Source organism: Pantoea sp. YU22, from assembly GCF_003970755.1.
Taxonomy (GTDB): domain Bacteria; phylum Pseudomonadota; class Gammaproteobacteria; order Enterobacterales; family Enterobacteriaceae; genus Pantoea; species Pantoea piersonii.
The window spans coordinates 57,410-114,893 of sequence record NZ_RYDU01000011.1 but is presented as its reverse complement, the minus strand read 5'-3'; the positions used below and the strand labels follow the sequence as shown (position 1 = coordinate 114,893).

Annotated in this window: 53 protein-coding genes and 1 pseudogene (2 of these 54 cut by a window edge); 33 read left to right on the top strand and 21 right to left on the bottom strand. The window is 57.9% G+C overall.

Annotation, left to right across the window (positions count from 1 at the left end; all coding sequences use genetic code 11):
• The 23 genes from viaA to EKL29_RS15585 all read left to right on the top strand — a co-directional run.
• Positions 1–610 carry the final stretch of an ATPase RavA stimulator ViaA gene (gene viaA, locus EKL29_RS15695; protein ID WP_126690146.1) on the top strand. 851 nt of this gene lie to the left of the window's left edge, so the window shows 610 of its 1,461 coding nt (coding positions 852–1,461); the start codon falls outside the window, past its left edge; it ends in the stop codon at positions 608–610.
• Between the two features lie 70 nt (positions 611–680).
• Complete coding sequence (gene ovoA, locus EKL29_RS15690) at positions 681–2,819, top strand: 5-histidylcysteine sulfoxide synthase (RefSeq protein ID WP_126690145.1); 2,139 nt, start codon at positions 681–683, stop codon at positions 2,817–2,819.
• Between the two features lie 102 nt (positions 2,820–2,921).
• Complete coding sequence (gene asnC, locus EKL29_RS15685; RefSeq protein ID WP_033755376.1) at positions 2,922–3,383, top strand: transcriptional regulator AsnC; 462 nt, start codon at positions 2,922–2,924, stop codon at positions 3,381–3,383.
• Positions 3,384–3,536: 153 nt separating this feature from the next.
• Complete coding sequence (gene mioC, locus EKL29_RS15680) at positions 3,537–3,977, top strand: FMN-binding protein MioC (RefSeq protein WP_126690144.1); 441 nt, start codon at positions 3,537–3,539, stop codon at positions 3,975–3,977.
• Positions 3,978–4,418: 441 nt separating this feature from the next.
• A complete protein-coding gene (gene mnmG / locus EKL29_RS15675) occupies positions 4,419–6,308 on the top strand; it encodes a tRNA uridine-5-carboxymethylaminomethyl(34) synthesis enzyme MnmG (protein WP_126690143.1) in 1,890 nt (629 codons plus the stop codon).
• A 49-nt stretch (positions 6,309–6,357) separates the two neighbouring features.
• Complete coding sequence (gene rsmG / locus EKL29_RS15670) at positions 6,358–6,975, top strand: 16S rRNA (guanine(527)-N(7))-methyltransferase RsmG (protein ID WP_120457689.1); 618 nt, start codon at positions 6,358–6,360, stop codon at positions 6,973–6,975.
• Positions 6,976–7,688: 713 nt separating this feature from the next.
• The gene (gene atpI, locus EKL29_RS15665) at positions 7,689–8,069 is read left to right on the top strand and encodes a F0F1 ATP synthase subunit I (RefSeq protein WP_120457847.1); all 381 of its coding nucleotides are present in this window, start codon (positions 7,689–7,691) and stop codon (positions 8,067–8,069) included.
• An 8-nt stretch (positions 8,070–8,077) separates the two neighbouring features.
• Positions 8,078–8,896 carry a F0F1 ATP synthase subunit A gene (gene atpB / locus EKL29_RS15660; RefSeq protein WP_120457691.1) on the top strand — a complete coding sequence of 273 codons (819 nt, stop codon included), beginning with the start codon at positions 8,078–8,080 and terminating at the stop codon, positions 8,894–8,896.
• Between the two features lie 48 nt (positions 8,897–8,944).
• On the top strand, positions 8,945–9,184 hold the full coding sequence (gene atpE, locus EKL29_RS15655; protein ID WP_003849523.1) for a F0F1 ATP synthase subunit C: 240 nt from the start codon (positions 8,945–8,947) through the stop codon (positions 9,182–9,184).
• 113 nt (positions 9,185–9,297) lie between these two features.
• Positions 9,298–9,768 (top strand): F0F1 ATP synthase subunit B, encoded by a 471-nt coding sequence (gene atpF / locus EKL29_RS15650; RefSeq protein WP_081140530.1) that lies wholly within the window; start codon positions 9,298–9,300, stop codon positions 9,766–9,768.
• A gap of 14 nt (positions 9,769–9,782) precedes the next feature.
• Positions 9,783–10,316: a F0F1 ATP synthase subunit delta gene (gene atpH / locus EKL29_RS15645; protein ID WP_120457693.1), complete on the top strand. Its 534-nt coding sequence runs from the start codon at positions 9,783–9,785 to the stop codon at positions 10,314–10,316.
• Between the two features lie 14 nt (positions 10,317–10,330).
• Positions 10,331–11,872, top strand: a complete 1,542-nt coding sequence (gene atpA / locus EKL29_RS15640) for a F0F1 ATP synthase subunit alpha (protein ID WP_120457695.1) — start codon at positions 10,331–10,333, stop codon at positions 11,870–11,872.
• A 52-nt stretch (positions 11,873–11,924) separates the two neighbouring features.
• Entirely contained in the window at positions 11,925–12,791 is an 867-nt protein-coding gene (gene atpG / locus EKL29_RS15635) for a F0F1 ATP synthase subunit gamma (RefSeq protein WP_120457697.1), read from the top strand.
• A gap of 29 nt (positions 12,792–12,820) precedes the next feature.
• Entirely contained in the window at positions 12,821–14,218 is a 1,398-nt protein-coding gene (gene atpD / locus EKL29_RS15630; RefSeq protein WP_120457699.1) for a F0F1 ATP synthase subunit beta, read from the top strand.
• Positions 14,219–14,242: 24 nt separating this feature from the next.
• Positions 14,243–14,662: a F0F1 ATP synthase subunit epsilon gene (locus tag EKL29_RS15625; RefSeq protein ID WP_033755408.1), complete on the top strand. Its 420-nt coding sequence runs from the start codon at positions 14,243–14,245 to the stop codon at positions 14,660–14,662.
• A gap of 160 nt (positions 14,663–14,822) precedes the next feature.
• Complete coding sequence (gene glmU / locus EKL29_RS15620) at positions 14,823–16,193, top strand: bifunctional UDP-N-acetylglucosamine diphosphorylase/glucosamine-1-phosphate N-acetyltransferase GlmU (protein WP_126690142.1); 1,371 nt, start codon at positions 14,823–14,825, stop codon at positions 16,191–16,193.
• Positions 16,194–16,341: 148 nt separating this feature from the next.
• Positions 16,342–18,171 carry a glutamine--fructose-6-phosphate transaminase (isomerizing) gene (gene glmS / locus EKL29_RS15615; protein ID WP_126690141.1) on the top strand — a complete coding sequence of 610 codons (1,830 nt, stop codon included), beginning with the start codon at positions 16,342–16,344 and terminating at the stop codon, positions 18,169–18,171.
• A 165-nt stretch (positions 18,172–18,336) separates the two neighbouring features.
• Entirely contained in the window at positions 18,337–19,380 is a 1,044-nt protein-coding gene (gene pstS, locus EKL29_RS15610; protein WP_120457705.1) for a phosphate ABC transporter substrate-binding protein PstS, read from the top strand.
• Between the two features lie 86 nt (positions 19,381–19,466).
• Entirely contained in the window at positions 19,467–20,429 is a 963-nt protein-coding gene (pstC, locus tag EKL29_RS15605) for a phosphate ABC transporter permease PstC (protein WP_120457707.1), read from the top strand.
• Positions 20,426–21,316, top strand: coding sequence for a phosphate ABC transporter permease PstA (gene pstA / locus EKL29_RS15600; protein ID WP_120457709.1), 891 nt, complete (start codon positions 20,426–20,428; stop codon positions 21,314–21,316). The genes pstC and pstA overlap by 4 nt, the downstream gene beginning before the upstream one ends.
• Before the next feature lie 44 nt (positions 21,317–21,360).
• On the top strand, positions 21,361–22,134 hold the full coding sequence (pstB, locus tag EKL29_RS15595) for a phosphate ABC transporter ATP-binding protein PstB (RefSeq protein WP_120457711.1): 774 nt from the start codon (positions 21,361–21,363) through the stop codon (positions 22,132–22,134).
• Between the two features lie 16 nt (positions 22,135–22,150).
• Positions 22,151–22,885 carry a phosphate signaling complex protein PhoU gene (phoU, locus tag EKL29_RS15590; protein WP_033755423.1) on the top strand — a complete coding sequence of 245 codons (735 nt, stop codon included), beginning with the start codon at positions 22,151–22,153 and terminating at the stop codon, positions 22,883–22,885.
• A gap of 108 nt (positions 22,886–22,993) precedes the next feature.
• The gene (locus EKL29_RS15585) at positions 22,994–24,229 is read left to right on the top strand and encodes an MFS transporter (RefSeq protein WP_120457713.1); all 1,236 of its coding nucleotides are present in this window, start codon (positions 22,994–22,996) and stop codon (positions 24,227–24,229) included.
• Positions 24,230–24,256: 27 nt separating this feature from the next.
• Here EKL29_RS15585 and yieH read toward each other — a convergent pair whose 3' ends face one another.
• Positions 24,257–24,919, bottom strand: coding sequence for a 6-phosphogluconate phosphatase (gene yieH / locus EKL29_RS15580; protein ID WP_120457715.1), 663 nt, complete (start codon positions 24,917–24,919; stop codon positions 24,257–24,259).
• Between the two features lie 149 nt (positions 24,920–25,068).
• Between yieH and EKL29_RS15575 the strand changes: the two genes are divergently transcribed.
• The gene (locus tag EKL29_RS15575) at positions 25,069–26,382 is read left to right on the top strand and encodes an NCS2 family permease (RefSeq protein WP_126690140.1); all 1,314 of its coding nucleotides are present in this window, start codon (positions 25,069–25,071) and stop codon (positions 26,380–26,382) included.
• A 76-nt stretch (positions 26,383–26,458) separates the two neighbouring features.
• Here EKL29_RS15575 and EKL29_RS15570 read toward each other — a convergent pair whose 3' ends face one another.
• The 7 genes and pseudogenes from EKL29_RS15570 to rpmH form a co-directional block, all read right to left on the bottom strand.
• A complete protein-coding gene (locus EKL29_RS15570) occupies positions 26,459–27,208 on the bottom strand; it encodes a 4'-phosphopantetheinyl transferase superfamily protein (RefSeq protein WP_120457719.1) in 750 nt (249 codons plus the stop codon).
• Between the two features lie 166 nt (positions 27,209–27,374).
• A complete protein-coding gene (locus EKL29_RS15565) occupies positions 27,375–27,965 on the bottom strand; it encodes a malonic semialdehyde reductase (RefSeq protein ID WP_120457721.1) in 591 nt (196 codons plus the stop codon).
• Between the two features lie 317 nt (positions 27,966–28,282).
• Positions 28,283–29,647 carry a tRNA uridine-5-carboxymethylaminomethyl(34) synthesis GTPase MnmE gene (gene mnmE / locus EKL29_RS15560; protein ID WP_126690139.1) on the bottom strand — a complete coding sequence of 455 codons (1,365 nt, stop codon included), beginning with the start codon at positions 29,645–29,647 and terminating at the stop codon, positions 28,283–28,285.
• A gap of 81 nt (positions 29,648–29,728) precedes the next feature.
• Positions 29,729–31,375: a membrane protein insertase YidC gene (yidC, locus tag EKL29_RS15555; protein WP_120457724.1), complete on the bottom strand. Its 1,647-nt coding sequence runs from the start codon at positions 31,373–31,375 to the stop codon at positions 29,729–29,731.
• Positions 31,376–31,377: 2 nt separating this feature from the next.
• A pseudogene (gene yidD / locus EKL29_RS15550) lies at positions 31,378–31,636 on the bottom strand (membrane protein insertion efficiency factor YidD).
• Complete coding sequence (gene rnpA / locus EKL29_RS15545; RefSeq protein ID WP_081140549.1) at positions 31,600–31,959, bottom strand: ribonuclease P protein component; 360 nt, start codon at positions 31,957–31,959, stop codon at positions 31,600–31,602. Before rnpA ends, yidD begins: the two are co-directional and overlap by 37 nt.
• Positions 31,960–31,974: 15 nt before the next feature.
• Positions 31,975–32,115 (bottom strand): 50S ribosomal protein L34, encoded by a 141-nt coding sequence (gene rpmH, locus EKL29_RS15540; RefSeq protein WP_003849659.1) that lies wholly within the window; start codon positions 32,113–32,115, stop codon positions 31,975–31,977.
• Between the two features lie 598 nt (positions 32,116–32,713).
• On the opposite strand from rpmH, the gene dnaA reads away from it, so the two are divergent.
• The 7 genes from dnaA to EKL29_RS15505 all read left to right on the top strand — a co-directional run bounded on the left by dnaA (position 32,714) and on the right by EKL29_RS15505 (position 42,954).
• Positions 32,714–34,123 (top strand): chromosomal replication initiator protein DnaA, encoded by a 1,410-nt coding sequence (gene dnaA, locus EKL29_RS15535; protein ID WP_120457728.1) that lies wholly within the window; start codon positions 32,714–32,716, stop codon positions 34,121–34,123.
• A gap of 4 nt (positions 34,124–34,127) precedes the next feature.
• Positions 34,128–35,228: a DNA polymerase III subunit beta gene (gene dnaN, locus EKL29_RS15530; RefSeq protein ID WP_120457729.1), complete on the top strand. Its 1,101-nt coding sequence runs from the start codon at positions 34,128–34,130 to the stop codon at positions 35,226–35,228.
• 218 nt (positions 35,229–35,446) lie between these two features.
• On the top strand, positions 35,447–36,535 hold the full coding sequence (gene recF / locus EKL29_RS15525) for a DNA replication/repair protein RecF (RefSeq protein WP_120457731.1): 1,089 nt from the start codon (positions 35,447–35,449) through the stop codon (positions 36,533–36,535).
• Positions 36,536–36,552: 17 nt separating this feature from the next.
• Positions 36,553–38,961 (top strand): DNA topoisomerase (ATP-hydrolyzing) subunit B, encoded by a 2,409-nt coding sequence (gene gyrB, locus EKL29_RS15520; protein WP_126690138.1) that lies wholly within the window; start codon positions 36,553–36,555, stop codon positions 38,959–38,961.
• A gap of 263 nt (positions 38,962–39,224) precedes the next feature.
• Positions 39,225–40,034 (top strand): sugar-phosphatase, encoded by an 810-nt coding sequence (yidA, locus tag EKL29_RS15515; protein ID WP_126690137.1) that lies wholly within the window; start codon positions 39,225–39,227, stop codon positions 40,032–40,034.
• Between the two features lie 299 nt (positions 40,035–40,333).
• Entirely contained in the window at positions 40,334–41,656 is a 1,323-nt protein-coding gene (locus tag EKL29_RS15510) for an MFS transporter (RefSeq protein ID WP_120457737.1), read from the top strand.
• A 47-nt stretch (positions 41,657–41,703) separates the two neighbouring features.
• The gene (locus EKL29_RS15505) at positions 41,704–42,954 is read left to right on the top strand and encodes a DUF3748 domain-containing protein (protein WP_126690136.1); all 1,251 of its coding nucleotides are present in this window, start codon (positions 41,704–41,706) and stop codon (positions 42,952–42,954) included.
• On the opposite strand, the gene EKL29_RS15500 is transcribed toward EKL29_RS15505, so the two are convergent.
• Positions 42,938–43,303 carry a YceK/YidQ family lipoprotein gene (locus EKL29_RS15500; protein ID WP_120457741.1) on the bottom strand — a complete coding sequence of 122 codons (366 nt, stop codon included), beginning with the start codon at positions 43,301–43,303 and terminating at the stop codon, positions 42,938–42,940. The two genes, EKL29_RS15505 and EKL29_RS15500, sit on opposite strands and share 17 nt — an antisense overlap.
• Before the next feature lie 286 nt (positions 43,304–43,589).
• Between EKL29_RS15500 and ibpA the strand changes: the two genes are divergently transcribed.
• Positions 43,590–44,006, top strand: a complete 417-nt coding sequence (gene ibpA / locus EKL29_RS15495) for a small heat shock chaperone IbpA (protein ID WP_033755460.1) — start codon at positions 43,590–43,592, stop codon at positions 44,004–44,006.
• 80 nt (positions 44,007–44,086) lie between these two features.
• Here the strand turns inward: ibpA and EKL29_RS15490 are convergent, their stop codons facing one another.
• From EKL29_RS15490 to EKL29_RS15465, 6 genes are read right to left on the bottom strand one after another with little or no spacing between them, the layout of a single operon-like run.
• Positions 44,087–44,998 carry an EamA family transporter gene (locus tag EKL29_RS15490; protein ID WP_120457743.1) on the bottom strand — a complete coding sequence of 304 codons (912 nt, stop codon included), beginning with the start codon at positions 44,996–44,998 and terminating at the stop codon, positions 44,087–44,089.
• Between the two features lie 16 nt (positions 44,999–45,014).
• Positions 45,015–45,515 (bottom strand): YbaK/EbsC family protein, encoded by a 501-nt coding sequence (locus EKL29_RS15485; protein WP_126690135.1) that lies wholly within the window; start codon positions 45,513–45,515, stop codon positions 45,015–45,017.
• Between the two features lie 39 nt (positions 45,516–45,554).
• Positions 45,555–46,355 (bottom strand): 2OG-Fe(II) oxygenase, encoded by an 801-nt coding sequence (locus tag EKL29_RS15480; RefSeq protein WP_120457747.1) that lies wholly within the window; start codon positions 46,353–46,355, stop codon positions 45,555–45,557.
• Between the two features lie 5 nt (positions 46,356–46,360).
• Entirely contained in the window at positions 46,361–47,059 is a 699-nt protein-coding gene (locus EKL29_RS15475; RefSeq protein WP_120457749.1) for a class II glutamine amidotransferase, read from the bottom strand.
• Entirely contained in the window at positions 47,056–48,333 is a 1,278-nt protein-coding gene (locus EKL29_RS15470) for an acetyl-CoA carboxylase biotin carboxylase subunit family protein (protein WP_126690134.1), read from the bottom strand. The genes EKL29_RS15475 and EKL29_RS15470 overlap by 4 nt, the downstream gene beginning before the upstream one ends.
• Positions 48,334–48,351: 18 nt before the next feature.
• A complete protein-coding gene (locus EKL29_RS15465; protein WP_126690133.1) occupies positions 48,352–49,818 on the bottom strand; it encodes a hypothetical protein in 1,467 nt (488 codons plus the stop codon).
• 237 nt (positions 49,819–50,055) lie between these two features.
• Here EKL29_RS15465 and EKL29_RS15460 point away from each other — a divergent pair, with 237 nt between their 5' ends.
• Positions 50,056–51,510 (top strand): PLP-dependent aminotransferase family protein, encoded by a 1,455-nt coding sequence (locus tag EKL29_RS15460; RefSeq protein WP_126690132.1) that lies wholly within the window; start codon positions 50,056–50,058, stop codon positions 51,508–51,510.
• Between the two features lie 36 nt (positions 51,511–51,546).
• On the opposite strand, the gene EKL29_RS15455 is transcribed toward EKL29_RS15460, so the two are convergent.
• The 6 genes from EKL29_RS15455 to EKL29_RS15430 all read right to left on the bottom strand — a co-directional run.
• Complete coding sequence (locus tag EKL29_RS15455; RefSeq protein WP_120457848.1) at positions 51,547–52,800, bottom strand: valine--pyruvate transaminase; 1,254 nt, start codon at positions 52,798–52,800, stop codon at positions 51,547–51,549.
• Between the two features lie 77 nt (positions 52,801–52,877).
• Positions 52,878–53,849: a glyoxylate/hydroxypyruvate reductase GhrB gene (ghrB, locus tag EKL29_RS15450; protein ID WP_120457757.1), complete on the bottom strand. Its 972-nt coding sequence runs from the start codon at positions 53,847–53,849 to the stop codon at positions 52,878–52,880.
• A 72-nt stretch (positions 53,850–53,921) separates the two neighbouring features.
• Positions 53,922–55,202: an MFS transporter gene (locus EKL29_RS15445; protein ID WP_120457759.1), complete on the bottom strand. Its 1,281-nt coding sequence runs from the start codon at positions 55,200–55,202 to the stop codon at positions 53,922–53,924.
• 36 nt (positions 55,203–55,238) lie between these two features.
• Positions 55,239–56,192 (bottom strand): sugar kinase, encoded by a 954-nt coding sequence (locus tag EKL29_RS15440; protein WP_126690131.1) that lies wholly within the window; start codon positions 56,190–56,192, stop codon positions 55,239–55,241.
• A gap of 9 nt (positions 56,193–56,201) precedes the next feature.
• A complete protein-coding gene (locus EKL29_RS15435; protein ID WP_120457763.1) occupies positions 56,202–56,951 on the bottom strand; it encodes a sugar phosphate isomerase/epimerase in 750 nt (249 codons plus the stop codon).
• Positions 56,952–57,089: 138 nt separating this feature from the next.
• Positions 57,090–57,484 carry the end of a LacI family DNA-binding transcriptional regulator gene (locus tag EKL29_RS15430; protein WP_120457764.1) on the bottom strand. 631 nt of this gene lie beyond the right edge of the window, so the window shows 395 of its 1,026 coding nt (coding positions 632–1,026); its start codon lies beyond the right edge, outside the window — the gene reads right to left on this strand; its stop codon occupies positions 57,090–57,092.

Here is a 57,484-nt window from a genome sequence, read left to right as displayed (position 1 = left end):
TTATCGCCGCCTGGTGGAAAAGCGCCTGCTGACTTACAAACTACAGGGCGACGCCTGGCATGAAAAAGTCACGCTGCGTCCGGTCAGCCACCAGCAGCACGAAGAACAGCCGCGCGGCCCTTTTATCGTCTGCGTTGATACTTCAGGTTCGATGGGCGGCTTCAATGAGCGCTGCGCTAAGGCATTCTGCCTTGCTTTACTCAAGGTGGCGCTGGCCGACCGTCGCCGCTGCTATATTATGCTGTTCGCCCACGACGTCATCGGTTACGAACTCACCGGCGACGACGGGCTGGAACAGGCGATCCGCTTTCTCAGCCAGCGTTTTCGCGGCGGCACCGATCTCGCCGCCTGCCTGGCGGCCGTGGTCAAGCGCATGGAGGGCTCGCTGTGGCAGGACGCTGACGCCGTTGTGGTCTCCGATTTTATCGCTCAGCGCCTGCCGGACGAAATCGTTAATGTTGTTAAGCTGCGCCAGCAGCAACAGCAGCAGCGCTTTCACGCCGTGGCAATGTCGACGCACGGCAAACCCGGCATCCTGCGTATCTTCGATCATATCTGGCGTTTCGACACCGGCATGAAAAGCCGCCTGCTGCGCCGCTGGCGCCGTTAGTCACGGAGCAGAAATCCTTATTTGCTATAGTGAGCTACCCGCTGTGTTTATTCAGCTAACGGAGTTCACTGTGACCCTCTTCCAGCAACAACAATTACTACCGGCGCCAACCCGTACGGTCCGCCTTTCCGGCAGCAGCGTCGCAGAGAAACGCGCTGAATTGCTGGCTTACTACACGCAAACCTGGGAACTGTATGAAAGCCTGTTCAATTGTCTCGCCGACGATCGCGCCTGGTTCACGAAAGCCATTACGCTGCGCCACCCCTTAATCTTCTATTTCGGTCACACCGCCTCTTTCTATATCAATAAGCTAATGGCGGGCCGCTACATTGACGCGCGCATCGACGATCGCATTGAGGCGATGATGGCGATTGGCGTGGATGAGATGAGCTGGGACGATCTTGACGACAGCCACTACGCCTGGCCGACCGTGCAAGAGGTGCGCGACTACCGCCACAAGGTGAAAAGTCTGGTAACGCGCTTTATCCAGACCATGCCGCTGGAGTTGCCCATCGACTGGGAAAGCCCGGCGTGGGTAATCCTGATGGGCATCGAACATGAGCGCATCCATCTTGAAACCTCCAGCGTGTTGATACGTCAGCTGCCCATCCAGTGGGTGCAAGCGCAGCCGCAGTGGCCGGTATGTCAGGAGGCGCGCCATACGCGCGACAAAGTGCCCGCCAATAGCCTGATCGCGATGCCTGGCGGCGTCGTCACGCAGGGGAAAAGCGACGATACCTACGGCTGGGACAATGAATATGGCCGTCAGTCGATCGAACTGCAGCCCTTTAAAGCGAGCAAAATGCTGGTCAGCAATGCTGAGTTCTTTGAGTTTGTCGCGGCGGGCGGTTATCAGCAGCGTCAGTACTGGGACGACGAAGGCTGGGGCTGGCGCAGCTTTACCGATGCGCAGATGCCGACCTTTTGGCTCGGCGAGGTGAAGCACCCCGACGCGCTGAAGCTGCGCCTGATGACCGAAGAGGTGGCGATGCCCTGGGACTGGCCAGCGGAAGTAAACCAGCTGGAGGCCGCCGCGTTTTGCCGCTGGAAAGCGCAGCAGACCGGCGCGCCTGTCCAGCTGCCGTGCGAGGCCGAGTGGATGCAGCTGCGCGAACAGGTTGAAGGCGATCAGCCGGAGTGGCAGCAGGTGCCGGGCAACCTTAACCTGGCGTACTGGGCCTCCTCCTGCGCGGTGGACCGCTTCGCCCAGGGCGACTTTTTTGACATCGTGGGCAATGTCTGGCAGTGGACCACCACGCCGATTAACGGCTTTGAAGGGTTCCGCGTTCATCCGCTCTATGATGACTTTTCCACGCCGACGTTCGACGGGAAACATTCGCTGATCAAAGGCGGCAGCTGGATCTCTACCGGCAATGAAGCGCTGAAATCGTCGCGCTATGCGTTTCGTCGCCACTTTTTCCAGCATGCGGGCTTCCGCTACGTCGTCTCCTCGCATCAGGAATCGATGTCGCTTAATCCCTACGAAACCGACGACATGGTGTCGCAGTATCTCGACTTCCAGTACGGTCCGCGCTATTTCGGCGTCGACAACTATGCCGAATCGCTGGTGGCGCTGGCGCTGCCCCATTGTCAGGCGCGCGGCAGCGCGCTCGATATCGGCTGTGCGACCGGCCGCGCCAGTTTCGAGCTGGCGCGCCATTTCGAACAGGTGATCGGGATGGATTATTCGGCGCGCTTTATTGATGTGGCGTTGCAGCTCGCCACTGGCGAAGATTTTCGTTACGTGGTGCCGGAAGAGGGCGAACTGGTGGAATATCGTCAGGTACGTCTGAAAGAGCTGGGTCTCGACGCTGGCCAGGCGCAGCGTATTCAGTTTGTTCAGGGCGACGCCTGCAATCTGAAACCGCAACCTGCACAGTACGATCTGGTGCTGGCCGCCAACCTTATCGATCGTCTGCGTCAGCCGCAGCGCTTTTTGCAGGATATCGCGCCGATGATACGTTCCGGCGGTCTGCTGCTGCTCTCTTCTCCTTATACCTGGCTGGAAGCTTTTACGCCGAAAGAAAACTGGCTGGGCGGCATCCGCGAAAACGGCGAAGCGCTCACGACGTTACAGGCGCTGCAGCGGCTGCTGGCGGCGAAGTTCGAGCCGATCGACGCCCCGCAGGATATTCCTTTCGTCATCCGCGAGACCGCGCGCAAATATCAGCATTCGCTGGCTCAGGTCACGCTGTGGCGTAAGCGGTAAACCCAACGGCAGCGGCAAACGCCGCTGCCGGAGATTGCCTGACGCCACTTTTTGCTGCACATTCTCCTCTGTTCAAAGAAGAAGAGCTGACATGAGGATGATATGGCCGAATCACTGCAACTGGACAACCTGGATCGCGGGATCCTGAATGCGCTGCTGGACAATGCCCGCACCGCTTACGCCGAACTGGCGAAACAGTTCAACGTCAGTCCGGGCACGATCCATGTTCGCGTGGAGAAGATGAAGCAGGCCGGCATTATTCTCGGCACTCGCGTGGAGATCGATCCGCGCCAGCTGGGGTTTGATGTCTGCTGTTTTATCGGCATCATCCTGAAAAGCGCACGTGACTACCCAGCCGCGCTGAGCAAGCTGGAGGCGCTTGATGAAGTGGTCGAGGCCTGGTACACCACCGGCCATTACAGCATTTTTATTAAGGTCATGTGTCGATCTATCGACGCGCTGCAGCAGGTTCTGATCAACAAGATCCAGACCATCGACGAAATCCAGTCCACCGAAACGCTGATCTCGCTACAAAACCCGATCATGCGCACCATCAAGCCCTGATCCTTTTTTCCTGTGCATAACCTTATCCCGTACGAACGCCGCCTGCGCCAGCGGCTGCGTTCGCATCTTCATTTCTGATAACCCTGTTTTCCACAGGTGGATCACGACTTGATCACAGCGTACAATGCTCGCCTTTATTCCGGGGAGAGCATCATGGCCGACATTACTTTAATCAGTGGCAGCACGCTGGGCAGCGCCGAATATGTGGCCGAACATCTGGAAGAGAAGCTGCAGGAAGCGGGTTTTTCCACCCAGCTGCTGCACGGCCCGGCGCTGGACGAGTTGCCGCAGCAGGGGATCTGGCTGGTGGTGAGTTCTACCCACGGCGCAGGCGAATTGCCTGACAACCTGCAACCTTTATATGAGGCTATTGCGGAAACCCAGCCCGATTTGTCGGCGTTGCGCTTCGGCGCGATCGGCCTCGGCAACCATGAATATGATCTGTTCTGCGGCGCCATTCGCTCGCTGGACGCGCTTTTGATCGCCCGCGGTGCACAACGCATCGGCGAAAGACTGGAAATTGACGTGCTGGAGCATGAGATCCCCGAAGATCCGGCAGAAGCCTGGTTAAGTGGCTGGACCGCCCATCTCTGAGCGGATCTTTTGCCGCAGGGGATCGGGTATTTCGCCGGATCCCCAGTTAAAACGCCTGTTTTTTTACGATCGCGGGCGCTTTATTTGTGGATAACTAGGCTTGATTGCTGCGTAAAACCGGTAGTTATCCAAAGAACAACTGCTGATGCTTTTCTGAGCTGTGCATAAGTCTGCATTTTGATCTCAGCTTATACGGATCAGGATCACCGATCATTCACAGCAAAGGATCCTTTCTATCCGGTTGATAACGGTTAGCTTTTTTGGCTTATCCACAGAAAGGCGCGATCCTAATAAAGAGATCTAACAGAAAGATCATATACAGAATAAAGATCCTTTCTTTTAAACCCGCAGATCCCGCCGCTTTCACCCTCGGCGGAATTTCAGTAGAATCCACCGCCCAGGGCAACGATCCCTGCCAGTTCATCAACGAGGTACCACTTCATGTTTTATCCAGATCCTTTTGACGTCATCGTAATCGGTGGTGGTCATGCGGGCACAGAAGCCGCCATGGCCGCTGCCCGAATGGGTCAGCAAACTCTGTTACTCACCCATAACATTGATACGCTTGGACAAATGTCCTGCAACCCGGCGATCGGTGGCATTGGAAAAGGACATCTGGTTAAGGAAGTGGATGCCTTAGGCGGCCTGATGGCCACGGCTATCGATAAAGCGGGTATTCAGTTTAGGATACTAAACAGCAGCAAAGGCCCGGCCGTGCGTGCTACCCGTGCGCAGGCGGATCGCGTGCTGTATCGCCAGGCGGTACGCACCGCGCTGGAGAACCAGCCCAACCTGATGATCTTCCAGCAGGCGGTCGACGATCTTATCGTCGAAAACGATCGCGTGGTGGGGGCTGTCACCCAGATGGGCCTTAAATTCCGTGCGAAAGCCGTCGTGCTCACCGTCGGTACCTTCCTCGACGGCAAAATTCATATCGGACTGGATAACTACAGCGGCGGTCGTGCTGGCGATCCGCCTTCCGTTCCGCTGGCGAAGCGTCTTCGCGCCTTGCCTTTGCGCGTCAGCCGTCTGAAAACCGGCACGCCGCCGCGCATTGACGCGCGAACCATCGATTTTTCGGTGCTCAGCCCGCAGCATGGCGATAACCCGATGCCGGTCTTCTCGTTCATGGGCAATGCGTCGCAGCATCCGCAGCAGGTCCCCTGCTGGATTACCCATACCAATGAACAGACCCATGAGGTGATCCGCAATAACCTCGATCGCAGCCCGATGTATGCCGGGATCATCGAAGGGATCGGCCCGCGTTACTGTCCGTCGATCGAAGACAAGGTTATGCGCTTCGCCGATCGTAATGCACACCAGATCTTCCTGGAGCCTGAAGGGCTGACCAGCAATGAAATTTACCCGAACGGCATCTCTACCAGCCTGCCGTTCGACGTGCAGATGCAGATTGTTCGCTCAATGAAGGGTCTGGAAAACGCGAAAATTGTCCGTCCAGGCTATGCGATCGAATATGACTTCTTCGATCCGCGCGATCTGAAACCGACGCTGGAAAGTAAATATATTCATGGGCTGTTCTTCGCCGGTCAGATCAACGGCACCACCGGTTACGAAGAAGCTGCCGCGCAGGGTCTGCTGGCCGGTCTTAACGCCGGACGTCACTCCGCCGACAAAGAGGGCTGGGCGCCGCGTCGCGATCAGGCCTATCTCGGCGTGCTGGTGGACGACCTCTGCACGCTCGGCACCAAAGAGCCCTATCGCATGTTCACCTCACGCGCCGAGTATCGTCTGATGCTGCGCGAAGACAACGCCGATCTCCGTCTGACCGAAACCGGCCGCGAACTGGGTCTGGTAGACGATGCCCGCTGGGCGCGCTACAACCAGAAGCTGGAAGCTATTGAGCAGGAGCGTCAGCGTCTGCGCGATCTCTGGATCCATCCGAAGTCAGAGAACGTTGAAGAAGTGAATACGTTGCTCAGTACCGCGCTGACCAAAGAGGCGAGCGGGGAAGACCTGTTACGCCGCCCGGAAATCACTTACGCGCAACTGACCGCCCTGCCGAGCTTCGGCCCGACGCTGCCTGACGCGCAGGCGGCTGAGCAGGTTGAGATCCAGGTGAAGTATGAAGGCTATATTGCGCGCCAGCAGGAAGAGATCGATCGTCAGCAGCGTAATGAAAATACACTGTTGCCAGCCGAGCTGGATTATCGCCAGGTCAGCGGCCTGTCAAATGAAGTGATTGCCAAGCTCAACGATCATAAACCTTCTTCGATCGGCCAGGCGTCGCGCATCTCCGGCATTACGCCAGCGGCAATTTCGATTTTGTTGATTTACCTGAAAAAACAAGGGCTGCTGCGCAAAAGCGCCTGACCTGAAAAACGGGGCGAGGCCACTCGCCCCCGCAGACTGGACTTATGCTGTGATTACAAAACTCACTTCGCTGCTTAAGGCAGCCGGTATTTCTCTCTCCGATCAACAAAAAGAGCAACTGGTCGCCTATGTCGGCCTGCTGGACAAGTGGAACAAAGCCTACAACCTGACGTCGGTGCGCGACCCGCAGCAGATGTTGGTGCGCCATATTCTCGACAGTATCGTGGTGGCCCCTCATCTGCAGGGCGAACGCTTTATTGATGTCGGCACCGGACCGGGCCTGCCAGGCATCCCGCTTGCGATTGTGCTGCCGCAGGCGCACTTTACGCTGCTCGACAGCCTGGGCAAGCGCGTGCGCTTTCTGCGCCAGGTGCAGCACGAACTGGGATTAACTAACATCACGCCGGTGCAGAGCAGGGTAGAGGAGTTTCCGTCCGAGCCGCCGTTTGACGGCGTTATCAGCCGCGCATTCGCCTCGCTGCAGGATATGGTGAACTGGTGCCATCATCTGCCTTCCGCACAGGGACACTTTTATGCACTGAAAGGCGTACGTCCCGATGAGGAGATCGCCAGCCTGCCAGCCGGTTTCCGTCTCGTCTCTGTTGAAGCACTTAAGGTGCCTGAGCTGGACGGCGAACGCCACCTGGTGGTTATCGCACGCGAATAGCCCTAAAAGGTGGAGGGATTAAGGCATTCGCACGCGTTTGCCTTAACGATTTTGCCGTTCAAAAAAGAAGCAGTTGATTCCGCGATGCCGTTTAATTTTAATCGTGACGGCAGCGAAATAACGTTAACAGCTCTGCCGGAAATTATCCGAAAATCTCTGTTACATTTAACGATTAATTCACATTTATTTATCACGAAGATCACGTCATGCCGTTCTGCAGCGTGCGCAGATAATCACGTGGGAAAATATATCAGGGTAATAACTCCGCGTACGTAATATCAATTTAACGTTTTTACCTCACTCTGGGATGTCAATGCGCTGTTTTTATCGAAAATAGCGCTGGCTCGACACGGTAAAAAAAGTAGGTTTCTGATTTACAAAAGATTATGTGCGAATTAATAGGCGTCGTTACTGTTTGTTGGCAAATTTGAATAGCGGAACAGTGTTTGGAATGTGATCTAAAGCACGCTTTAAAAGCAAGGCTCAAGGCGAATTAGCGCTGCGCGGGACCATAATTTCGCCTGCCAATCTTTGGAAAAATAGCCATTCGGAAAGAAATTTAAATAATTGTTCACCTTTTGGCTACTTACGGATTGAAATCGCAAGTGCGGCCCGTATAATTTGCACGGCTTTTGCTGCTTGACTCGAGTGAGTAAAGGCAGTCTTATACGACACGCGACATACCCCTTATGGGGCAGGAGAGTAACCGCGCCATGTCAGTGTCTCTTTACAGTGTAAAATTCGCCCGAACCGTGCTGGCAATCCAGCTGGTGACTGTTGTCATCATCGGCGCTCTCTTTGCCCTGAAAGATGTCACCTGGGGCGTCTCTGCGCTTGCTGGCGGAGCGGCAGCCTGGCTGCCAAACGTGTTGTTCATGTTTTTAGCCTGGCGCCTGCAAGGGCAATCCCCGGCTTCCGGACGGGTTGCGTGGAGTTTCGCCCTCGGCGAAATCGGCAAAGTCATCGCAACCATCGTGTTGCTCATTGTGGCGTTGGGTGTTTTCAGGGCGGTTTTCTGGCCGCTTGGGATAACCTGGTTATCGGTGCTGGTGGTTCAGATGTTGGCACCGGCGGTAATTAACAACAAAGGGTAAAAGGCATCATGGCTGCAGGAGAAACTCAAACTCCGCAAGAGTACATCGGTCACCATCTGACGCACCTTCAGTTGGACCTGCGTACCTTCGAGTTAGTGAATGCTCACGACGCTCCCGCGACGTTCTGGGTATTAAATATCGATTCTATGTTTTTCTCTCTGGTGCTGGGATTCATCTTCCTGGTGTTGTTCCGCAAAGTGGCGAAAAGCGTCACCAGCGGCGTGCCAGGGAAGATGCAGGCTGCTATCGAACTGGTAATCGGCTTCGTTGATGGCAACGTGCGCGACATGTACCACGGTAAAAGCAAACTTATCGCCCCGCTGGCTCTGACGATTTTCGTCTGGGTCTTTCTGATGAACTTCATGGATCTGCTGCCTATCGACCTGCTGCCGTATATCGGCGAGCACTGGCTGGGCCTGCCGGCGCTGCGCGTCGTGCCGTCCGCAGACGTGAACATCACGCTGTCTATGGCGTTGGGCGTCTTTATTTTGATTCTGTTCTACAGCATCAAAATGAAAGGTGTAGGCGGCTTCGCGAAAGAGCTGACGCTGCAGCCTTTTAATCACCCGATCTTCATCCCCATCAACCTGATCCTTGAAGGTGTTAGCCTGCTGTCTAAACCGGTTTCACTCGGTCTGCGACTGTTCGGCAACATGTATGCGGGTGAGCTGATCTTTATCCTTATTGCCGGTCTGTTGCCGTGGTGGTCGCAGTGGGTGCTGAATGTGCCGTGGGCCATTTTCCACATCCTGATCATCTCGTTGCAGGCTTTCATTTTCATGGTCCTCACGATTGTCTATCTGTCGATGGCATCTGAAGAACATTGATTTTTTTCTCAACACTAAGCGTTTAACTGAAACAAACTGGAGACTGTCATGGAAAACCTGAATATGGATCTGCTGTACATGGCTGCCGCTGTGATGATGGGCCTGGCGGCAATCGGTGCTGCGATCGGTATCGGCATCCTCGGAGGTAAATTCCTGGAAGGCGCCGCGCGCCAGCCGGATCTGATCCCTCTGCTGCGTACGCAGTTCTTTGTTGTAATGGGTCTGGTGGATGCAATCCCGATGATCGCTGTTGGTCTGGGTCTCTATGTGATGTTTGCTGTCGCCTAAAGCCTGTCGCTGTTTGTTCATTCAGGGCCTTGAGCGCCATGAATGAACGGTTCTGCCGCTTATCGTTGAGATAACGGCAGATAAGTTACTCACTTACTTAGAGGCATTGTGCTGTGAACATTAACGCAACAATCCTCGGCCAGGCCATCGCGTTCATCCTGTTTGTCGCGTTCTGCATGAAGTACGTATGGCCGCCGATTATGGCTGCCATCGAAAAGCGCCAGAAAGAAATTGCTGAAGGCCTTGCTTCTGCTGAACGCGCGAAGAAAGATTTGGATCTCGCGCAGGCTAATGCGACCGACCAGCTGAAGAAAGCGAAGGAAGAAGCTCAGGTCATTATCGAGCAGGCGAACAAACGCCGTACTCAGATTCTGGACGAAGCGAAAACTGAAGCTGAGAACGAACGTAACCGCATCGTGGCGCAAGCGCAGGCAGAGATCGACGCCGAGCGTAAACGTGCCCGCGAAGAGCTGCGTAAGCAAGTCGCGTTGCTGGCAATGGCTGGCGCCGAGAAGATCATCGAACGTTCCGTGGATGAAGCTGCTAACAGCGACATCGTTGATAAACTGGTCGCTGAACTGTAAGGAGGGAGGGGCTGATGTCTGAACTGATTACTGTAGCTCGCCCCTACGCCAAAGCAGCTTTTGACTTTGCTGTTGAGCATCAAAGTATTGAACGCTGGCAAGATATGCTGGCGTTTGCCGCGACCGTAGCACGCAATGAGCAAATGGCCGATCTTCTCTCCGGCGCGCTGGCGCCGGAAGCGTTATCGGCTTCTTTCATTGCCGTCTGCGGCGATCAATTAGATGAACACGGTCAGAACCTGATTAAGGTAATGGCTGAGAACGGACGTTTGACCGCGCTTCCGGCTGTACTGGAGCAGTTCATTCAACTGCGCGACGCCTATGAGGCGACGGCGGAAGTTGATGTGATTTCCGCCAGTACGCTGAGTGACAGCCAGCTGACCAAAATCAGCGCCGCGATGGAAAAACGTCTGTCACGCAAAGTTAAGCTGAATTGCAAAATTGATAAGTCTGTCATGGCAGGCGTGATCATCCGTGCGGGTGATCTGGTGATTGATGGCAGCGTGCGCGGCCGTCTTGAGCGTCTGGCAGACGCCTTGCAGTCTTAAGGGGACTGGAGCATATGCAACTGAATTCCACCGAAATCAGCGAACTGATCAAGCAGCGCATTGCTCAGTTCAATGTCGTGAGCGAAGCTCACAACGAAGGTACTATCGTCTCTGTTAGCGACGGTATCATCCGCGTACACGGCCTGGCCGATGTAATGCAGGGTGAGATGATCGCCCTGCCGGGCAACCGTTACGCTATCGCCCTGAACCTCGAGCGCGACTCTGTCGGCGCCGTGGTAATGGGTCCGTATGCTGACCTCGCCGAAGGCATGAAGGTTAAGTGTACTGGCCGTATTCTGGAAGTGCCGGTCGGTCGTGGCCTGCTGGGCCGCGTGGTGAACACCCTGGGTGCGCCAATCGACGGCAAAGGCGCGATCGACAACGACGGCTTCTCGCCGGTTGAAGTGATCGCACCGGGCGTTATCGACCGTCAGTCAGTCGACGAGCCGGTTCAGACCGGTTACAAATCTGTCGATGCGATGATTCCAATCGGTCGTGGCCAGCGTGAGCTGATCATCGGCGACCGTCAGACCGGTAAAACCGCGCTGGCGATCGACGCTATCATCAACCAGCGCGATTCCGGCATCAAATGCGTCTACGTCGCAATTGGTCAGAAAGCTTCTACCATCGCTAACGTGGTGCGTAAGCTGGAAGAGCACGGTGCGCTGTCTAACACCATCGTGGTCGTGGCTTCTGCGTCTGAATCTGCTGCACTGCAGTACCTGGCGCCCTACTCCGGCTGCGCCATGGGCGAATACTTCCGCGACCGCGGCGAAGATGCACTGATCGTATACGATGACCTGTCTAAACAGGCTGTCGCTTACCGTCAGATCTCTCTGCTGCTGCGCCGTCCACCGGGCCGTGAAGCATTCCCGGGCGACGTGTTCTATCTCCACTCCCGTCTGCTGGAGCGTGCGTCACGCGTAAGCGCTGACTACGTTGAGCGTTTCACCAACGGCGAAGTTAAAGGTAAAACCGGTTCACTGACCGCGCTGCCGATTATCGAAACCCAGGCGGGCGACGTCTCCGCGTTCGTTCCGACCAACGTAATCTCGATTACCGATGGTCAGATCTTCCTGGAATCGAACCTGTTTAACTCCGGTATTCGTCCGGCGGTTAACCCGGGTATCTCCGTATCGCGCGTAGGTGGTGCTGCTCAGACCAAGATCATCAAGAAACTGTCCGGCGGCATCCGTACCGCGCTGGCGCAGTATCGTGAACTGGCGGCGTTCTCGCAGTTCGCTTCCGATCTGGACGACGCAACCCGCAAACAGCTGAGCCACGGTCAGAAAGTGACCGAGCTGCTGAAACAGAAACAGTATGCGCCGATGTCCGTCGCGCAACAGGGTCTGGTGCTGTTTGCTGCTGAGCGCGGCTACCTGAACGACGTTGAACTGGCGAAGATCCTGAGCTTCGAAGCTGCGCTGCTGGCGTTCGCGGATCGCGACCACGCCGAGCTGATGCAGGAAATCAACCAAACTGGTAACTACAACAACGACATCGAAGCGAAGCTGAAAGGCCTGCTCGATACGTTTAAAGCAACCCAGTCCTGGTAATGTCTGGCGGCTTGTCTGAAAAGACAGGCCGCAAGGCTTTGAGGAGAAGCTAATGGCCGGCGCAAAAGAGATACGTAACAAGATTGGAAGCGTGAAAAACACGCAGAAGATCACCAAAGCGATGGAAATGGTCGCCGCCTCCAAAATGCGTAAAACGCAGGAACGCATGGCGGCCAGCCGTCCGTATGCAGAGACTATGCGCAAAGTGATCGGTCACCTTGCGTTAGGGAATCTGGAATACAAGCACCCTTACCTGGAAGAGCGCGACGTTAAGCGCGTCGGCTACCTGGTCGTTTCGACTGACCGCGGGCTTTGTGGTGGTTTGAACATTAACCTGTTCAAAAAATTGCTGGCAGATATGAAGGCCTGGTCCGATAAAGGCGCGCAGAGCGATCTGGCGATCATCGGTTCCAAAGGTGTGGCGTTCTTCGGTTCCGTAGGCGGCAACGTCGTGGCTCAGGTCACCGGCATGGGCGATAAACCTGCCCTGTCCGAACTGATCGGCCCGGTAAAAGTGATGTTGCAGGCTTACGATGAAGGGCGTATCGACAAGCTCTATGTCGTCAGCAACAAATTCAATAACACCATGTCTCAGACTCCGACCATTACCCAACTGCTGCCGTTACCGCCAGCGGAAGGTGAAGAAGAGATGAAGGCGAAGACCTGGGATTACCTGTACGAGCCCGATCCGAAAGCGCTGCTGGACACCCTGCTGCGTCGTTATGTCGAATCGCAGGTTTATCAGGGTGTGGTGGAAAACCTGGCCAGTGAGCAGGCCGCACGTATGGTGGCGATGAAAGCCGCAACCGATAACGGCGGAAATCTGATCAAAGAGCTGCAGTTGGTATACAACAAAGCTCGTCAGGCCAGCATCACCCAGGAACTCACCGAGATCGTCTCGGGAGCCTCCGCGGTTTAACCAGGTAAGAATTAGGTAGAGGATTCAAGATGGCAGCTGGAAAGATTGTCCAGATTATCGGCGCCGTAGTTGACGTCGAATTCCCTCAGGACGCGGTACCGCAAGTGTACAACGCCCTTGAGGTTAAGAATGGTGATGCTCGTCTGGTGCTGGAAGTTCAGCAGCAGCTGGGCGGCGGCGTGGTGCGTACCATCGCCATGGGCTCTTCTGACGGCCTGAAGCGCGGTCTGGAAGTTGCTGACCTGAAAAAACCGATCCAGGTTCCGGTGGGTAAAGCCACCCTCGGCCGTATCATGAACGTGCTGGGCGAGCCGATCGACATGAAAGGCGACATCAAAGAAGAAGACGGCAGTGCTGTAGAGATCTCCTCTATTCACCGCGCGGCGCCTTCTTATGAAGATCAGTCTAACTCGCAGGAACTGCTGGAAACCGGCATCAAGGTTATCGACCTGATGTGTCCGTTCGCCAAGGGCGGTAAAGTTGGCCTGTTCGGCGGCGCGGGCGTAGGTAAAACCGTTAACATGATGGAGCTGATCCGTAACATCGCGGCTGAGCACTCAGGTTATTCGGTATTTGCCGGCGTGGGCGAGCGTACTCGTGAGGGTAACGACTTCTATCATGAAATGACCGACTCCAACGTAATCGACAAAGTTGCGCTGGTGTATGGCCAGATGAACGAGCCGCCGGGCAACCGTCTGCGCGTTGCACTGACCGGTCTGACCATGGCGGAAAAATTCCGTGACGAAGGCCGCGACGTTCTGCTGTTCATCGACAACATCTATCGTTATACCCTGGCCGGTACGGAAGTTTCCGCACTGCTGGGCCGTATGCCTTCAGCGGTAGGCTATCAGCCGACCCTGGCTGAAGAGATGGGTGTGCTGCAGGAGCGTATTACCTCCACCAAGACCGGTTCAATCACCTCCGTACAGGCCGTTTACGTTCCTGCGGATGACTTGACTGACCCGTCTCCGGCGACCACCTTCGCCCACCTGGACTCAACCGTTACTCTGAGCCGTCAGATCGCGTCTCTGGGTATCTACCCGGCCGTTGACCCGCTGGACTCCACCAGCCGTCAGCTGGATCCGCTGGTTGTTGGCCAGGAGCACTACGACGTTGCGCGCGGCGTGCAGTCTCTGCTGCAGCGTTACCAGGAACTGAAAGACATCATCGCCATCCTCGGTATGGACGAGCTGTCTGAAGACGACAAACTGCTGGTGGCTCGCGCGCGTAAGATTCAGCGCTTCCTGTCTCAGCCGTTCTTCGTAGCGGAAGTCTTCACCGGTTCGCCAGGTAAATACGTTACGCTGAAAGAAACTATCCGTGGCTTTAAAGGCATTATGGACGGCGAGTTCGACCATCTGCCAGAGCAGGCTTTCTACATGGTCGGCGCTATCGAAGAAGCCGTGGAAAAAGCGAAGAAACTGTAATAACGGTTTCCCGGGAGGACAGAAATGGCTATGACTTATCACCTGGACGTCGTCAGCGCAGAGAAACAGCTGTTCTCTGGCCTGGTGCAGAAAATTCAGGTGTCAGGCAGCGAAGGTGAGCTGGGTATTTTCCCCGGCCACGCGCCGCTGCTGACTGCCATCAAGCCTGGAATGATCCGTATCGTGAAGCAGCACGGCGAAGAGGAGTTTATTTACCTCTCTGGCGGCGTGCTGGAAGTGCAGCCGGGCAGCACCACCGTTCTGGCCGATACCGCTATCCGCGGTACCGACCTGGACGAAGCGCGTGCGCTGGAAGCGAAACGCAAAGCAGAAGAGCATATGAACAGCAGCCACGGCGACGTGGACTACGCTCAGGCCTCTGCGGAGCTGGCGAAAGCCATTGCTAAACTGCGCGTGATCGAGCTGACCAAAAAAGCGATGTAATCAGGCTTTATGCGTCATGAAATGCCAGCCCTTCGGGCTGGCATTTTTTTTGCCCGCGCGCCGATAGCAGAGCGCGCCTAATTTCGACCTGAGAAAAATGTAGTAATCTCAGGGGTAAACCGTTTAACTTTCGCATGTCAAAAATTCTGTCAGGATGGTTATGTCTAACAGCGCAATGAGCGTGGTGATCCTTGCTGCCGGCAAGGGAACCCGTATGTATTCCGATCTGCCCAAAGTTCTGCATACGCTTGCAGGAAAGCCCATGGTTCAGCATGTGATCGACGCCGCCACCGGCCTCGGCGCGCAGCATATTCATCTGGTTTACGGCCACGGTGGCGACCGGCTGAAAGCCACGCTGACGGAGCCGTCGCTCAACTGGGTTTTGCAGGCGGAACAGCTGGGTACGGGACACGCGATGCAGCAGGCTGCCCCCGCATTTGCTGACGACGAAGATATCCTGATGCTCTACGGCGACGTGCCGCTTATCTCTCAGGAGACGCTGCAGCGTCTGCGCGACGCCAAACCCCAGGGCGGCATCGGCCTGCTGACGGTGGTGCTGGATAACCCCAGCGGTTACGGGCGTATCGTGCGTGAAAATGGCGCTATCGTCGGCATTATTGAACAGAAAGACGCCAGCCCGGAGCAGTTGAAAATCACGGAAATCAATACCGGCATTCTGGTCGCCAACGGCGGCGATCTGAAACGCTGGCTGGCGCAGCTCACCAATAACAACGCGCAGGGCGAATATTACATCACCGATATCATCGCGCTGGCGCACCACGAAGGTCGCCAGATTAATGCGGTGCATCCGGCGCGCGCCAGCGAAACCGATGGCGTGAACAACCGTTTGCAGCTGGCGACGCTGGAGCGGGTTTATCAGAGCGAACAGGCGGAGAAGCTGCTGCTGGCGGGCGTTATGCTGCGCGATCCGGCGCGCTTCGACCTGCGCGGCGTGCTGAACCACGGCCGCGACGTCGAGATCGATATTAATGTCGTCATCGAAGGCGAAGTCACGCTGGGCGACCGCGTGAAAATCGGCGCAGGCTGCATCATTAAAAACAGCGTGATTGGCGACGACTGCGAAATCAGTCCCTATACGGTGATCGAGGATGCGAACCTCGCCGCCGACTGCACCGTTGGACCTTTCGCGCGTCTGCGTCCCGGCAGCGAGCTGGCGCAGGCCGCGCACGTCGGCAATTTCGTTGAAATGAAAAAGGCGACGCTGGGCAAAGGCTCCAAGGCTGGCCATCTGAGCTACCTCGGTGACGCGGAGATCGGCGCGAACGTCAATATCGGCGCGGGCACTATTACCTGCAACTACGACGGCGCCAACAAATCAAAAACCATTATCGGCGACAACGTCTTTGTCGGTTCCGATACGCAGCTGGTGGCACCGGTCAGCGTGGCGGCAGGCGCGACTATCGCGGCGGGCACCACCATTATGAAAGATGTCACCGAGGCATCGCTGGTCTACAACCGTAAAGAACAGAACAGCAAAGCGCACTGGCAGCGTCCGGTGAAGAAGACGTGATTTTTAGCGGCCAGCCACATGCTGGCCGCAGCAGTAACACAATAATAATCCCCACTCTCTACAAGGCTCGGGGAGCCCGGCACAGCCGGTTATCAGGTCGTATGACAACGAAAGATGGTTAAAAACCATCAGGTCAGGAATAACATTTATGTGTGGAATTGTAGGTGCAGTAGCGCAGCGCGATATCGCAGAGATCCTGCTGGAAGGTCTGCGTCGCCTGGAGTATCGCGGGTATGATTCGGCCGGTCTGGCCGTCGTTGATCGTCAGGGCCACGTAACGCGCCTGCGTCGCGTCGGCAAAGTGCAAGTGCTGGCGGAGGCCGCAGAGCAGCAGCCGCTGATTGGCGGCACCGGCATCGCGCATACGCGCTGGGCAACGCATGGAGAACCGTCGGAAGCCAACGCGCATCCGCATGTCTCTGAGCAGATCATCGTGGTGCACAACGGCATTATCGAAAACTATGAGCCGCTGCGTGAAGCGCTTATCGCGCGCGGTTATCGCTTCACGTCCGAGACCGACACGGAAGTGGTGGCGCATCTGGTGCACTGGGAGCAGAAACAGGGCGGAACGCTGCGCGAAGTGGTGCTGCGCGTTATCCCGCAGCTGCGTGGCGCCTATGGCATGGTGATCATGGACAGCCGCGATCCGTCGCTGCTGGTGGCCGCGCGTTCGGGCAGTCCGCTGGTGATTGGCCGCGGCGTTGGCGAAAACTTTATCGCCTCCGATCAGCTGGCGCTGCTGCCGGTGACGCGTCGCTTTATCTATCTGGAAGAGGGCGATATCGCCGAAGTGAGCCGCCGCGACGTGACTATCGTCGATAGCGCTGGCAATCCGGTGAACCGCGCCGAGATCGAATCCAGCGTGCAGTACGACGCGGGCGATAAAGGCGTGTATCGCCACTATATGCAGAAAGAGATTTACGAGCAGCCGATGGCGATTAAAAACACCTTAACCGGTCGTTTCAGCCATGGCGAAGTCGATCTCAGCGAGCTTGGGCCGCATGCCGAAACCCTGCTGAGCCAGGTAGAGCATATTCAGATCATCGCCTGCGGCACCTCCTACAATTCTGGTATGGTGGCGCGCTACTGGTTCGAGTCACTGGCGAACATTCCCTGCGACGTCGAGATCGCCTCTGAATTCCGCTACCGCAAATCCGCGGTGCGGAAAAACAGCCTGCTGATTACCCTGTCGCAGTCCGGCGAAACCGCCGATACGCTGGCGGCGCTGCGCCTTAGCAAAGAGCTGGGCTACCTGGGTTCGCTGGCTATCTGCAACGTCGCGGGCTCTTCGCTGGTGCGCGAGTCGGACCTGGCGCTGATGACCAAAGCGGGCACTGAAATCGGCGTCGCCTCGACCAAAGCCTTTACCACGCAGCTCACCGTATTGCTGATGCTGGTGGCGAAGCTGGGACGACTGCGCGGCATGTCGGCTGAGGTCGAGCATGATATCGTGCACGGCCTGCAGGCGCTGCCGAGCCGTATCGAACAGATGCTGGCGCAGGACAAGCGTATTGAACTGCTGGCGGAAGATTTCTCCGACAAGCATCACGCGCTGTTTCTGGGACGCGGCGATCAATATCCGATCGCTATGGAAGGCGCGCTCAAGCTGAAAGAGATCTCCTATATTCATGCGGAAGCCTACGCCGCTGGTGAGCTGAAGCATGGTCCGCTGGCGCTGATTGATGCCGATATGCCGGTTATCGTCGTGGCGCCGAACAACGAGCTGCTGGAAAAACTGAAGTCCAATATTGAAGAGGTGCGCGCGCGCGGCGGTCTGCTGTACGTGTTCGCCGATCAGGACGCTGGCTTCAGCGACAGCGACGGCATGAAGATTATCTCTCTGCCGCATGTGGAAGAGGTGATTGCGCCAATCTTCTACACTGTTCCGCTGCAGCTGCTCTCTTATCACGTCGCGCTGATTAAAGGCACCGACGTGGATCAGCCGCGAAACCTGGCTAAGTCAGTTACCGTCGAGTAAAAAGCGGGCCCGGAAACGGGCCCCTTTGCTTTTTGCGCCCTGTCATATAACTGTCATATTTCCTACATTTCACTGTCATCAAACTGTCCTATTTTCCCTCCTGCAGCAATCACTGACTCCAACTACAACGGCTCTGAGCCTGAGATTAACTCCCCTGGAGGGAACATGACACTGATGCGTAGCACCGTAGCCCGAATCCTTACCGCCACTCTCGCCGTAAGCACGGTTTCTGCCTTTGCAGCCACCGATCTGACGGGCGCGGGCGGTACTTTCCCGGCGCCGGTTTATGCCAAGTGGGCAGCAGAATATCAGCAAGCCACCGGTAGCAAAATCAACTACCAGGGCATTGGTTCATCCGGCGGCGTCAAGCAGATCATCGCCAAAACCGTGGATTTTGGCGCGTCAGATGCGCCGATGAAAGATGAAGACCTGCAGAAAAACGGCCTGTTTCAGTTCCCGACCGTTATTGGCGGCGTTGTGCTGGCCGTTAACATTCCGGGTGTGAAGTCGGGCGAACTGACTCTCGACGGTAAAACCGTCGGCGACATCTACCTGGGTAAAATCAAAAAGTGGAACGATTCGGCAATCACTAAGCTGAACCCGGGCGTGAAACTGCCAGATACCAACATCAACGTGGTTCGCCGCGCGGATGGTTCCGGCACCTCTTTCGTCTTCACCAGCTACCTGGCGAAAGTGAACGAAGAATGGAACAGCAAAATCGGCAAAGGCAACACCGTTAACTGGCCGGCTGGTCTGGGCGGCAAAGGCAACGACGGCGTCGCCGCGTTCGTTCAGCGTCTGCCGGGCTCTATCGGCTATGTGGAATACGCCTATGCCAAGCAGAACAACCTGACCTACACCAAACTGGTTGATGCCGACGGCAAGCCGGTCGCGCCAAGCGAAACCAGCTTCTCCAACGCAGCGAAAGGCGCAGACTGGAGCAAATCTTTTGCTCAGGATCTGACCTTCCAGAAAGGCAACGATGCGTGGCCGATCACTTCCACCACCTTCATCCTGGTTTATAAAGATCAGGCGAATGCCGAGAAAGGCAGCGAAGTGCTGAAGTTCTTCGACTGGGCTTACAAAAACGGCAGCAAAACTGCGAACAGCCTGGACTACGCTACCCTGCCGGACAGCGTAACCCAGCAGATCCGCGCGGCATGGAAAGCCAACATCAAAGACAGTTCTGGCAAAGCGCTGTACCAGTAAGCGAACAACCCCGGCCGGACATGCGTCCGGCCAGATCTAAGGGCGGCCTTGTGCCGCCCTGACAACCTCTGAAGAATGAGACTTCTATGGCTGCAACGAAGCCGGCATTCAAAGCCCCCGGTAAGCAAGGTGACATGATTTTCGGCGCGCTGGTTAAGCTGGCGGCGCTGATTGTCCTGTTGCTGTTGGGCGGCATTATCGTCTCCCTGATTTTCTCCTCATGGCCAAGCATCCAGAAATTTGGTTTCTCCTTTCTGTGGAACAAAACCTGGGATGCGCCGAATGAAGAATTTGGCGCGCTGGTGCCGATTTACGGCACCCTCGTGACCTCGCTGATTGCGTTGATTATTGCTGTGCCGGTGAGCTTCGGCATCGCGCTGTTTCTTACGGAACTGTCGCCTGGCTGGCTGCGGCGTCCGCTCGGCACCGCTATTGAGCTGCTGGCGGCAATCCCCAGTATCGTTTACGGCATGTGGGGCCTGTTTATCTTCGCACCGCTGTTCGCCGAATATTTTCAGACGCCGGTCGGCGAGGTGATGTCGAATATTCCGTTCGTCGGCGCGCTTTTTTCCGGCCCGGCCTTCGGCATCGGTATCCTGGCGGCGGGCGTGATTCTGGCGATCATGATTATTCCTTACATCGCCTCGGTGATGCGCGACGTGTTCGAGCAGACGCCGGTGATGATGAAAGAGTCCGCCTACGGCATCGGCTGTACCACCTGGGAAGTGATCTGGCGCATCGTGCTGCCGTTCACTAAAAACGGTGTGATCGGCGGCGTGATGCTGGGACTGGGGCGCGCCTTGGGCGAAACCATGGCGGTCACCTTTATTATCGGCAACACCTACCAGCTCGACAGCGCCTCGCTGTTTATGCCGGGCAACAGCATCACCTCCGCGCTGGCGAACGAATTCGCCGAAGCGGAGTCGGGCGTGCATGTCGCCGCGCTGATGGAGCTGGGACTGATCCTGTTTGTTATCACCTTTATCGTGCTGGCGATTTCCAAATTGATGATCCTGCGCCTCGCGAAAAGTGAAGGAGCGCGCTCATGACGACGATTGAACTGCAGGCACGCGCCGAACTGGACGCCTCGCGCCGTAAGATGCAGGCTTGGCGCAGCACCAAGAATAAGATTGCGCTGGCGATGTCGCTGCTGACCATGGCCTTTGGTCTGTTCTGGCTGGTGTGGATCCTGTTCACCACCGTGACGCGCGGCGTTGACGGGCTGAGCTGGTCGCTGTTCACTGAATCGACGCCGCCGCCCAATACCGCCGGCGGCGGTCTGGCCAACGCCCTGGCGGGCAGCGGCCTGCTGATTATCTGGTCGACGGTGATCGGTACGCCGCTGGGCATTCTGGCAGGCGTCTACCTGGCGGAATATGGCCGCAAGTCGGCGCTGGCGGAAGTGATCCGCTTTATTAACGACATCCTGCTCTCGGCGCCGTCGATCGTAGTCGGCCTGTTCGTTTACACCATCGTGGTGGCGCAGATGCACCACTTCTCCGGCTGGGCGGGCGTTATCGCGCTGGCGCTGCTGCAGATCCCCATTGTTATCCGCACCACCGAAAACATGCTGCGGCTGGTGCCGGACAGCATGCGTGAAGCGGCTTACGCGCTGGGCACGCCGAAATGGAAGATGATCTCCGCGATTACGCTGAAGGCATCGGTATCGGGCATTCTGACCGGCGTGCTGCTGGCAATTGCCCGTATCGCGGGCGAAACCGCGCCGCTGCTGTTTACCGCGTTGTCGAACCAGTTCTGGTCCACCGACATGATGCAGCCGCTGGCGAACCTGCCGGTCACCATCTTTAAGTTCGCGATGAGCCCCTTTGCCGAGTGGCAGAGCCTGGCCTGGGCGGGCGTGCTGATTATCACGCTCTGCGTGCTGCTGCTGAACATTCTGGCGCGCGTGGTCTTCACCAAGAGCAAACACGGATAACCTTCGGCGCTGCCTGGCGCGGCGCCGTTTAAGAGAGACGAGCAATGAGTATCGCGACTTCCAACAGCGGTAAAATTCAGGTGCGTAACCTGAACTTCTATTACGGCAAATTTCACGCGCTGAAGAACATCAACCTGGACATCGCCAAGAACCAGGTCACCGCGTTTATCGGTCCGTCTGGCTGCGGCAAATCGACCCTGCTGCGCACCTTTAACAAAATGTACTCGCTCTATCCCGAGCAGCGCGCCGAAGGCGACATTCTGCTGGATGGCGACAATATTCTGGCCTCCAGCCAGGATATCGCCCTGCTGCGCGCGCGCGTCGGCATGGTGTTCCAGAAACCGACGCCTTTCCCGATGTCGATTTATGACAATATCGCCTTTGGCGTACGCCTGTTTGAAAAGCTGTCACGCGCCGATATGGACGAGCGTGTTCAGTGGGCGCTGAGCAAAGCCGCGCTCTGGAATGAAACCAAAGACAAGCTGCATCAGAGCGGTTACAGTCTCTCTGGCGGTCAGCAGCAGCGCCTGTGCATCGCGCGCGGCATTGCGATTCGCCCGGAAGTGCTGCTGCTGGATGAGCCCTGCTCGGCGCTTGACCCGATCTCTACCGGCCGTATTGAAGAGCTGATCACCGAACTGAAGCAGGACTACACTGTGGTCATCGTGACGCATAATATGCAGCAGGCGGCGCGCTGTTCCGACCACACTGCCTTTATGTATCTGGGCGAGTTAATTGAATTCAGCGATACGGACAGGCTGTTCACCAAACCGGCGCAGAAACAGACCGAAGATTATATTACCGGCCGCTACGGCTGATTTTCAGGAGATAATCATGGATAACCTTAATCTGAACAAGCATATCTCCGGTCAGTTCAATGCGGAGCTGGAACATATTCGCACCCAGGTGATGATCATGGGCGGCATGGTGGAGCAGCAGCTTACCGACGCCATCACCGCGATGCACAATCTTGACGGCGAACTGGCGCAGCGCGTAATCGACGGCGACCAGAAGGTTAATATGATGGAAGTGGAGATTGATGAAGCCTGCGTGCGCATCATCGCCAAGCGCCAGCCCACCGCCAGCGATTTGCGTCTGGTCATGGCGATCATCAAAACCATCTCAGAGCTGGAGCGCATCGGCGACGTGGCGGAAAAAATCAGCCGCACCGCGCTGGAAAAATTCGGCCAGCAGCATATGCCGCTGCTGGTCAGCCTGGAGTCGCTGGGCCGTCATACCGTCGAGATGCTGCACGACGTGCTGGACGCCTTTGCGCGCATGGATCTTACCGAAGCGATTCAGATCTACCGTGAAGACAAAAAGGTAGATAAAGAGTACGAAGGCATTGTGCGTCAGCTGATGACCTACATGATGGAAGATCCGCGCACCATTCCGAGCGTATTGACCGCGCTGTTCTGCGCCCGCGCCATCGAGCGCATCGGCGACCGCTGTCAGAACATCTGCGAAATTATCTTCTATTTCGTTAAGGGACAGGATTTCCGCCACGTTGGCGGCGATAAGCTGGACGAGCTGCTCTCCGGCGACGACGGCTCCAACAAACCTTCCTGATTGCTCTCTGCCGTGCGCCGTCTGGCGCACGGCCTGCCGCTTTTCTGTCACACGCAACCGTTTCCTCTATATACTTGGCGCACTTTTTCTTCATTAAGGTGCTGACTCATGTCTCTTTCTCGCAATAAGCAGAGCGTGACGCCTGCGAAAGCGATGCTGGCCGCCGTCAGCGGTTACGCTATGGATGGCTTCGATCTACTGATTCTGGGATTTATGCTGCCGGCAATTAGCCTGTCGCTGGCGCTGGATCCGTCGCAGGCGGGCTCGCTGGTCACCTGGACGCTGATCGGTGCGGTAGTGGGCGGCATTCTGTTCGGCCAGCTCAGCGATCGTTTTGGCCGTATCCGCATTCTCACCGTCACTATCCTGATGTTCTCTCTCTTTACTGGCCTGTGCGCCGTGGCGCAGGGCTACTGGGATCTGCTGGCGTACCGTACGCTGGCGGGCATGGGGCTGGGCGGTGAGTTTGGCATCGGAATGGCGCTGATTGCGGAAGCCTGGCCTGCGGAAAAGCGCAACCGCGCCTCGGCATGGGTCGGCATCGGCTGGCAGCTTGGCGTGCTGCTGGCGGCCTTTATCACCCCGCCGCTGCTTGGCGTGATCGGCTGGCGCGGCATGTTTCTGGTCGGCCTGCTGCCTGCGCTGTTCTCATTTGTGCTGCGGCGCAGCATGGGCGAACCGGAAGCCTTCACCCGTCAGGTAGAGCAGACGCCTTCGCTCTCTTTCGTCGCGCGTCTGAAAATGCTGGTGCAGGATCGCGCCACGGCGAAAGCGAGCCTTGGCATCTTTATCCTGACCTCGGTGCAGAACTTCGGCTATTACGGGCTGATGATCTGGATGCCGAGCTATCTTTCCGCTAACTTCGGCTTCAGCCTGACGAAGTCGGGTTTATGGACGGCGGTCACCGTGGTCGGCATGACCTTCGGCATCTGGCTGTTTGGCGTGCTGGCGGACCGCTTCGCGCGCTGGAAAATTTTCCTGCTCTATCAGTTCGGCGCGGTAGCGATGGTGGTGATCTACGCGCAGCTGCGCGATCCCACCGTGATGTTGTTCACCGGCGCGCTAATGGGCATGTTCGTCAACGGCATGATTGGCGGCTACGGCGCGCTGATCTCCGACACCTTCCCGCCGCAGGCGCGCGCCACGGCGCAGAATGTCTTATTCAACCTCGGACGCGGCGTCGGCGGTTTCGGCCCGCTGGTGATCGGGCTGCTGGCGGCCAAGATCTCCTTTGTCGCGGCGATTACGCTGCTGGCGCTAATTTACCTGCTGGATATTTTCGCCACGCTCTTTTTGCTGCCGAAAAAGCAGGGTAACGACGATTCGCTGGGCGCCATTGGTTGATTAAGGAAGCCAGTCGCGCATCCGCCGTCAGTCCGTTAACTGCCAGCCGCGCGCCTGCCACAGCGCGGGCAGTTCCGCCATATCGGTAAAGCGCGTCACCAGCGGGTGATCGATGTCAGGATTATGTGCGTCTGCGCAGTAGTAAAACACCGGGATGCCTGCCGCAATGCCAGCGCGGGCGCCCGCTTCTGAATCATCGACCAGAATGCAGCGCTCGACAGGCACCTGCATCTGTTCGGCGGCGTAATACATCAGTCCGGGATCGGGCTTCCAGCGCGAGATATCGTAGCCGCTGAAGAGGCGCTGGTTAAACCAGGGCAGCATACCGGTCAGTCCCAGCGAGTGTTGCATCTTCTTTACCGTGCCGTTAGAGACGACACACATCGGTACGGTAATTTTCTCCACCAGCGCTTTTGCGCCGGGGATCGGCGTCAGGGACGCGTCGAACAGGCGCGCCACCTCGGCGCGGTAATCGGTTTCAAACGCTGCCTGCGGCAGCGAGGCGTGATGTGTTTCAGCCACGTCGCGGATAATGTCGTAGAGCTGGACGCCTTTATATTTTTCGAACATCTCCTGCAGTGAGCAGCTTATTCCGTAGCGGGCGAAGGTGTTTACGTAAGCCTGGGTACAGAGCAATTCGCTGTCCACCAGGGTGCCGTCGCAGTCAAAAAACACACACTCTACTGACATCTGTCGCTATCCTTCTGATTTCGGGAGAGCACACACTTTAACCTAATCGCCGCAGATTGCGATCCCGGAAACGGTTGCGAAAAATCATTGTATTGCCGCGGCAAAGCGGTCAGGATACGCGCCGAGTTCTTTTCATCAGGATCGCTGGCATGAGTAAACAAGGCCTTTTGCAGCGCGTTTTCAAGCTGCAGGAACATGGCACTACGGTGCGCACCGAGATTATCGCCGGTGTCACCACTTTCCTGACGATGGTCTACATCGTCTTTGTAAATCCACAGATTCTTGGCGTGGCGGGCATGAATACCCAGGCGGTATTCGTCACTACCTGTCTGATCGCCGCCTTCGGCAGTATTCTGATGGGGCTGGTCGCCAACCTGCCGGTGGCGCTGGCACCGGCGATGGGCTTGAACGCCTTTTTCGCCTTTGTGGTGGTTGGCGCGATGGGCTACTCGTGGCAGGTCGGTATGGGCGCGATTTTCTGGGGTGCGCTGGGCCTGCTGATCCTGACGCTGCTGCGCGTGCGCTACTGGATGATCGCCAATATCCCGCTGGGCCTGCGCGTCGGCATTACCGCTGGCATCGGCCTTTTCATCGCCATGATGGGGCTGAAAAACGCCGGTATTATCGTGGCGAATCCCGATACTATCGCCGCCGTGGGTAATCTGACCTCGCACAGCGTCCTGCTCGGCGCGCTCGGCTTCTTTATTATCGCGATTCTGGCGTCGCGCAATATCCATGCGGCGGTGCTGATCTCGATGGTCATTACCACGGCAATCGGCTGGGCGCTGGGCGATGTGAAATATGTCGGCCTCTTCTCTGCGCCGCCTGCAGTCAGCAGCGTATTAGGGCAGGCGGACATTAAAGGCGCGTTCAATATCGGCATGGCGGGCGTGATTTTCTCCTTTATGCTGGTCAACCTGTTTGACTCCTCCGGCACCCTGATCGGCGTAACCGATAAAGCGGGCCTCACCGATGAGAAAGGCACGTTCCCGCGCATGAAGCAGGCGCTGTTCGTTGACAGCTTCAGCTCAGTAACCGGTGCGCTGGCGGGTACCTCGTCAGTGACCGCTTACATCGAAAGTTCGTCCGGCGTGGCGACTGGCGGCCGCACCGGCCTGATGGCGGTGGTGACCGGCGTGCTTTTCCTGCTGGTGATGTTCCTCTCGCCGCTGGCGGCGATGGTGCCAGGCTATGCGGCCGCAGGCGCGCTGATTTATGTTGGCGTCCTGATGACCGCCAGTCTGTCGCGCGTGCGCTGGGACGATTTGACTGAAGCGGTACCGGCTTTTGTTACTGCGGCGATGATGCCGTTCAGCTTCTCGATTACCGAAGGTATTGCGCTGGGCTTTATCGCCTACTGCGTGATGAAGCTGGGCACTGGCCGCTGGCGCGAGATCAGCCCCTGCGTGGTGGTTGTGGCGCTGCTGTTTGTGTTGAAAATCGCCTTTATCGACGGGCATTAACACACTGCGCGGGCGATATCTCGCCCGCGCTGGCACCCTCAGCCAGAAAAATTAAAGGCCGCTTACGCGGCCTTTTTTACATCTCAGGATGGGCGCTGCGTTCCAGCGGCGAGCTGGTCAGACGCAGCGTGCGCGGTCCGATATTGGGTTTACTCATCTCTACGTCGCGCAACGCATGCCACTGTTGCGAGGCATCGATTTCCCATAAATGCAGACGCTGGGTCGCGGGCGACAGGGCGCATGACCATACCAGCGTCGGCTCCGCATCGCACACCGCCTGAATATCGGGGTAAATCGTCGAGCGGAGGCGGCCGGCCGCAGGCTGCAACCGCAGAGAAGCCATATTGTCGCTGCCTTCGCCGGTCAGCTTGAGAATGCTCTGGCGCAGCGTCCAGATTTGCGTCACCGCTTCCATAAAATCCTGTTGCGCATTAATCCAGGTGCGCTCGCCTGACGTAAGCGACTGCATCAGCTGCTCCTGCGTCTGTCGGCTGTGGGCGCGAACGATCTCCATATCCAGTCCGGCGCGTCCGCCTTCTTCAGCCAGCAGCACGCCGACCATGTTTCCGGCATAGGCGATGCTAAAATCAGGCAAATCACGATCGGCAAAGGCCGGGCGGCCGTTGGGCTGGGTAACGAGGGCTGGAAGGGTAGTTATGCCGTAAACGCGCATCATTAGCTGCGCCAGCATCAGACGGGCAATAAGAAAGCGACCGCGGTGTTTGTCAGGAAGCTGTCGCGCCTGATCAATCACATCCTGCGGCATGCGCATAGCGTCGGCCACAATGCCGCGATCGCCCATCCAACGTACAAAATGACCCGCCATCTGTCGCTCCGTGAAAATGGTCACTTAATCATCAGGGCGCATTGTAAGAATTTTCTGAGCACATTGCATCCGGCATGGAACACAATGGCATCATATTCGGAATTGACTGATAAAAGGCGGCGGGAAGAAGGAAGCCGCTACGCAAGGGCGCAGCGGCCCGTTGCCGTCAGGCAAATTTGCATGCCTGTTCAAAACGCAGGCGCGGCAGGCGCGGATGCAGCTTTTCATGGTTGCCGTAACCGAGGTTAATCAACATATTTACCTGCCAGCTGCTGCCTGTAAAAAACGCCTCGTTGATTTTCGACGGATTGAAACCAGACATCGGACCGGCGTCCAGTCCGAGCGAACGCGCGGCCAGTATCAGATAACCCGCCTGCAGGCTGCTGTTGCGAAAGGCGGTCTCTTTCACCAGCTCTGTGTTGCCGGTAAACCAGCTGCGCGCATCGGCGTGCGGGAACAGCTGCGGCAGCTGCTCATAAAACGTCAGGTCATGGGCGACGATCACCGTAACCGGCGCGGTCATGGTCTTTTCCAGGTTGCCAGATGAGAGCGCCGGTTTCAGCTTCTCTTTGCCCTCCTGCGAGGTGACAAAGACAAAGCGGCCAGGCGAGCAGTTGGCCGAGGTTGGGCCAAGAGCGGTCAGCGCGTAGAGCTGCTCCAGCACGCCAGCCTCAATGGCTTTGTCCTGCCAGTAGCTATGGGTGCGGGCCTCGTTAAACAGCTGGTCCAGTGCGGAATTATCGAGCGGTGTATGCATTTTACTCTCCTTTGTCGGGCGGAAACGGCCGCCTGAGGCTTGCCATATTGAAGGCGTATCCGGGAAAACCGATGGGGTTTCTTACCGTTTATACTCCAACAGCGGTTCGCCGCCAAATGAGAACGGCGCAAATAAGCGGGACGTAAATCGATACGGTTTTGTGCCGGATGCTGCGTACATGACGCTGATTTACCTGTTCCGCCAGGTAACAGGTTTCGACTGAACAGACAGTAGGGAGAATGCGCAGCGCCGGACATTGGCTCAGGAAACGGCCCATGTCCGGCGGCTGATTGTGGAGGGAAGGCGCGTTTAAGCGCTTACTTACCGATACAGAAGCTGGAAAATATCCTGCCCAGCAAATCGTCGGAGGTAAACTCGCCGGTGATTTCGCTCAGGGCCTGCTGCGCCAGCCGCAGCTCTTCCGCCAGCAGCTCGCCCGCCCATGCGCCCAGCAGCTGCGCCTTGCCCTGCTGTAAGTGAGTAGCTGCTAACTCCAGCGCCTGGAGATGGCGTCGGCGCGCCAGGAAGCCGCCTTCCATATTGCCGGAAAAGCCCATCGACTGCTTCAGGTGGTCGCGCAGTACGTCCACGCCCGCGCCGGTGCGCGCCGAGAGGCGGATAAGTGAGTGATGATTTACTTCCGTCAGGCCCAGCGTTTCGCCGGTAACGTCCGCTTTGTTGCGTACAACGGTAATCGGCAACGCCGCAGGCAGGCGCGAAACGAAGTCGGGCCAGATCTGCGCCGCTTCCGTGGCGTCGGTCGTGGTGCCGTCGACCATAAACAGCACGCGATCCGCCTGCTCGATCTCCTGCCAGGCGCGCTCGATGCCGATACGCTCGACCTCATCGCTGGCTTCACGCAGCCCGGCGGTATCGATGATATGCAGCGGCATGCCGTCGATATGAATATGCTCGCGCAGCACGTCGCGCGTGGTGCCGGCGATATCGGTGACGATCGCCGCTTCGCGTCCGGCCAGCGCATTGAGCAGGCTCGACTTGCCGGCGTTCGGACGACCAGCGATCACCACCTTCATGCCTTCGCGCAGCAAGCTTCCCTGTCGCGCTTCGGCGCGCACGCCATCAAGATCGGCAATCACCTCATCAAGCTGCGCTTCAATCTTGCCGTCGGAAAGAAAATCGATCTCTTCATCGGGGAAGTCGATAGCTGCTTCGACATAGATGCGCAGATGAGTCAGCGCCTCGACCAGCTGGTTGATACGGGTCGAGAAAGCGCCCTGCAGCGAGTTGACCGCTGAACGCGCCGCCTGCTCAGAGCTGGCGTCAATCAGATCGGCGATAGCCTCGGCCTGCGCCAGATCGAGCTTGTCATTAAGAAAGGCGCGCTCAGAGAACTCACCCGGCTGGGCGATGCGCACGCCGGGCAGCGCCACGATGCGTTTCAGCAGCAGGTCGAGGATCACAGGGCCACCGTGTCCCTGCAGCTCCAGTACATCTTCGCCGGTAAAGGAGTTCGGGCCAGGGAACCACAGCGCGATGCCCTGATCCAGTACGCTGCCGTCGGCGTCTTTGAACGGCAGATAGTCGGCGTAGCGCGCCTTCGGCAGTTTGCCGAGCACCTGCTGCGCCACCTCAGCAGCGCGCGCGCCGGAGATACGCAAAATACCGACGCCGCCGCGTCCGGGAGGCGTCGCCTGGGCGACGATAGTATCGCTGTGGCTCATGGGATTTTCTCTCGCTAAAAAATAAGGCGGTCGTAATGACCGCCTCAGGGTAAACCAGATTGTCAGACGGGCGTAAGCGCGTTACGCCTTCTTCTTGTCGCGGCTATGCAGGCCGCGTTTTTCCAGCCCGCGATAAATCAGCTGCTGCTGGAGAATGGTTACCAGGTTGCTGACGATGTAGTACAGCACCAGACCTGACGGGAACCACAGGAAGAACACGGTAAAGATAACCGGCATATAGGTCATGATCTTCTGCTGCATCGGATCGGTCACGGTGGTCGGTGACATCTTCTGAATGAAGAACATGGTGATGCCCATCAGAATCGGCAGGATGTAGTAGGGGTCCTGCGCCGACAGGTCATGGATCCAGAGGACAAACGGCGCATGGCGCAGTTCTACCGAACCAGAGAGCATGTAATAGAGCGCAAGGAAGATCGGCATCTGGATAACCAGCGGCAGACAGCCGCCCAGCGGATTAACTTTTTCCGCTTTATACAGCGCCATCATCTCCTGGCTCTGCTTCTGCTTGTCGTCGCCCAGGCGCTCGCGCATCGCCTGAATCTTCGGCTGCAGCATGCGCATTTTCGCCATCGAGGTGTACTGCGCTTTGGTCAGCGGGTACATGATGCCGCGCACGATAAAGGTAATGACGATAATGGAGAAGCCCCAGTTGCCGATAAAGCTGTGCAGGAACTTCAGCAGCTTAAACAGCGGCTGAGAGATAAACCACAGCCAGCCGTAATCGACAGTCAGGTCGAGATGCGGCGCGACGGCAGCCATCTTGTCCTGAATTTCCGGACCGACCCACAGGGTTGCGCCCAGATCCTGCTGCTGACCCGCAGCGACAGTAACAGGTGCGGATTTATAGCCGATCGCCGCAATGCCGTTGCCCAGGTTGCTGGTATAGAGCGCATTGTTGCCTGCGGTACGCGGTACCCATGCGGTAGCAAAATATTGCTGCAGCATCGCCACCCAGCCGTTGCTGGTGGTCGCGTTCAGGTTTTCGTTGTCCGCAATCTTATCGAACTTATATTTTTCGTACTTCTCTTCGCTGGTGGAGTACGCCGTGCCGCGGAAGGTATGCAACGCAAAGTTGTTGCTGCCGGTATCGCGATGCTTAGGCAGATCGATGGTCTGCTTCAGCTGGCCGAACAGTGACACTTCCAGCGGCTGCTGAGTGGTGTTGTTAACGTGATAATCCACGTCCACCGCAAACTCGCCGCGCTTGAAGACGAAGGTTTTCGTGTAGACCACGCCGTTTTCGGCGGTGTAGGTCATTGGCACGCGCAGCTCGGTCTGGCCATCGGCCATTTCAAAGTGATCCTGAGCGGCGGTGAACAGCGGACGCGCGCCGTTGTTCGGGTTATCCGGACCGTTGCGGCCAGTCAGCCCGCTCTGTGCCTGATAAACGAAGGACGGCGTGGTTTCCAGCAGCTGGAACGGCTCATCGGAACCCAGTTTAGCTGGGTAGGTCAGCAGCTGAGCTTGCTCGACATCGCCACCGCGGGTGTTGATATTCAATGACAGGACATCAGTCTTAACGGTGATCGTTTTGCCCTGGCCGCTGGCCGGTACGCCCTGGCTGGCGGCATCACCTGCTGCGCTGTTGGTGTTCTGCGTGGTCTGGGTCTGCTGCGGCTGCGGAGCGTGGTCCGTCTGCCAGGCTTGCCAGATCATGAAAGACACGAACAGAAAAGCGATGAGAAAAAGATTGCGTTGCGAATCCATCGTTAATGTTCTCTGGTATCAAAGGTTTTTTGGCGGCACAGGATCGTCACCACCCGGGTTCAAAGGGTGGCATTTTAATACGCGTTTGAATGTCAACCAACTGCCTTTTATCAGGCCAAACCTGCGTAACGCCTCAATTCCATAATGAGAGCAGGTTGGCTGAAACCGGCAGTGCGGTCCCAGCAAGGGGCTGATGCCGCGCTGATAGACGCGGATCAGGACGATCAGGAGCCGCGCGCCAGGCGACAGTGACGACGCCATAACTTCTCCAACGCTTCCGCCAACGTACGGTTGTCGAGATCGGCAATCCCCTTTTTCGCCACGACGACGAAATCCATCGCTGGCAATTCATGCTGACGCAGACGAAAGCTTTCACGGGTCAGACGTTTGATCCGGTTGCGTTCGTGCGCGCGCTTGACGTGCTTTTTAGCGACGGTAAGACCGATGCGGGGATGCCCCAGCGAATTAAGGCGGCCGAGTATGGTAATTTGCGGCGTGCCAGCCCGTTGTGGCTGCTGGAAGACGAAAGTGAAATGAGTGGGAGTTAACAAACGTAACTCCCTGGGAAATGCGAGCTTAACCACGAGGGTTAGCTTTTATTACTTAGAAACGGTCAGACGAGAACGGCCTTTAGCACGACGACGTGCCAGAACCTGACGACCATTTTTGGTTGCCATACGAGCACGGAAGCCGTGAGAACGGTTGCGCTTCAGTACGGACGGTTGAAAAGTGCGTTTCATGGCGATTTCTACCTAAACTTGAAAAATTTCACTGGGTGACGCGTTTTGTGGGCCAGTAAAACGACCGACGCCTCAATGTGTCTTTAATAAAGAGGCGGGATTGTAATAATTGTACAGTCCGGAGTCAATTTACTTCGCTGGTCGCGGTACCTGGAAACCCGGATACAGCCCGCTGAGTCCGGGCATTGGGCATAGCGCGACAACGCCGGGGGAAGAATTATACGGCCTCCGCTTTAAAGCGCAAGGATCCAGCGGGATCTTCTTACGATCGGGTCGTGGGTCGTTACTGCAAAAACGAGAGGCTGCCTGAAAAACCACTCTTTTTCCGCCAAACCCCGCAGCTTTTTTCGCCAGCAGGCGTAAACTGTTTTACCTGTCCACGGCCTGTGGATAAAAAGGATCAAAACTGTGTAGAAAGTGAAGATCTCTGACTCGCTTTGCGCTATGATCCGCCCTTCCGCTGACGATCCGGTCGCGATCCCAGGGACGGAAACCGCTGATAGCGGTCGCAGGCGCTTTCTACCGTCTGTGTCAAAAATGAACGTTTCTTTATTAGCGCCTACTATTTCTTATCGATTTTGTACAAGTGGAGTCCGCCGTGTCACTTACGCTCTGGCAACAGTGTCTTGCCCGTTTGCAGGATGAGCTTCCTGCCACCGAATTCAGCATGTGGATTCGACCGCTGCAGGCGGAGTTAAACGACAATACGCTGGCCTTGTATGCACCAAATCGGTTTGTGCTCGACTGGGTACGAGATAAATACATTAATAATATCAACGGGCTGCTGAATGAATTCTGCGGCGTGGACGTACCTTTGCTGCGTTTTGAAGTGGGAACGCGTGCTACACAGCAACAGCAGCCAGCGGCCATGAGCCAGCCAGCGATGGCGAGCGTCAGCGCGCCTGCGCCGGTCGAGAGCCGTCCCGCGCCAGCGCAGCTTCTGCGCCCAAGCTGGGACAACGTTCCGGCGCCAGCCGACGTAACTTACCGCTCCAATGTGAATAACCGCCATAACTTCGATAACTTCGTTGAGGGTAAATCTAACCAGCTGGCGCGCGCGGCGGCGCGACAGGTGGCGGACAATCCTGGCGGCGCCTACAACCCGCTTTTCCTTTATGGTGGCACAGGCCTGGGCAAAACCCACCTGCTGCACGCGGTCGGCAACGGTATTATCGCGCGCAAGCCGAATGCCAAAGTGGTCTATATGCACTCCGAACGTTTTGTGCAGGACATGGTGAAAGCGTTACAAAACAATGCGATTGAAGAATTTAAACGCTACTACCGCTCCGTTGATGCGCTGCTGATCGATGACATTCAGTTCTTTGCCAATAAAGAGCGCTCGCAGGAGGAGTTTTTCCACACCTTCAACGCGCTGCTGGAAGGCAATCAGCAAATCATTCTGACGTCAGACCGTTATCCTAAAGAGATTAACGGCGTGGAAGATCGTCTTAAGTCGCGCTTCGGCTGGGGACTGACGGTCGCCATCGAGCCGCCGGAGCTGGAAACGCGCGTGGCGATCCTGATGAAAAAAGCGGATGAAAACGATATTCGTCTGCCGGGCGAAGTCGCCTTTTTTATCGCCAAGCGGCTGCGCTCCAACGTGCGCGAGCTGGAAGGGGCGCTGAACCGCGTGATCGCCAATGCGAACTTTACCGGTCGTGCCATCACCATCGATTTCGTGCGCGAAGCGCTGCGCGATCTGCTGGCGCTGCAGGAAAAGCTGGTCACCATCGATAATATCCAGAAGACGGTGGCCGAGTATTACAAAATTAAGGTCGCGGATCTGCTTTCCAAGCGCCGTTCGCGCTCGGTCGCGCGCCCACGCCAGATGGCGATGGCGATGGCGAAAGAGTTGACGAACCACAGTCTGCCGGAGATCGGCGACGCCTTTGGCGGCCGCGACCATACCACGGTGCTTCACGCCTGCCGTAAAATCGAGCAGCTGCGCGAAGAGAGCCACGACATAAAAGAAGATTTCTCTAATCTCATCCGAACATTATCCTCCTGACGCTATGAAATTTATTGTTGAACGTGAGCAGTTGCTAAAGCCGCTGCAGCAAGTCAGCGGCCCGTTAGGCGGTCGTCCGACGCTGCCGATCCTGGGAAATCTGCTGATGCAGGTCAACGACGGTACGCTGTTGCTGACCGGTACCGATCTGGAAATGGAGATGGTGGCGCGCGTGGCGCTGGCCCAGCCGCACGAGCCGGGCGCAACCACCGTGCCGGCGCGTAAATTCCTCGATATCTGTCGCGGACTGCCGGAAGGCGCGGAGATCAACGTTACGCTGGAAGGCGAACGTATGCTGGTGCGCTCCGGGCGCAGCCGCTTTTCGCTCTCGACCCTGCCAGCCAGCGACTTCCCTAATCTGGATGACTGGCAGAGCGAGGTGGAATTCACCCTGCCGCAGGCGACGCTGAAGCGCCTGATCGAAGCGACGCAGTTCTCTATGGCGCATCAGGATGTGCGCTATTACCTTAACGGCATGCTGTTTGAGACTGAAGGCGAGGAGCTGCGCACCGTAGCGACCGACGGCCACCGTCTGGCGGTCTGCTCAATGCCGATTGGCCAGGCGCTGCCGAACCATTCGGTGATCGTGCCGCGTAAAGGCGTAATTGAGCTGGTGCGCCTGCTGGACGGCGGCGAAACGCCGCTGCAGGTCCAGATCGGCAGCAGCAATATTCGCGCGCACGTCGGCGACTTTATCTTTACTTCAAAGCTGGTGGATGGCCGTTTCCCGGACTATCGTCGCGTTCTGCCGAAAAATCCGGATAAGTCGCTGGAAGCGGGCTGCGATATCCTTAAGCAGGCCTTTGCGCGCGCCGCCATTCTGTCGAATGAGAAATTCCGCGGCGTTCGCCTCTATATCACCGAAAATCAGCTTAAGATCACCGCCAATAACCCTGAACAGGAAGAGGCGGAAGAGATGCTCGACGTGACCTACGGCGGCAGCGAGCTGGAGATCGGTTTTAACGTTAGCTATGTGCTGGACGTGCTGAACGCGCTGAAGTGCGAAAATGTGCGTCTGCTGCTGACGGATTCGGTATCGAGCGTGCAGATTGAAGATGTGGCGAGCCCGGCTGCTGCCTACGTCGTCATGCCTATGCGGTTGTAGAATATATCGTTCTGGCTTACTGACTATTTTGCGTCCCGGCAGTGCTTGCCATCCACACCTACTTCAGTACGCTCGGGTGGCTGGGCGCTGGCGAGACGCAAAGTAGCGACGCCGACGACGGCCTGGTCAGGTCGATATCGGGCTAACTCGCTTCGCCGTTGACGCCCTGGATCGCGAAGACGCGACACCTCTTAATTGCCTTCACGCTGGACTGATTCATGGCTTTAACCCGCCTCCTTATCAAAGACTTTCGTAATATCGAACAGGCCGATCTGGCGCTGGCGCCGGGATTCAATTTCCTGGTCGGCGCGAACGGCAGCGGCAAAACCAGCGTGCTGGAGGCGATCTATACGCTGGGCCATGGCCGCGCGTTTCGCAGCTTGCAGGCTGGCCGTGTAATCCGTCACGATGAGGCCGCCTTTGTGCTCCATGGCCGAATTGAAGGCAGCAGCGAGCGTGAAATCTCGGTGGGTCTGACGAAGAACCGCGCCGGTGACAGCAAGGTGCGCATCGACGGCAGCGACGGACATAAAGTTGCGGAGCTGGCGCAGCTGCTGCCGATGCAGTTAATTACGCCAGAGGGGTTTACTTTGCTCAACGGCGGCCCCAAATACCGTAGAGCCTATGTCGACTGGGGCTGTTTTCATAACACGCCCGGTTTCTTTAACGCCTGGAGCAATTTACGGCGGCTGCTAAAGCAGCGCAACGCCGCACTGCGCCAGGTCACGCGCTATAGCCAGATCCGCGCCTGGGACCAGGAGCTGGTGCCGTTAGCGGAACAGATCAGCCAGTGGCGCGCCGAATACAGCGAGGCTATCTCAACGGAGATTGTCGCCACCTGCGGGCAATTCTTACCGGAGTTTGCGCTGAATTTCTCTTTCCAGCGCGGCTGGGATAAAGAGAGCGCCTACGGCGAGCTGCTGGAGCGCAATTTCGAGCGCGATCGCGCCCTGACCTATACCGCCAGCGGCCCGCATAAAGCGGATTTCCGCATTCGCGCCGACGGCACGCCGGTTGAGGATCTGCTGTCGCGCGGCCAGTTAAAATTATTGATGTGTGCATTGCGTCTGGCGCAGGGCGAGTTCCTGACGCGCCAGAGCGGACGCCGCTGTCTTTACCTGATTGATGACTTCGCTTCCGAGCTGGACGACAGCCGTCGGCGCCTGCTGGCGCAACGACTGAAAGCCACGCAGGCTCAGGTGTTTGTCAGCGCTATCGCCACCGATCATGTCATCGATATGAGTGACGAAAAGGGCAAGATGTTCCGCGTGGAACAGGGTAAAATAGCGGTTCAACCTGAAGATTAAATGAGCGAGAAACGTTGATGTCGAATTCTTATGACTCCTCAAGTATCAAAGTTCTGAAAGGGCTGGATGCGGTACGCAAACGTCCGGGTATGTATATCGGCGATACGGATGACGGCACCGGTCTGCACCACATGGTATTCGAGGTCGTGGATAACGCAATCGACGAAGCGCTCGCCGGTCACTGTAGTGATATCGTCGTGACCATTCATGCCGATAATTCCGTTTCCGTTCAGGATGATGGCCGTGGTATCCCCACCGGCATTCACGAAGAAGAGGGCGTTTCCGCTGCGGAAGTGATCATGACCGTGCTGCACGCAGGCGGCAAGTTCGACGACAACTCTTATAAAGTGTCGGGCGGTCTGCACGGCGTGGGCGTCTCGGTAGTTAATGCCCTGTCGCAGAAACTGGAGCTGACCATTCGCCGCGAAGGCAAAGTGCATCAGCAGACCTACGTGCACGGCGTGCCCCAGGCACCGCTGCATGTTACGGGTGAAACCGATCTGACCGGCACCCGCGTGCGTTTCTGGCCAAGCCATGACACCTTTACCAACGTTACCGATTTCGAGTACGAAATCCTGGCGAAGCGCCTGCGCGAACTGTCGTTCCTCAACTCTGGCGTGTCGATTCGTCTGGAAGACAAACGTGACGGCAAAGCCGATCACTTCCATTACGAAGGCGGCATCAAGGCGTTTGTTGAGTATCTGAATAAGAACAAAACCCCTATCCACCCGAATGTATTCTATTTCTCGACCGAGAAAGATGGCATTGGCGTGGAAGTGGCGCTGCAGTGGAATGATGGCTTCCAGGAGAATATTTACTGCTTCACCAACAACATTCCGCAGCGCGACGGCGGTACGCACCTGGCTGGTTTCCGTGCGGCGATGACGCGTACGCTGAACGCCTATATGGATAAAGAGGGCTACAGCAAGAAAGCGAAAGTCAGCGCCACCGGCGATGACGCTCGCGAAGGCCTGGTTGCGGTCGTTTCGGTCAAAGTGCCGGATCCGAAGTTCTCCTCGCAGACCAAAGACAAGCTGGTCTCGTCCGAAGTGAAATCGGCGGTGGAACAGCAGATGAACGAGCTGCTGAGCGAATACCTGCTGGAAAACCCGAGTGACGCCAAAATCGTGGTCGGCAAGATCATCGATGCGGCGCGCGCCCGTGAAGCGGCCCGTCGCGCACGCGAAATGACACGTCGTAAAGGCGCGCTCGATCTGGCAGGCCTGCCGGGCAAACTGGCGGATTGCCAGGAGCGCGATCCGGCGCTTTCTGAAATTTACCTGGTGGAGGGTGACTCCGCAGGCGGCTCGGCGAAACAGGGGCGTAACCGTAAGAATCAGGCGATCCTGCCGCTGAAGGGTAAAATCCTTAACGTAGAGAAAGCGCGTTTCGACAAGATGCTCTCTTCACAGGAAGTGGCGACGCTGATTACCGCGCTGGGCTGCGGCATCGGCCGTGACGAATACAACCCGGACAAGCTGCGCTACCACAGCATCATCATCATGACCGATGCGGACGTCGACGGCTCGCACATTCGTACGCTGCTGTTGACCTTCTTCTATCGTCAGATGCCGGAAATCATCGAGCGCGGCCACGTTTATATCGCGCAGCCGCCGCTCTACAAGGTGAAGAAAGGCAAGCAGGAACAGTACATCAAAGATGATGAGGCGATGGATCAGTATCAGATCGCCATCGCCCTGGACGGCGCCACCCTGCACACCAACGCCAGCGCACCGGCGCTGGGCGGCGAGCCGCTGGAAAACCTGGTCGCGGAGTTCAACAGCACGCAGAAGATGATCAAGCGTATGGAGCGCCGTTATCCGGTCGCCCTGCTGCGCGCGCTGGTTTACCATCCGACGCTGGCTGACCTGAGCAATGAGGCGGAGGTTCAGACCTGGCTGGATCAGCTGGTGGCCTTCCTGGGCGAGCGGGAAACCCATGGCAGCAGCTATGTCGCCCAGGTACGCGCCAACCGCGAGCAGAATATCTTCGAACCGGTACTGCGCGTGCGCACGCACGGCGTCGATACCGACTACACGCTGGACGCCGAGTTTATTCAGGGGCCGGAATATCGCAAAATCAACGCGCTGGGCGAGAAGCTGCGCGGCCTGATTGAAGAAGACGCCTACATCGAGCGCGGCGAACGCCGTCAGCCGGTCGACAGCTTTGAGCAAGCTATCGAATGGCTGGTGAAAGAGTCGCGTCGCGGTCTGTCGGTACAGCGTTATAAAGGTCTTGGCGAGATGAACGCCGAGCAGCTGTGGGAAACCACGATGGATCCAGACAGCCGTCGTATGCTGCGCGTTACCATCAAGGACGCCATCGCCGCCGATCAGCTCTTCACCACGCTGATGGGCGATGCGGTTGAGCCGCGCCGCGCCTTTATCGAAGAGAATGCGCTGAAAGCGGCAAATATCGATATCTAACGATCGACAGACGGCGGATAAAGCCAAAGCGCGGGTGACGGGAACCGAAGAGCAAAGCGTCCCGCGACAGGGATGTCGCGGGCCGAGCGAGCAAGGATGCCTTGAGCGACTTTGCGATCGGTTTCCGTCACCCACGTCGGCACCCTGTCTTCAGACCCTTCCTGACCGGAAGGGTTTTTTTATGCCTGAATCGTTACGAAAGTGGTCATTGTGAGCTGAATCGCGCTAGCATTTAAGCCAAACCCCGAATCAACGAGGAAGCTATGGCGATTAAACTGGTTGCAATTGATATGGACGGCACGCTGCTTAACCCGCAGCATGAGATCACCGCTGGCGTAAAATCAGCTATCGATCGCGCGCATAAAAAAGGCGTTGCCGTGGTGCTGGCGACCGGTCGTCCCTACGTAGGGATACAGCGCTACCTGATGGAGCTCGGTCTGGTCGACGAGGGGCAGTACTGCATCAGCTACAACGGCGCGCTGGTGCAGCAGGCAAAAGATGGCGAATGCGTAGCGGAAATTACGCTGGGTTTTGACGACTACCTCTACATCGAACAGCTGTCGCGCGAGCTGGGCGTACATTTCCAGGCGTTCGACAAATCGTCCCTCTACACGCCAAACAAAGATCTCAGCGAATACACCATTCATGAAGCGAGCCTGACCGGTATTCCGGTGCGCTATCGCTCGGTTGAGGAGATGGACCGCGCGACGCGTTTTCCCAAGCTGATGATGATCGATAAACCCGATCTGCTGGATGCCGCTATCCAGCGCCTGCCAGCTAAAGCCCAGCAGACTTACACCATCCTCAAGAGCGCGCCTTACTATCTGGAAATCCTCGATCGTCGGGTCAATAAAGGCCAGGGCGTTAAAATGCTGGCGGAAAAACTCGGTCTGGCGCACGATGAAGTTATGGCGATCGGTGACCAGGAGAACGACCTGGCGATGATCGAATACGCCGGAATGGGCGTCGCGATGGGCAATGCCATTGACTCTGTTAAGCAGATCGCGCAGTTCGTCACCAAAACCAATATGGAAGATGGCGTCGCGCACGCTATCGAAGAGCTGGTGCTGTAATCCCCTCACGGACGGCGATCCGCCGTCCGACCTCGCATTTTTCGTTTCCTGCTCAGGCCTGCGGGTCTGGGTTGTCTGTTTTGTGATCTTCATTGTAGTACAACTTTGTTTTTGAGTACTACAATCAGCCTCACTCCTTGTTGGCTAAGACGAGCCAGTCACTGAAGGTTGGTCGCACCACATCGACGCGCTGACGCGGTCGAAATGCGCTACGCCGCTACGCCGCGGCATTAAATATAAAACATATAAATCAAAAATTTACTTACCGCTGTTATCCTACTCGACCTGAGGACCTCACGATGAACAACCATCTTCACCTCAGCACTATTAAGAAAATGAATCTGCGCATCATGCCTTTTATCATGGTGCTTTATCTGATCGCCTATATCGACCGCGCCAATATCTCGGTCGCCGCGCTGCAAATGAACGCCGATTTAGCGATGACCGCCGAAATGTACGGCATCGCAGCCGGTATTTTCTATGTCACATACATCATTTTTGAGGTGCCGAGCAATGTGCTGATGACGCGCGTCGGCGCACGCCGCTGGATCGCGCGCATTATGGTGAGCTGGGGCATTATCGCCGCCGGCATGAGCCTGGTGCAGACGCCGACGCAGCTCTACGTGATGCGCTTTTTGCTTGGGGCGGCGGAGGCTGGCTTTACGCCCGGCATCATTTTTTACCTGAGCTGCTGGTACCCGCGCAGCGACCGCGCCCGCGCGATGTCGCTGTTTTATATCGGCGCAGCGCTGGCGTCGGTCATCGGGCTGCCGCTCTCCGGCAGCCTGCTTAATCTGCACGGTATGCTGGGCGTCGAAGGCTGGCGCTGGCTCTTTCTGCTGGAGGGCATCCCGGCGTTTGTGCTGGGGGTGGTCACCTGGTTTTATCTGGACGATGCGCCAGCCAGGGCGCGCTGGCTGACGGCAGAGCAGCGCAGTTATCTGCAGCAGACGCTGGCGCGTGACGAGCAGCATTCGGCGCTCAACGATCACGACTGGCGCGTGGCGTTGAAAAGCAGGCGCGTCTGGACGCTCAGCCTGCTGTGGCTGCTGCAGGCTTTCGGCACCATCGGCATTACGCTGTTTTTGCCGCTGATTGTGAAAGCCGTGGCGGCGGATCGCAGCAACCTGACCGTTAGCCTGCTGTCGGCGGTGCCTTTCCTGTTCGCCTGCATTTTTATGTATCTTAACGGACGACATTCCGATCGCACCGGCGAACGGGCACGCCATCTCGGCCTGCCGCTGATGGCGTCGGGGATGCTGCTGCTGGCGGCGCTGGCGGTACCGCAACAATGGATGGCCTACCTGTTGCTGGTATTGATGGTGGGTCTGAACTGGGCGATCACCCCGGTCTTCTGGGCGGTCACCACCGAAACGGTATCCGGCGTGGCGGGGGCGGCATCGGTGGCGCTGATTAATGCGGTGGCGAATATTGCCGGACTGGGTTTTCCGCCGGTGATGGGACGTATTAAAGACGCCACCAGCAGCTATAACGACGGTCTGCTGATTGTGGCGGGCGCGCTTATCCTCGGCGGCGTGCTGGGGCTGTTCGTCGGGCGTAAACGGTCGATTGAGGGCACCGCCGCGTCGCTGCCGCAGACAAAATCAAAGCTGCATCTTTAACGCTTTTGGCGTAGCGTGTGGGGCAACATTTTTAGTCAGGTTGCCCTATGCGCGAAAAACAGATCACCTTCAGCCCGCGACATCATCAGCTTACCAACAGCAACGTCTGGACCGCCGACAGCCAGTGGCTGGCTTTCGACGTTCGACCGTCGGGCGCCTCCTTTACCAGCGAGACCATTGAACGCGTCAATGTAGAGACCGGCGTGGTTGAGGTGCTTTATCAGGCAACCGACGGCGCGCATGTCGGCGTCGTGACCGTCAGCCCGGATCTGCCGCCGCGCTATCTCTGCATTCATGGCCCGGAACATCCTGACGAAACGTGGCATTACGATTTTCATCACCGGCGCGGTGTGATTGTGCAAAACGGCCGGGCGCAGAATCTCGACGCCTGCGATATCACGCCGCCCTTTACGCCCGGCGCGCTGCGCGGCGGCTCGCATGTGCATCTCTACAGCCCTGACGGCTCGCGCATCAGCTTTACCTACAACGATCATGTGATGCATGAAAAAGACCTGAAAGAGGATCTGCGCAACGTCGGCGTTGCGGTGCCGCTGCGCGCGGTCGCGCCGGTCAGGCAGCATCCCCGCGAATATAGCGGCAGCCACTTCAGCGTGTTGATCAGCCGCACTACCGCGACGCCGCGTCCGGGCAGCGACGAGATTAATCGCGCATATGAAGAGGGCTGGATCGGCGCGCGCGGCTATCAGAAGCCGGACGGCAGCTGGCAGCGCTGGGCTATCGCCTTTATCGGCGACACGCTCTCCGCCGCCGGTGAAAAACAGCCGGAGGTCTTTGTCGTCGATCTGCCGGAGGCGCTGGAAGATTACGCCATGCCGGGCGACGAACCGCTGGAGGGAACGGAAAGCCGCCTGCCGGCACCGCCCGTGGGCGTGCGGCAGCGTCGCCTGACCTTTACGCGCGGGCTGGCTCAGCAGCCGCGCCACTGGCTACGCAGCGCGCCTGACGGCAGCGCCATCGCCTTTTTAATGGCGGATGAGCAAGAGGTGGTTCAGCTCTGGACGGTGTCGCCCAATGGGGGCGCGCCGCGACAGGTGACGCGGCTGACGCATTCGGTGCAGTCGGCATTTAGCTGGCATCCTCAGGGCGCCGCCGTCGCCTTTATCAGCGATAACCAGATTATGCGCTGCGATATCAGCAGCGGCGCCTGCCAGCCGCTGACTGCCCGCAGCGAACAGCCGCCGAGCGGCGACGCGGTCGTCTGGTCGCCGGACGGAGAAAAGATCGCCTTTATGCGTGAGGTCGATGGCTGGCGACAGCTCTTTACTGTGCTGGCCTGACCGCTGGATAGGGCGCGGCCTGCGCCAGATTCTCCTGCGTGTGGTTCAGCTTTTCGCTCTGAAGGATGCGCTCTCGCGGGGAGTCGATCGATTTGTCTTCGTCGCTGCGCGCGTAATCCCAGGGCAGCAGCAGCGTATCCAGTACGGCGGAGAAGGGCAGATCGATCAGCGCCAGCGGTTTAAGCACCCAGCTGCTGTGATCGTCAACCAGAATATCAGCGCTGGCGCGCGTGCCCGGATAGTAGCCCTGACTCGGGCCGGTATGTGACATTACGCTGGAGCACCCGGTAAGGGTAAAGGTGCAGCAGGCCAGCGCGCCTGCCAGAGGAAATGCTTTTAATAATTTCATCTTCATCGTCCCTTCAACTGTGGCGTTCGCCCCGGCTGAGTTAGCTTATCCGTTAACATCCTCACTCTACGGCGAGGTGCGTTATGTCAGACGAAAGGTCCCCTGAGTGTATGCCACTTCAGCAGAATGGCGAAAAAAATTGCGATTCGCCTCTTGAAAGCGGATTGGGCATACCCATTTTTAAGCTACGGACGCACTCGCTGTCGCCGACAGGGACATCGGGGCGCCGTACAACCTGTCCATGGTGGAAGGTTGCCAAAACTTGCTGAATATCAGGAGTCATTCCATGCGTAATTTTGATCTTGCTCCCCTTTATCGCTCTGCTATCGGTTTTGATCGCTTGTTTAACCTGCTGGAATCCAACCAGAACCAGAGCAATGGTGGTTATCCTCCATACAACGTTGAACTGGTTAGCGAAAACCACTATCGCATCACTATTGCGGTGGCGGGCTTTGCCCAGAACGAACTGGATATTACCGCTCACGACAACGTACTGATCGTACGCGGCGCGCATCCTGAAGAGCAGACCGAGCGTAAATATCTCTATCAGGGGATTGCCGAACGCAACTTCGAGCGCAAATTCCAGCTGGCTGACCACATTGTGGTTCGCGACGCACGCCTGGAAAATGGCCTGTTGAGCATCGATCTGGAACGTATCGTCCCTGAAGAGGCGAAACCGCGCCGGATTGAAATCCTAAACTAATCAGCATCAACGAGAAAAAAACGCCGCTTCTGCGGCGTTTTTGTTTTTCATACTCAGTGCGACAGATGCCAGGCACGCCATTATGGATGGGTGCGCATCGCCAGGCGCTGGCTTATCAGGCCGCCAAAGACATTGACCAGCAAGCCGAAGATAATCACCGCCGCGCCCAGCATCTGCTGCGCCGAAAGCCGTTCGTCCAGCACCAGCGCGGCGCTGAGAATGCCGACGACCGGCACCAGCAGCGACAGCGGCGCCACGCGCCAGGTTTCATAGCGGCTAAGCAGGTTGCCCCAGATGGCGTAACCGACGATGGTGGCGATAAAGGCAAGATAGATCAGCGCCAGTACGGTTTGCAGCGAGATGTGCGTCAGGCTAAAGAAAATAGCGCTTTCGCCTTCGAAGTACCATGAGCAGGCGAAAAAGGGCAGCACCGGCACCAGCGCGCTCCAGACCACCAGCGACATCACCGGCACCTTGCGGTTGCGCAGAATGATCTTATTGGTGATATTGCCCAGCCCCCACGACAGCGCCGCCGCCAGCGTCAGCATCATGGTCGTCAGCGTGATGCCCGCAGCCGACTGACCCTCCATGCCCGCCGTCGCCAGCATAAACATCCCCAGCGTCGCGATCAGCACGCCTGCGATATGGTTCCAGCGCAGCTTTTCCGCCAGCAGCAGCGCGCCCAGCAAAAGCGTGAAAAACGCCTGCGCCTGCAGCACCAGCGAGGCGAGCCCGGCAGGCATGCCGAGCTTGATAGCAAGAAACAGAAAAGCGAACTGGCCAAAGCTGATGGTCATACCGTAAACCACCAGCCAGCGCAGCGGAATGGCGGGGCGAGAGACAAAAAAGATCGCCGGAAACGCCACCAGGGTAAAGCGCAAACCCGCCAGCAAAAAAGGCGGCATGCCTTGTAAGCCGAGCTTAATCACCACGAAATTGACGCCCCACGCCACCACAACGCAGAGCGCCAGCAACATATCTTTGGCTGACATAACCTTTCCTCTGCCTTCAGGCGCTAACCGCTACTGGCGTGGCGATATCGGCATAGCAGTCTTCACCTACAATACGGCGATAGTCATCTGCATTAAGGGCGATCGATTTTTCCAGCGCGCCAGCGTTAAACCACAGCGTGCCGACGTCGCGCAGACGCGTATCGACGCGCAGTGCCAGCCGGTCATCAAAACTAAACGGTGGCACCGCGCCCATCACGCACTCGGTCAGCGACTGCGCCATCTCAGGCGCAGCGAAGCTCGACTTTTTACCGCCGATGGCGCGCGCCGCGCTTTTGAAATTGATTTTGCAGTCGCCCGGCACAATCGCCAGCAGGAAGCGCGATCCGCCGCCTTCCGGCATCGTGACTTCCAGCACCATCGCCTTCGCCGCCTGGTTAAGCGCATTGCCGCGCAGCGCGCTGATGGTGTCGGTCTGGCCGATCGCCTCATGCTCCACTACGCGATAATCCGCCTTATGCCGATCCAGCAGTGCGGTAATTTTTGAAAAGGTCGTCATCTGTTCTCCTCGTTTTGCAAGGCTGCGCGTCGTCGGGCGTCAGCTCCACGCAATCGCGTGTTTCATTTTTTTATCGGTCAGGCCGAAAAAGAAGCCCATGGTTATGCGGGTATCGCCCTCGACGCGATCGATTTCATGGTAAAAGGCGGGATTAAACAGGTAGATATCGCCGCTGCGCGGCGAGAATTCGCAGGTTTCGCTCTGCGCCACCACGCCGCTCTGGTAGCCCAGCTCGCCTGGCGTTTTGAAACGTTCATCTTCCGGTGCCCATTTTTTATTGAAAATGCGCAGCTCGCCGCCCGCGTTGCACTCCTGCAGGCAGACCACGCAGCTGAGCTGGTGCAGGATCTGCGTCACCGCCAGACCGGTGTCGGCAGCGTCACGCACGATATTGTCGTTGTGCAGCGGATTGGCGACGCCGTTGGCATGGAAGCGCACAATCGATCCGGCGTAGTCGCCCAGCTCCGGCTCATGGGCGGTTTTCAGGCTCTCCAGCTTCAGCGCGTGGCGCACCCACTCATAGATTTGCAGGCGCAGTGCGGCAAGAGAGGGCGGCAGCGCAGGCTCAATGTCGCGCCATTCGGTAAAATAGTTTTCCGGTGCGGCCGTATGTTTCGCCAGATAAGGGCCGAGCGTAGTCAACGCGCCGTTGGGATAGTGCGAAACGCGGATCTTCTCGCGGCAGCGCTGCAAATCTGTTACCACCTCCTGACGCTCCTCATCGGTCAGGAAGTTGCGTAGCACCAGCAGCGGCACGCGCGCCGTGACAATGTCGTCCAGCCAGGTTCTCTCCACATACATGCTGGGATTGATCACGCGTATCTGATTAAAAATGGCCATGATGTTTACTCCCCCAAAGGAATTTCGCGTAGTTCATGGTTAGCCATGCGTCGCCAGCTGGCGGCGTCGCCCAGTGTTGGAACAGGTTCAGATGAAATATAGGTGCAGCGCTCATGCTGCAGTGCGTGCAGCGTAAAATAGTGTGGGTAGGGTGTATCCTGCGGATGCCACTGCCACGCCCATGCGCGTTCACGCGTGACGAAAATCGCATTGCCCGCGCTACCGCCCGGCTCGACCTGAGCCAGCTTGTCGCGCAGGTAGTCGCGCGTAAAGTCGGCGGGGGTAATGCGATCCACCAGATATTCCAGATATTCCGCGGAGTCGAAGCGGGACGCCGCCATGCCGAGGTGAGCGTAAACCTTAGGCATAAAGCCGTTATGCATCATGTACCAGCGCGTACCTGCGCTGTCGCGCAGCAGCGGATGGGAGAACTCCAGCCCCTGGTTTGTACTCAGCGTGGCGTGGCGCACATGCACCGCCAGAAAACGTCCCTTGATACGATCGACATCAATATCGGGCAGCGCGTCGGCAAAAGGGCCGCTGCCGCGCAGCGTACGGATCTCGCCCTCTTCCAGCCATAAACATCCCCAGCCGTTAGGGTGCTCTTTAATCGGGCCATCATGACAGGCGGTTTCCCCGCAGCTCATGGCGCGTGCCGCGTCCAGTACCTGCGCCACGTTGAATTCGCCCTGCGCCAGAATCATTCTGCACACAATAAATTTCCTTCTGAGAGTAGAGATGTCGCGCGTACCAGGTTGTTAAAGACGGCAAGAATATCGTCACGACCGTCGGCGGCCAGGCGCAGCGTGCCGAGAATGCCCGCATGGCGCGTTAAATCAGCATAGAGTGACGAGCGCCGTGAGACCTGCAAACCGGGAAAGGTCAGCGGCGGCAGCAGCGCGCCCTGATGATGTTCCGCAATCCAGCTTTCCGCCTGGCGGAGCTGAGCAGGCTGGCGCAGGCGCAGCTGGCCAACGGCGCGCGGCGGCGCGGCGAAGCGCAGCGCGGGCATCTCGCCGCCCGCTTCAAGCCGAAACGCGATCTCTACCCAGTTGATGCCGGTCGCCTCCTCAACCAGATTCACTACGCCCATGCCGGAAAGGCGAAAACCCATTTCAAGAAAATGTGGCACGCCATCCACCACGATAAAATCGATATGAAAGGCGCCGAGCCGGTAGTCGAAGGTTTCACAGCAGAGCGTCATCAGGCTGGCGAACGCGGGCGGCAGCGGCTCGGCGGCGACGGCGACGTGTCCAGATTCGTAAAAGCTGATCCCGCCCTGCGCGTCGCGATGCCGCTCAATCACTTTCTGGCAGCAGGTCAGGGCGTACGGATGACCTTCATGCACCACGCCCTGCAGCGAATATTCGTCGCCGTCCAGCCAGCTCTCAACGATAAACCCGCTAAAGCTGCGGCCGCCGTAATTCATCGTCTCTTCCAGATTCTGCACGATGCCGGCAAGCCGCTCGGGCGCTTCCACCAGCCAGATCCCCAGCCCGCCGCCGCTGTCCACCGGCTTGATAACACAGGGATAGATCAAGGCCTGGTGGGCATCGAGAATGCTGAGCGGCGAAGCGAAAAAGCGAAACTCCGGCTGCGGAAAGCGCGGCCAGGCTTTTTTCAGCGCCATCCGCTGGGCATATTTATCCAGCGGGATAAAGGTGCGTGGTGCATCGGGCCCGGCCAGAATTTCCCGCACCCGACCGGCGCTGGCGTTGTAAGCCTCGAACCCGGCCAGCACCACGCGCGGATGCTCCAGCAGACCGGCGTGCAGACAGGCCTGCAGCACCTCCCAGGCATTTTCCGGCCGATCGAGGCGAAGAATTAGATCAAACGGCAGCGTCAGGCTGAGTGACTGGTAGTCGATAAAATCGCTCATCTCCGCCAGCACGGTAAAGTAGCCGTCACGCTTCGCCACTTCGCAGTAGGGATTCTGGCCGTCGCGCGTGGCGCCTATTTGCAGGAAGACCTTTCTCATCGCTTCGCCTTACCGGGATCAGCGCCCGGAAATCACTTCGGTCACGGTATCCTGCAGGACGCCGTGGTTAACCTGAATCACCGCCTTGTGCGGATCGAAGCGCAGAACGCGCGACAGCGGATCGGCGCTTTTGCCCTCCAGCAGCGAACTCACCTGGCTGCTGCGCCAGCAGTGGCGCATCTGGGCGAGATCCAGGCCGGAGAGCTGGTTCAGCTGCTGCGTCAGCGCCGCGTCGTCGCGCTCGCCGGAGAGTAGCTGGCGAATCGCCGTTTCATCCAGCGCGATCCGCTGCTGCGTCAGCCAGCTGTGCAGCTGGTTGCCCTGGGCGATAAAGGGGGAGTAGATCATGCAAATCAGCTGGGTCTCATCGAGGCCGAACGCCTCAGCGGCAAAGCGCGCCGCGCGCTGGCGCTGCTGTTCGATAGCCTCGTCATCCTGATAGCGCGCCGCCATCTCGGCGATGAGCGGCTGCGGAAAATCTTTCTGCGCCATCAGCCCCAGCGCAAAGCGCACATATTCGCGGATGCCTTCAGCATAGCTGCGCTGCAGCAGCGTTTCCGCGCGCAGACCGCGAATATGCGCCATCAGCGTCGGGTTGCCGCAGTCCGATTCGGAAAAGCTGAACATCAGCGCGTCGAAGCGGAAGCGCATAAAGTCATTGAGCAACGCCCAGTGCGCGCCAGCTTCGTAAGCAGTGTCCTGATAGATATTGAAGAAAAGCGGGTTACGCGTCAGCTGATGCATGATGCGGCGCGCGGGCGTGACGCCCTCTTCGCCGTGAATGGCGGCCGAGTAGCGATCGGCCACGCCGTCGAGCGTCTGTAGAAAGCCGCGAAAGCCCTGATCTTTTTCCGCCGTCGGCGCGTTAAACAGGCGGGAAAGGTGGCGCGCCCAGGCGACATAGGCGGTCTGCTCCTGCGGCGAGTCGCCGGTGATAATCAGGTCCACGCCGCCGTTGTAGTGCGCCGCCAGGCCGAACGAATTCACCATGCTGAGGTTGCAGGCGTTGCAGAAGGTCGAGCGCGCGTCGGCGCGAAAGCGGTGGCCGTTCATCAGCACATCGCTGCGGTTTTGCTGGCGCACTGCCTCAGGCAGGGGAAGATGACGTTCAAAAGGGCGGATCTGCTGGCCGTCGACGATCAGACTCTCTACGAAGGCGTCATGGTGAATAGCCAGCGCGTGGTAAACGCGGTCGATATTCTCCATCACGCTGTCGCTCATGGCGGCGTGGCGGTTGGTGCTGATGCGCAGGCGAAAGGTGTCGCCGCGCTGCTGCCAGATTAATCCCTGAATATAGCGCACATAGGCCACCATATAGCTGCTGTCTTTACCGCCGCCGTAGGCGAGCAGAATGCGGTTGCGCGAGAGATGCTCGCTATCAGGCAGCGCGGCAAGCAGGCGATGAGAGCACCGTTTAGCGGAATCGATGATTGCGGGCGTCAGATAGCCTTCAATTTCTCTCATCATGGTGGACAGATTATTCATTTCTCGCGTTTTCCTTTGGCTGATAAACTCGGTTAAATGCACGTAACCCGGTGATTTCATGAAAAACAGGCCATTAAGCGGTGTAGCAATGAATGCCTGAACTGAGACGGTCGTCAGGGAACCTGGCGCAGAGAACGGAACGGTTTTGCGTCATAAATAATTAAGAGATGCAGCCTAAAGTACTTTGAATGTACTCTCTTGAATACGCACAGATCAGTACGATATGGGGTGGAACAGATGCCCGGTGAAACGGACGAGCAGGAGAGTCAGAGCAGTCGTTACCGCCAGATAGCCGAGCAGATCAAGCAGGCTATTCGCAGCGGCTCGCTGCTGCCCGACAGCCGGTTGCCCTCGGTGCGCACGCTGGCTACGCAGTACAGCGTCAGCCTGACGACCGCGCTAAAAACGTTACGCACGCTGGAGGATGAGCGCTTTGCGGTGGCGAAGCCGAAATCGGGCTTTTTCGTCGCGGCGCGCCTGACGCATAAAGAGGCGCAGCCGTCGCAGTTAGCGCAGCCGCGCCTGGTCGCGCCGCTGGATGAACAGACGGAGATGCATCTGGCGATCCTCGGCTCGGAGTGCCGCGTTCGTCTCGATCTGGCGAACGGCGACAGCTCGCTCTATCCGGTAAAAAAAATCGGGCTGCTGATGCGCCAGATGGGATACAGCAAACCGGCGCTGCTGGGCACCACGGTTAAAGGCACCGGTTACCTGCCGCTGAAGCATGAGATCGCGCGCCGCGCGGTGGAGTACGGCTGTAATATCAGCGCTGACGATATTCTGATCACCAACGGCTGTATTGAGGCGGTATCGCTGTCGCTGCGGGCTACGATCAAGCCTGGCGACGTAGTGGCGGTGGAGTCACCCTGCTACTTCGTGCTGCTGCAGATGCTGCATAATCTCAACCTGCGCGTCATCGAAGTAGAGGCCGGGCCAGAAGGTTATGTCGACGTCGAAAAGCTTACTACGCTGTTTCGTCGTAAAGCGGTACAGGCCTTTCTCACCATCAGCAACGTCAACAATCCGCTCGGTAAATCGATTCCCAACGAGCAGAAAGCCTATATCGCCCGTCAGGCCGATGAGAATGATGTGGTTATCGTTGAAGATGATATTTTCGGCGACACCGCCTTCGGCGAACGGCGTCCCTTTCCGATGCGCGCGTTTAGCCCCAACGCCATCCTGTGCAGCGGCTTTTCTAAAACCATCGCGCCCGGCATTCGCATTGGCTGGGTACACAGCGTCAACTACATGCGCAAGATCGCTTCGCTGAAATATACCTCGACCATGGGCACCTCGACGCTGTCGCAGGCGGCGATCGCCGAACTGCTGCGCAGCGGCGGCTATGACGCCCATCTGCGCAAGCTGCGGCGCGAACTGGCCGGACAGATCCAGAAGATGCGGCAGTCGCTGCTGAGCGAATTCCCGGCGGGCACGCGCGTCTCAGAACCGGAAGGGGGCTATGTGTTGTGGGTAGAGATGCCGCATCGGGCGCTGAACGTGCGCGCGCTGTTTCTCAAGGCGCGTAACGCTGGCATCGGTATCGCGCCGGGCCATATTTTCGCTACCGATCACCGCTACGACCACTGTTTCCGGCTTAACGCCGGGTTTGGCTGGAATAAAGAAGTCGAGCAGGCGATCCGCCAGCTGGCGCAGTGGTGTCGGGAATCGCTGGTAGAAACAGAAGAGGAGTAAGCTCCGGTCAGGCCGGAGCTTACTCAGGGCAGCCGATCACACCTGCTCCGCAAACGCCTTTTCTACCTCTTCCGCCAGAATCTGCACCGCGCGCTCGATGGTCTCGGCGTCCGGCACATAGTTCATGCGCATGCACTGGTGCGTGTGCGGCCACGCCTGCTCCAGGCCGGGGAAGAAAAAGTGGCCCGGCACCATTAATACGCCACGCGCCTTCAGCCGCTGGTAGAGCGCCTCGGTGCTGATCGGCAGATCGCGGAACCAGAGCCAGAGGAAAATCGCGCCTTCCGGTTTATGGATCAGGCAGCGTTCTTCCGACAGATAGCGGCGAAGAATCGCGATCGTCTGCGTCACTTTCGCCTGATAGAAGGGCTTAATCACCTCTTCCGACAGCCGCAGCAGGTCGCCGCGCTGGATCATCTCGGCGGCGATAGCGGGGCCAATGCTGCCGGGTGCCAGGCTGATAATGCCGTTCATATTGCTGATGGCACCGATAGTCTTTTCGTCGGCGACGATAATGCCGCAGCGTGCGCCGGGCAGACCGAGCTTCGACAGGCTCATGCAGAGAATAATATTGGGATTCCACAGCGGGCGCGCTTCGCTGAAGATAATGCCGGGGAAAGGCACGCCGTAGGCGTTGTCGATCAGCAGCGGCACATCATGCTGCTGCGCCAGCGCGTCAAGCTGCATCAGCTCGTCGTCGGTCACTACGTTGCCGGTCGGATTGGTCGGGCGCGACACGCAGATCAGGCCGATGTCGTCATGCATCGGCAGATGTTCGAAATCGACGTGATATTTAAACTGTCCTTCCGGCAGCAGCTCAATATTGGGTTTCGCGGAAACGAACAACCCTTCATCCAGGCCGGCATCGGCGTAACCCAGATATTCAGGCGCCAGCGGAAAGAGCACGCGCTTTTTGCTGCCGTCGGCGCGGCGACCGGCGAACAGATTAAACAGATAGAAAAAGGCACTCTGGCTGCCGTTGGTCAGGGCGATGTTCTGCGCGGTTACCGGCCAGCCTAATTCGCTGCTGAGCAGCGTCGCCAGCGCATTCAGCAGCGTGGCTTTGCCGCGCGGGCCGTCATAGTTGCAGAGCGCTTCGCTCAGCTTGCCCTCGTCATGCATCTGCTGCAGCAACTGCTGAAAATAGGCATTCATCGCCGGGATCTGCGCCGGATTGCCGCCGCCGAGCATAATGGTGCCGGGCGTGCGCAGGCCTGCGCCCATATCTTCCATCAGACGTGAGATGCCGGTGTGCTGGGTAAACTTGTCGCCGAACTGAGAAAAAGCCATATAGAAGTTAAAAACGTGTGACGAATGGGAAACCAACGATAACGCCCGCCAGCGGCGGGCGCAATGGAAAGGGCGGATTACTTAAGCACGTCAGGATTGACGCAGTTCTTTTCCACCTTGCCGGTCAGCGCGGCGATCAGGTTCTCTACCGCATCCTGCGCCATACCGTAACGCGTTTCATGGGTAGCGGAGCCGATGTGCGGCAGCGTTACCACGTTAGGCAAAGAGAAGAGCGGCGATGAGGTCAAGGGTTCCTTCTCGAATACGTCCAGGCCCGCCGCGTGGATCGTGCCCTCTTTCAGTGCGGCGATCAGCGCCTCTTCGTCCACCACCGGACCGCGTCCGGCGTTGATCAGGATGGCGCTCGGCTTCATGAGCTTAAGCTGCGCCGCGCTGATCATATGGTGTGTCTGCTCGGTCAGCGGCAGGCTGATGCAGACAAAATCGCTCTCTTTCAGCAGCGTCTCCAGATCGCAGCGCTGCGCGCTGAAGCGAGACTGCGCCTCTTCATGTTCGCGACGCGCGTTATAAAGCACTTTCATCCCGAAGCCAAAGTGCGCACGCTGCGCCAGCGCCATGCCGATGCGGCCCATGCCGAGAATGCCGAGGGTTTTATGGTGCACGTCGACGCCGAATCTGTCTGGCCCGATGCTTTTGTCCCACTGGCCCGCTTTTACCCATGCGTCCAGTTCGGTCACGCGGCGCGCGCTGCTCAGCACCAGCGCCATCATGGTGTCGGCCACCGTCTCGGTCAGCACCGTCGGCGTATGCATCAGCAGCACATGGCGTTGATTGAGCGCGTCGACGTCGAAGTTGTCGTACCCCACCGATACGGTTGAGCAGGCGCGCAGCTTCGGCATTTTCGCCAGCAGTTCGCCGTCGACCTTGCCGCCAGAGCCGATCAGCCCTTCGGCCTGCGCCAGCGCGTCAGCGTGCTGCTGCTGACTCTCCGGCGACAGATCGCGGATTTCGGTTACGCTGAAGTGGGCGTCAAGCCGGGCGCGCAGGTCGTCCGGCAGGCTTTTATACAGAATCACGGATGGTTTCATCGTTCGCTCCCTGTAAAACGTGTGACGGGCGACACACAGGTCGCCCGGAGAAGAGGGTCAGCGCTTACGCTTTCAGGCGTGTTTCGCACCGTGCAGCGGCGGCGTTTTATTTTCGGTCGGCTTGACGATCAACGTCAGCCACACCGATACCAGCAGCGCTGCGCCCATAAAGATATAGGAGGCCGCCGGACTGCCCGTCGCTCCATTAAGATAGCCGACAATCCAGGAACCGACGAACGATCCCAGCGCACCCATGCTGTTGATCAATGCCATCGCGCCGCCGGAGACGTTGCGCGGCAGCATTTCCGGGATGATGGCGAAGAAAGGTCCGTAAGGCGCATACATGGCTCCGCCTGCAATCACCAGCAGCGCGTAAGAGAGCCAGAAATTGCCGCTGCCCACCAGATATGAGCCGAGGAATGCCAGCGCGCCGATCAGCAGCAGCGGCCAGACGAAGAGTTTGCGGTTCTGCATTTTGTCCGACGCCCAGGAGACGACGATCATCGCAATGGTCGCCGCCAGATAAGGCACGGCTGACAGCCAGCCCGCTTCCACCATGCCCATCTGCGTGCCGTTGCGCAGAATTGACGGCAGCCACAGCACGAAGCCATAAACGCCGATGCTCCAGGCGAAATATTGCATGCAGAGCAGAATAACGTTGCGGTTGCGGAAGGCCTCGCCGTAGTTGCGTACCGCCTTGATATTCTCCTGCTCTTTTTTCAGCTGGGCGGCCAGCGCGGCTTTCTCTTCATCGCTCATCCAGCGCGACTGCTCCGGCTTATCCTGCACCATAAACCACCAGGCGACAGCCCAGATTACGGCCGGGATCCCTTCGAAGATAAACATCTCGCGCCAGCCGAACGCGTTAATCAGATAGCCGGATACCACCGACATCCAGAGCACCGTGACCGGGTTACCCAGGATCAGGAAGGTATTTGCGCGTGAGCGTTCCGATTTGGTGAACCAGTTACTGATATAAATCAGCATGGCGGGCATAACCGCCGCTTCCACCACGCCGAGTACGAAGCGGATCGCCGCCAGCATCGGGATATTGCTCACTATGCCGGTCAGCGAAGCGCAGACGCCCCACAGCACCAGACACCAGAAAATCAGTTTTTTCACGCTGCGGCGTTCGGCGTAAACCGCGCCGGGGATCTGGAAAAAGAAGTAGCCGAGAAAAAAGAGCGCGCCCAGCAGCGAGGACATGCCTTTGGTAATGCCCAGGTCGTCGTTTATGCCGGCGGCAGAGGCGAAGCTAAAGTTTGCGCGATCCAGATACGCCAGACTGTAGGTGATAAACACGATGGGCATGATATACCACCAGCGTTTCGGCGCGATTGTCTGCGTTTTCATGGTGTTCTCCTCTGATATTGCGGTTCCGGATGCAGGCTAATAATCGCCTAACTCGCTGCGTGTCGGCAGCCCTTCGCTGTCGCCGATCACCTGAATCGCCAGCGAACCAATTCTGTTGCCGCGCGTAATTGCCTGCGGCAGCGTTTTACCTTCCAGCAGCGCGCTGATCACGCCGACGGCGAAGCCGTCGCCCGCGCCAACGGTGTCCACCACGTTTTCAACGCGGATCGCCTCGACCTGGCCCTGCTCGCCCTGCGCGGTTTTATACCAGGCGCCGTCGCAGCCGGTTTTAATCACCACCGCTTTTACCCCTTTATCCAGGTAGAAATCGGCGATGGCTTCCGGCTGACGATAGCCGGTCAGGATATAGCCCTCTTTTTCGCCCGGCAGCACCCAGTCGGCGTATTCCGCCAGATGATTGAGCTGCTGACGCATCTCCTCTTCGCTGCGCCACAGTACCGGCCGCAAATTGGGATCGAAAGAGATGGTTTTGCCGCGCGCGCGCATCTCTTTCGCGCTGTGCTTCAGCAGCGCCAGCGAGCTGTCGGAGAGCGCCGCGGCGACGCCGCTCAGATGCAGATGGCGCGCGGCGCCGAAGTAGTCGCTGTTAAAATCGTCAACGGAAAGATGGCTGGCGGCGGAGCCTTTACGAAAATACTCCACCAGCGGATCGGAGCCGTCGTCGACTTTGGATTTCAGCTGAAAACCGGTGGGATAGCGCGCGTCCTTCGTGACCTGACGGTGGTCGACGCCTTCGCTCTCCAGCACCTGGCAAATAAAGCGGCCAAAGCTGTCGTCGCCGACACGGCTTACCCAGCCCACTTTCAGGCCGAGACGCGCCAGCCCGACGGCGACGTTAAGTTCCGCGCCCGCCGCGCGCTTGATAAAGGTTTCGGCGGCGGCGAGATCGCCGGTTTCACGTGCCACGAACATCGCCATCGCTTCGCCGATGGTGACGACGTCCAGCGTGCCGTTATTCAGAGTAGTCATCTTCTCTCCTTACCGAGTGCGCAGCAGGGATACATAGTGGCGAGTTACCGCCAGCAGATCCTCGCCTTCCAGCGGGAATTCGATGCCGCGCGGCGCGTCGTCCGGCAGCTGTCGCAGCAGCTGACGCCAGTCATCTTTCGCTTCGTCCAGCGCCACCGCGCGATAGCTGTCGCCGTGCGGTTCAGCGGCTTTGACGTGAATATAGCGCACAAAACGACCAAGCTGCGCCGCCGCCTCCTGCGCGTTCTCCTGCGTCCAGAGCCAGTTACCCATGTCGAAGGTCATCACCACCGGCAGGCTCTCCCGCTCCGCCGCCTGGAAAAAATGCAACGTAGGCGCGAGCTTGCCGTTAGTGGTTTGATCGTTTTCTACCGCCAGCTCAAGCGGATAGCGTTCACTGAGCGCGCGCAAATCCGCACCGTGCAGGTCACCGTTAAATCCGCCCAGCGCCAGCTTAAGGCGCTGCGCATTCAGCTGCTGAGCTTCTTTAAGGTAGTTCTCCAGCTGGGGATTTAACGCGCCGTCGTCACAAAACAGCGTGTCGGGTACCGAGTAGCTGGCGCGCAGCTGATGTTGCTGAATAGCATGGGCCAGCGCGGGCAGGTTCGCGAGCGTAGCGGCGTCGAAGAGTTCGCGGCGGATTTCGACGCCGTCGGCGCCTGCCTGCTGGATCAGCGGCAGCAGCGCTTGCTGTCCGCCCAGCGCGGCGACCTGTTGTTGTCCGTAAGCTGCGGTCACCACAACAATTTCAGCGTTCATCGTCACTCCTCAAAAGCGCATTAAGCAAAATTCACAGAGAAAACGTTAATTGGAACCGGTTCCAAAGCAAAGGAGCAGAGGCTGAAACTATGATCGTGCTCACGAAGCGAGCACGAGAAAGGAGGAAAAAAGGGGGGATCAGGGAAGCGGCTGGCTGGAGCCGCGCACTACCAGTTCACCGGAAAAAACCTGCTCTCCGGCAGGCCCGGCATTGCCTTCAATGCGGGCGATCAGTCGCTCCAGCGCCGCATAGCCAATTTGCCAGGTAGGCTGTCTGAGCGTGGTAATGCCGACGCCCGCCAGCGCGGCCCACTCCAGCTCGTCGAAGCCGAGCAGCCCGATATTTTCTCCCCAGCGCAGGCCGACGCGCTGCATAGCGCGCGCAACCTGCAGCGTCATCGCGCCGTTCGCCACCATCACCGCCGCGCGTTTTCCGCGCTGACGCTGTGCGTAGTCGAGCAGCAGCGCATCCAGCGCCGCGGGCTGATGCTGCGGCACCTCCGCGTTTTCATGCGCAATCTGCGGCCAGGCGG

Coding starts and splice junctions, on each gene's coding strand:
- yidC (WP_120457724.1), bottom strand. CDS start 31,375: ATGGATTCGCAACGCAATCTTTTTCTCATCGCTTTTCTGTTCGTGTCT.
- EKL29_RS15470 (WP_126690134.1), bottom strand. CDS start 48,333: ATGAGAAAGGTCTTCCTGCAAATAGGCGCCACGCGCGACGGCCAGAAT.
- EKL29_RS15500 (WP_120457741.1), bottom strand. CDS start 43,303: ATGAAATTATTAAAAGCATTTCCTCTGGCAGGCGCGCTGGCCTGCTGC.
- yidA (WP_126690137.1), top strand. CDS start 39,225: ATGGCGATTAAACTGGTTGCAATTGATATGGACGGCACGCTGCTTAAC.
- EKL29_RS15490 (WP_120457743.1), bottom strand. CDS start 44,998: ATGTCAGCCAAAGATATGTTGCTGGCGCTCTGCGTTGTGGTGGCGTGG.
- mioC (WP_126690144.1), top strand. CDS start 3,537: ATGGCCGACATTACTTTAATCAGTGGCAGCACGCTGGGCAGCGCCGAA.
- pstB (WP_120457711.1), top strand. CDS start 21,361: ATGAGTATCGCGACTTCCAACAGCGGTAAAATTCAGGTGCGTAACCTG.
- EKL29_RS15625 (WP_033755408.1), top strand. CDS start 14,243: ATGGCTATGACTTATCACCTGGACGTCGTCAGCGCAGAGAAACAGCTG.
- ghrB (WP_120457757.1), bottom strand. CDS start 53,849: ATGAAACCATCCGTGATTCTGTATAAAAGCCTGCCGGACGACCTGCGC.
- EKL29_RS15505 (WP_126690136.1), top strand. CDS start 41,704: ATGCGCGAAAAACAGATCACCTTCAGCCCGCGACATCATCAGCTTACC.
- gyrB (WP_126690138.1), top strand. CDS start 36,553: ATGTCGAATTCTTATGACTCCTCAAGTATCAAAGTTCTGAAAGGGCTG.
- pstS (WP_120457705.1), top strand. CDS start 18,337: ATGACACTGATGCGTAGCACCGTAGCCCGAATCCTTACCGCCACTCTC.
- EKL29_RS15455 (WP_120457848.1), bottom strand. CDS start 52,800: ATGGCTTTTTCTCAGTTCGGCGACAAGTTTACCCAGCACACCGGCATC.
- phoU (WP_033755423.1), top strand. CDS start 22,151: ATGGATAACCTTAATCTGAACAAGCATATCTCCGGTCAGTTCAATGCG.
- EKL29_RS15435 (WP_120457763.1), bottom strand. CDS start 56,951: ATGAACGCTGAAATTGTTGTGGTGACCGCAGCTTACGGACAACAACAG.
- mnmE (WP_126690139.1), bottom strand. CDS start 29,647: ATGAGCCACAGCGATACTATCGTCGCCCAGGCGACGCCTCCCGGACGC.
- EKL29_RS15485 (WP_126690135.1), bottom strand. CDS start 45,515: ATGACGACCTTTTCAAAAATTACCGCACTGCTGGATCGGCATAAGGCG.
- asnC (WP_033755376.1), top strand. CDS start 2,922: ATGGCCGAATCACTGCAACTGGACAACCTGGATCGCGGGATCCTGAAT.
- yieH (WP_120457715.1), bottom strand. CDS start 24,919: ATGTCAGTAGAGTGTGTGTTTTTTGACTGCGACGGCACCCTGGTGGAC.
- atpH (WP_120457693.1), top strand. CDS start 9,783: ATGTCTGAACTGATTACTGTAGCTCGCCCCTACGCCAAAGCAGCTTTT.
- EKL29_RS15460 (WP_126690132.1), top strand. CDS start 50,056: ATGCCCGGTGAAACGGACGAGCAGGAGAGTCAGAGCAGTCGTTACCGC.
- pstA (WP_120457709.1), top strand. CDS start 20,426: ATGACGACGATTGAACTGCAGGCACGCGCCGAACTGGACGCCTCGCGC.
- glmS (WP_126690141.1), top strand. CDS start 16,342: ATGTGTGGAATTGTAGGTGCAGTAGCGCAGCGCGATATCGCAGAGATC.
- EKL29_RS15465 (WP_126690133.1), bottom strand. CDS start 49,818: ATGAATAATCTGTCCACCATGATGAGAGAAATTGAAGGCTATCTGACG.
- mnmG (WP_126690143.1), top strand. CDS start 4,419: ATGTTTTATCCAGATCCTTTTGACGTCATCGTAATCGGTGGTGGTCAT.
- recF (WP_120457731.1), top strand. CDS start 35,447: ATGGCTTTAACCCGCCTCCTTATCAAAGACTTTCGTAATATCGAACAG.
- EKL29_RS15585 (WP_120457713.1), top strand. CDS start 22,994: ATGTCTCTTTCTCGCAATAAGCAGAGCGTGACGCCTGCGAAAGCGATG.
- atpG (WP_120457697.1), top strand. CDS start 11,925: ATGGCCGGCGCAAAAGAGATACGTAACAAGATTGGAAGCGTGAAAAAC.
- atpI (WP_120457847.1), top strand. CDS start 7,689: ATGTCAGTGTCTCTTTACAGTGTAAAATTCGCCCGAACCGTGCTGGCA.
- atpB (WP_120457691.1), top strand. CDS start 8,078: ATGGCTGCAGGAGAAACTCAAACTCCGCAAGAGTACATCGGTCACCAT.
- EKL29_RS15570 (WP_120457719.1), bottom strand. CDS start 27,208: ATGGCGGGTCATTTTGTACGTTGGATGGGCGATCGCGGCATTGTGGCC.
- dnaN (WP_120457729.1), top strand. CDS start 34,128: ATGAAATTTATTGTTGAACGTGAGCAGTTGCTAAAGCCGCTGCAGCAA.
- atpD (WP_120457699.1), top strand. CDS start 12,821: ATGGCAGCTGGAAAGATTGTCCAGATTATCGGCGCCGTAGTTGACGTC.
- pstC (WP_120457707.1), top strand. CDS start 19,467: ATGGCTGCAACGAAGCCGGCATTCAAAGCCCCCGGTAAGCAAGGTGAC.
- EKL29_RS15510 (WP_120457737.1), top strand. CDS start 40,334: ATGAACAACCATCTTCACCTCAGCACTATTAAGAAAATGAATCTGCGC.
- glmU (WP_126690142.1), top strand. CDS start 14,823: ATGTCTAACAGCGCAATGAGCGTGGTGATCCTTGCTGCCGGCAAGGGA.
- ibpA (WP_033755460.1), top strand. CDS start 43,590: ATGCGTAATTTTGATCTTGCTCCCCTTTATCGCTCTGCTATCGGTTTT.
- EKL29_RS15565 (WP_120457721.1), bottom strand. CDS start 27,965: ATGCATACACCGCTCGATAATTCCGCACTGGACCAGCTGTTTAACGAG.
- EKL29_RS15575 (WP_126690140.1), top strand. CDS start 25,069: ATGAGTAAACAAGGCCTTTTGCAGCGCGTTTTCAAGCTGCAGGAACAT.
- EKL29_RS15475 (WP_120457749.1), bottom strand. CDS start 47,059: ATGATTCTGGCGCAGGGCGAATTCAACGTGGCGCAGGTACTGGACGCG.
- EKL29_RS15480 (WP_120457747.1), bottom strand. CDS start 46,355: ATGGCCATTTTTAATCAGATACGCGTGATCAATCCCAGCATGTATGTG.
- EKL29_RS15440 (WP_126690131.1), bottom strand. CDS start 56,192: ATGACTACTCTGAATAACGGCACGCTGGACGTCGTCACCATCGGCGAA.
- rpmH (WP_003849659.1), bottom strand. CDS start 32,115: ATGAAACGCACTTTTCAACCGTCCGTACTGAAGCGCAACCGTTCTCAC.
- atpA (WP_120457695.1), top strand. CDS start 10,331: ATGCAACTGAATTCCACCGAAATCAGCGAACTGATCAAGCAGCGCATT.
- EKL29_RS15445 (WP_120457759.1), bottom strand. CDS start 55,202: ATGAAAACGCAGACAATCGCGCCGAAACGCTGGTGGTATATCATGCCC.
- atpE (WP_003849523.1), top strand. CDS start 8,945: ATGGAAAACCTGAATATGGATCTGCTGTACATGGCTGCCGCTGTGATG.